62 protein-coding genes, 6 tRNA genes, 3 rRNA genes and 1 pseudogene (1 of these 72 running past the window's edge) are annotated in these 57,671 nt (G+C 46.7%); 9 read left to right on the top strand and 63 right to left on the bottom strand.

The features are described 5' to 3' along the window. The 8 genes and pseudogenes from mlaE to DXE27_RS03835 all read right to left on the bottom strand — a co-directional run. Positions 1-206, bottom strand: the beginning of a protein-coding gene (mlaE, locus tag DXE27_RS03860; protein WP_172457106.1) for a lipid asymmetry maintenance ABC transporter permease subunit MlaE. 592 nt of this gene lie to the left of the window's left edge; 206 of the gene's 798 nt are visible here — the first part of the coding sequence; it begins with the start codon at positions 204-206; its stop codon lies off the left edge, out of view. Then, entirely contained in the window at positions 203-1,057 is an 855-nt protein-coding gene (locus DXE27_RS03855; RefSeq protein WP_128112967.1) for an ABC transporter ATP-binding protein, read from the bottom strand. Before DXE27_RS03855 ends, mlaE begins: the two co-directional genes overlap by 4 nt. Before the next feature lie 10 nt (positions 1,058-1,067). Continuing rightward, positions 1,068-2,531: a glutamate synthase subunit beta gene (locus DXE27_RS03850; RefSeq protein ID WP_128112966.1), complete on the bottom strand. Its 1,464-nt coding sequence runs from the start codon at positions 2,529-2,531 to the stop codon at positions 1,068-1,070. 50 nt (positions 2,532-2,581) lie between these two features. Continuing rightward, on the bottom strand, positions 2,582-3,235 hold the full coding sequence (locus DXE27_RS10490) for a GltB/FmdC/FwdC-like GXGXG domain-containing protein (RefSeq protein ID WP_462803970.1): 654 nt from the start codon (positions 3,233-3,235) through the stop codon (positions 2,582-2,584). Between the two features lie 53 nt (positions 3,236-3,288). After that, a pseudogene (locus DXE27_RS03845) lies at positions 3,289-6,311 on the bottom strand (glutamate synthase central domain-containing protein); the annotation flags it as partial. 196 nt (positions 6,312-6,507) lie between these two features. Continuing rightward, entirely contained in the window at positions 6,508-6,894 is a 387-nt protein-coding gene (locus tag DXE27_RS09065) for a hypothetical protein (protein ID WP_197712295.1), read from the bottom strand. Continuing rightward, positions 6,887-7,213, bottom strand: a complete 327-nt coding sequence (locus tag DXE27_RS09060) for a transposase (RefSeq protein WP_197712294.1) — start codon at positions 7,211-7,213, stop codon at positions 6,887-6,889. The genes DXE27_RS09065 and DXE27_RS09060 overlap by 8 nt, the downstream gene beginning before the upstream one ends. A gap of 12 nt (positions 7,214-7,225) precedes the next feature. Beyond that, a complete protein-coding gene (locus tag DXE27_RS03835) occupies positions 7,226-9,562 on the bottom strand; it encodes a penicillin-binding protein 1A (protein WP_128112965.1) in 2,337 nt (778 codons plus the stop codon). Between the two features lie 182 nt (positions 9,563-9,744). On the opposite strand from DXE27_RS03835, the gene DXE27_RS03830 reads away from it, so the two are divergent. The 5 genes from DXE27_RS03830 to aroB all read left to right on the top strand — a co-directional run bounded on the left by DXE27_RS03830 (position 9,745) and on the right by aroB (position 13,127). Continuing rightward, positions 9,745-10,101, top strand: coding sequence for a hypothetical protein (locus DXE27_RS03830; RefSeq protein WP_128112964.1), 357 nt, complete (start codon positions 9,745-9,747; stop codon positions 10,099-10,101). Between the two features lie 11 nt (positions 10,102-10,112). Further along, positions 10,113-10,397 carry a hypothetical protein gene (locus DXE27_RS03825; RefSeq protein WP_128112963.1) on the top strand — a complete coding sequence of 95 codons (285 nt, stop codon included), beginning with the start codon at positions 10,113-10,115 and terminating at the stop codon, positions 10,395-10,397. 323 nt (positions 10,398-10,720) lie between these two features. Next, entirely contained in the window at positions 10,721-11,491 is a 771-nt protein-coding gene (locus tag DXE27_RS03820) for a type II and III secretion system protein (protein ID WP_197712293.1), read from the top strand. 51 nt (positions 11,492-11,542) lie between these two features. Then, entirely contained in the window at positions 11,543-12,028 is a 486-nt protein-coding gene (locus tag DXE27_RS03815) for a shikimate kinase (protein ID WP_128113697.1), read from the top strand. 16 nt (positions 12,029-12,044) lie between these two features. After that, the gene (gene aroB, locus DXE27_RS03810) at positions 12,045-13,127 is read left to right on the top strand and encodes a 3-dehydroquinate synthase (RefSeq protein WP_172457150.1); all 1,083 of its coding nucleotides are present in this window, start codon (positions 12,045-12,047) and stop codon (positions 13,125-13,127) included. A gap of 7 nt (positions 13,128-13,134) precedes the next feature. On the opposite strand, the gene cyaY is transcribed toward aroB, so the two are convergent. Further along, on the bottom strand, positions 13,135-13,563 hold the full coding sequence (gene cyaY / locus DXE27_RS03805) for an iron donor protein CyaY (protein WP_231969642.1): 429 nt from the start codon (positions 13,561-13,563) through the stop codon (positions 13,135-13,137). 2 nt (positions 13,564-13,565) lie between these two features. Between cyaY and lptM the strand changes: the two genes are divergently transcribed. Together lptM and lysA are read left to right on the top strand one after the other, a co-directional pair. Next, positions 13,566-13,760: an LPS translocon maturation chaperone LptM gene (lptM, locus tag DXE27_RS09590; protein WP_231969641.1), complete on the top strand. Its 195-nt coding sequence runs from the start codon at positions 13,566-13,568 to the stop codon at positions 13,758-13,760. Continuing rightward, a complete protein-coding gene (lysA, locus tag DXE27_RS03800) occupies positions 13,757-15,055 on the top strand; it encodes a diaminopimelate decarboxylase (RefSeq protein ID WP_128112960.1) in 1,299 nt (432 codons plus the stop codon). Before lptM ends, lysA begins: the two co-directional genes overlap by 4 nt. A 66-nt stretch (positions 15,056-15,121) precedes the next feature. On the opposite strand, the gene DXE27_RS03795 is transcribed toward lysA, so the two are convergent. Further along, on the bottom strand, positions 15,122-15,847 hold the full coding sequence (locus DXE27_RS03795) for a c-type cytochrome (protein ID WP_128112959.1): 726 nt from the start codon (positions 15,845-15,847) through the stop codon (positions 15,122-15,124). Positions 15,848-15,961: 114 nt separating this feature from the next. Here DXE27_RS03795 and yihA point away from each other — a divergent pair, with 114 nt between their 5' ends. Then, complete coding sequence (yihA, locus tag DXE27_RS03790; RefSeq protein ID WP_128112958.1) at positions 15,962-16,627, top strand: ribosome biogenesis GTP-binding protein YihA/YsxC; 666 nt, start codon at positions 15,962-15,964, stop codon at positions 16,625-16,627. Next, positions 16,611-17,630: a porphobilinogen synthase gene (hemB, locus tag DXE27_RS03785; RefSeq protein WP_128112957.1), complete on the top strand. Its 1,020-nt coding sequence runs from the start codon at positions 16,611-16,613 to the stop codon at positions 17,628-17,630. Before yihA ends, hemB begins: the two co-directional genes overlap by 17 nt. A gap of 12 nt (positions 17,631-17,642) precedes the next feature. Here hemB and dsbD read toward each other — a convergent pair whose 3' ends face one another. From dsbD to DXE27_RS03520, 53 genes are all read right to left on the bottom strand, one after another. Beyond that, positions 17,643-19,280 carry a protein-disulfide reductase DsbD gene (gene dsbD / locus DXE27_RS03780; RefSeq protein WP_231969640.1) on the bottom strand — a complete coding sequence of 546 codons (1,638 nt, stop codon included), beginning with the start codon at positions 19,278-19,280 and terminating at the stop codon, positions 17,643-17,645. A 38-nt stretch (positions 19,281-19,318) separates the two neighbouring features. After that, positions 19,319-19,666 (bottom strand): divalent-cation tolerance protein CutA, encoded by a 348-nt coding sequence (cutA, locus tag DXE27_RS03775; RefSeq protein ID WP_128112955.1) that lies wholly within the window; start codon positions 19,664-19,666, stop codon positions 19,319-19,321. A 69-nt stretch (positions 19,667-19,735) separates the two neighbouring features. Continuing rightward, positions 19,736-20,131: a 50S ribosomal protein L17 gene (gene rplQ / locus DXE27_RS03770; RefSeq protein WP_128112954.1), complete on the bottom strand. Its 396-nt coding sequence runs from the start codon at positions 20,129-20,131 to the stop codon at positions 19,736-19,738. 16 nt (positions 20,132-20,147) lie between these two features. After that, positions 20,148-21,128: a DNA-directed RNA polymerase subunit alpha gene (locus DXE27_RS03765; RefSeq protein ID WP_128112953.1), complete on the bottom strand. Its 981-nt coding sequence runs from the start codon at positions 21,126-21,128 to the stop codon at positions 20,148-20,150. A gap of 23 nt (positions 21,129-21,151) precedes the next feature. Beyond that, complete coding sequence (gene rpsD, locus DXE27_RS03760; protein WP_128112952.1) at positions 21,152-21,775, bottom strand: 30S ribosomal protein S4; 624 nt, start codon at positions 21,773-21,775, stop codon at positions 21,152-21,154. 116 nt (positions 21,776-21,891) lie between these two features. Further along, positions 21,892-22,299, bottom strand: coding sequence for a 30S ribosomal protein S11 (gene rpsK, locus DXE27_RS03755; protein ID WP_015420254.1), 408 nt, complete (start codon positions 22,297-22,299; stop codon positions 21,892-21,894). Between the two features lie 18 nt (positions 22,300-22,317). After that, complete coding sequence (gene rpsM / locus DXE27_RS03750) at positions 22,318-22,683, bottom strand: 30S ribosomal protein S13 (RefSeq protein WP_128112951.1); 366 nt, start codon at positions 22,681-22,683, stop codon at positions 22,318-22,320. Between the two features lie 24 nt (positions 22,684-22,707). Continuing rightward, positions 22,708-22,824 carry a 50S ribosomal protein L36 gene (rpmJ, locus tag DXE27_RS03745; protein ID WP_012357167.1) on the bottom strand — a complete coding sequence of 39 codons (117 nt, stop codon included), beginning with the start codon at positions 22,822-22,824 and terminating at the stop codon, positions 22,708-22,710. Between the two features lie 34 nt (positions 22,825-22,858). Continuing rightward, positions 22,859-23,077, bottom strand: a complete 219-nt coding sequence (gene infA / locus DXE27_RS03740) for a translation initiation factor IF-1 (RefSeq protein ID WP_128112950.1) — start codon at positions 23,075-23,077, stop codon at positions 22,859-22,861. Between the two features lie 4 nt (positions 23,078-23,081). Further along, a complete protein-coding gene (gene secY / locus DXE27_RS03735; RefSeq protein WP_128112949.1) occupies positions 23,082-24,419 on the bottom strand; it encodes a preprotein translocase subunit SecY in 1,338 nt (445 codons plus the stop codon). A 17-nt stretch (positions 24,420-24,436) separates the two neighbouring features. Further along, positions 24,437-24,877, bottom strand: a complete 441-nt coding sequence (gene rplO, locus DXE27_RS03730) for a 50S ribosomal protein L15 (protein WP_068320126.1) — start codon at positions 24,875-24,877, stop codon at positions 24,437-24,439. Positions 24,878-24,904: 27 nt separating this feature from the next. Next, entirely contained in the window at positions 24,905-25,093 is a 189-nt protein-coding gene (gene rpmD / locus DXE27_RS03725; protein WP_015420249.1) for a 50S ribosomal protein L30, read from the bottom strand. Positions 25,094-25,117: 24 nt separating this feature from the next. Beyond that, a complete protein-coding gene (gene rpsE, locus DXE27_RS03720) occupies positions 25,118-25,636 on the bottom strand; it encodes a 30S ribosomal protein S5 (protein ID WP_128112948.1) in 519 nt (172 codons plus the stop codon). An 18-nt stretch (positions 25,637-25,654) separates the two neighbouring features. Next, on the bottom strand, positions 25,655-26,008 hold the full coding sequence (rplR, locus tag DXE27_RS03715) for a 50S ribosomal protein L18 (RefSeq protein WP_128112947.1): 354 nt from the start codon (positions 26,006-26,008) through the stop codon (positions 25,655-25,657). Positions 26,009-26,021: 13 nt separating this feature from the next. Beyond that, a complete protein-coding gene (rplF, locus tag DXE27_RS03710; protein ID WP_128112946.1) occupies positions 26,022-26,555 on the bottom strand; it encodes a 50S ribosomal protein L6 in 534 nt (177 codons plus the stop codon). 10 nt (positions 26,556-26,565) lie between these two features. Then, positions 26,566-26,961 (bottom strand): 30S ribosomal protein S8, encoded by a 396-nt coding sequence (gene rpsH / locus DXE27_RS03705; protein WP_128112945.1) that lies wholly within the window; start codon positions 26,959-26,961, stop codon positions 26,566-26,568. Positions 26,962-26,985: 24 nt separating this feature from the next. Beyond that, complete coding sequence (rpsN, locus tag DXE27_RS03700; RefSeq protein ID WP_071464445.1) at positions 26,986-27,291, bottom strand: 30S ribosomal protein S14; 306 nt, start codon at positions 27,289-27,291, stop codon at positions 26,986-26,988. A 14-nt stretch (positions 27,292-27,305) separates the two neighbouring features. Beyond that, positions 27,306-27,848: a 50S ribosomal protein L5 gene (gene rplE, locus DXE27_RS03695; protein WP_128112944.1), complete on the bottom strand. Its 543-nt coding sequence runs from the start codon at positions 27,846-27,848 to the stop codon at positions 27,306-27,308. Between the two features lie 16 nt (positions 27,849-27,864). Further along, positions 27,865-28,173 (bottom strand): 50S ribosomal protein L24, encoded by a 309-nt coding sequence (gene rplX, locus DXE27_RS03690; RefSeq protein WP_128112943.1) that lies wholly within the window; start codon positions 28,171-28,173, stop codon positions 27,865-27,867. A 9-nt stretch (positions 28,174-28,182) separates the two neighbouring features. Then, positions 28,183-28,551, bottom strand: coding sequence for a 50S ribosomal protein L14 (gene rplN / locus DXE27_RS03685; RefSeq protein WP_128112942.1), 369 nt, complete (start codon positions 28,549-28,551; stop codon positions 28,183-28,185). 186 nt (positions 28,552-28,737) lie between these two features. Then, a complete protein-coding gene (gene rpsQ, locus DXE27_RS03680) occupies positions 28,738-29,007 on the bottom strand; it encodes a 30S ribosomal protein S17 (RefSeq protein WP_128112941.1) in 270 nt (89 codons plus the stop codon). Between the two features lie 12 nt (positions 29,008-29,019). After that, complete coding sequence (rpmC, locus tag DXE27_RS03675; RefSeq protein ID WP_068320118.1) at positions 29,020-29,214, bottom strand: 50S ribosomal protein L29; 195 nt, start codon at positions 29,212-29,214, stop codon at positions 29,020-29,022. A gap of 14 nt (positions 29,215-29,228) precedes the next feature. Next, a complete protein-coding gene (rplP, locus tag DXE27_RS03670; RefSeq protein WP_128112940.1) occupies positions 29,229-29,642 on the bottom strand; it encodes a 50S ribosomal protein L16 in 414 nt (137 codons plus the stop codon). Beyond that, the gene (gene rpsC / locus DXE27_RS03665; protein WP_231969639.1) at positions 29,611-30,474 is read right to left on the bottom strand and encodes a 30S ribosomal protein S3; all 864 of its coding nucleotides are present in this window, start codon (positions 30,472-30,474) and stop codon (positions 29,611-29,613) included. Before rpsC ends, rplP begins: the two co-directional genes overlap by 32 nt. 8 nt (positions 30,475-30,482) lie before the next feature. After that, the gene (gene rplV / locus DXE27_RS03660; RefSeq protein ID WP_197712292.1) at positions 30,483-30,815 is read right to left on the bottom strand and encodes a 50S ribosomal protein L22; all 333 of its coding nucleotides are present in this window, start codon (positions 30,813-30,815) and stop codon (positions 30,483-30,485) included. A 4-nt stretch (positions 30,816-30,819) separates the two neighbouring features. Beyond that, positions 30,820-31,098 (bottom strand): 30S ribosomal protein S19, encoded by a 279-nt coding sequence (gene rpsS / locus DXE27_RS03655; protein WP_128112939.1) that lies wholly within the window; start codon positions 31,096-31,098, stop codon positions 30,820-30,822. 19 nt (positions 31,099-31,117) lie between these two features. Further along, on the bottom strand, positions 31,118-31,951 hold the full coding sequence (gene rplB / locus DXE27_RS03650) for a 50S ribosomal protein L2 (RefSeq protein WP_128112938.1): 834 nt from the start codon (positions 31,949-31,951) through the stop codon (positions 31,118-31,120). 2 nt (positions 31,952-31,953) lie between these two features. Then, positions 31,954-32,268, bottom strand: coding sequence for a 50S ribosomal protein L23 (gene rplW, locus DXE27_RS03645; protein ID WP_068947693.1), 315 nt, complete (start codon positions 32,266-32,268; stop codon positions 31,954-31,956). Beyond that, positions 32,265-32,885 (bottom strand): 50S ribosomal protein L4, encoded by a 621-nt coding sequence (gene rplD / locus DXE27_RS03640; RefSeq protein ID WP_128112937.1) that lies wholly within the window; start codon positions 32,883-32,885, stop codon positions 32,265-32,267. The genes rplW and rplD overlap by 4 nt, the downstream gene beginning before the upstream one ends. 11 nt (positions 32,886-32,896) lie before the next feature. After that, positions 32,897-33,553 (bottom strand): 50S ribosomal protein L3, encoded by a 657-nt coding sequence (gene rplC, locus DXE27_RS03635; RefSeq protein WP_128112936.1) that lies wholly within the window; start codon positions 33,551-33,553, stop codon positions 32,897-32,899. Between the two features lie 202 nt (positions 33,554-33,755). After that, positions 33,756-34,067 (bottom strand): 30S ribosomal protein S10, encoded by a 312-nt coding sequence (gene rpsJ, locus DXE27_RS03630; RefSeq protein ID WP_011901899.1) that lies wholly within the window; start codon positions 34,065-34,067, stop codon positions 33,756-33,758. Between the two features lie 116 nt (positions 34,068-34,183). Beyond that, complete coding sequence (gene tuf / locus DXE27_RS03625) at positions 34,184-35,374, bottom strand: elongation factor Tu (RefSeq protein WP_128112926.1); 1,191 nt, start codon at positions 35,372-35,374, stop codon at positions 34,184-34,186. Positions 35,375-35,424: 50 nt separating this feature from the next. Then, a complete protein-coding gene (gene fusA, locus DXE27_RS03620) occupies positions 35,425-37,527 on the bottom strand; it encodes an elongation factor G (protein WP_128112935.1) in 2,103 nt (700 codons plus the stop codon). A 27-nt stretch (positions 37,528-37,554) separates the two neighbouring features. Further along, positions 37,555-38,025 (bottom strand): 30S ribosomal protein S7, encoded by a 471-nt coding sequence (gene rpsG / locus DXE27_RS03615; RefSeq protein WP_015420229.1) that lies wholly within the window; start codon positions 38,023-38,025, stop codon positions 37,555-37,557. Positions 38,026-38,186: 161 nt separating this feature from the next. Continuing rightward, the gene (gene rpsL, locus DXE27_RS03610; protein WP_128112934.1) at positions 38,187-38,567 is read right to left on the bottom strand and encodes a 30S ribosomal protein S12; all 381 of its coding nucleotides are present in this window, start codon (positions 38,565-38,567) and stop codon (positions 38,187-38,189) included. Between the two features lie 180 nt (positions 38,568-38,747). Next, positions 38,748-43,010 (bottom strand): DNA-directed RNA polymerase subunit beta', encoded by a 4,263-nt coding sequence (rpoC, locus tag DXE27_RS03605; RefSeq protein WP_128112933.1) that lies wholly within the window; start codon positions 43,008-43,010, stop codon positions 38,748-38,750. A gap of 1 nt (position 43,011) precedes the next feature. After that, positions 43,012-47,106: a DNA-directed RNA polymerase subunit beta gene (rpoB, locus tag DXE27_RS03600; RefSeq protein ID WP_128112932.1), complete on the bottom strand. Its 4,095-nt coding sequence runs from the start codon at positions 47,104-47,106 to the stop codon at positions 43,012-43,014. A gap of 179 nt (positions 47,107-47,285) precedes the next feature. After that, a complete protein-coding gene (gene rplL, locus DXE27_RS03595; protein WP_128112931.1) occupies positions 47,286-47,663 on the bottom strand; it encodes a 50S ribosomal protein L7/L12 in 378 nt (125 codons plus the stop codon). A gap of 36 nt (positions 47,664-47,699) precedes the next feature. Beyond that, positions 47,700-48,260: a 50S ribosomal protein L10 gene (gene rplJ / locus DXE27_RS03590; RefSeq protein ID WP_128112930.1), complete on the bottom strand. Its 561-nt coding sequence runs from the start codon at positions 48,258-48,260 to the stop codon at positions 47,700-47,702. Between the two features lie 236 nt (positions 48,261-48,496). Further along, complete coding sequence (gene rplA, locus DXE27_RS03585) at positions 48,497-49,198, bottom strand: 50S ribosomal protein L1 (RefSeq protein ID WP_128112929.1); 702 nt, start codon at positions 49,196-49,198, stop codon at positions 48,497-48,499. A 2-nt stretch (positions 49,199-49,200) separates the two neighbouring features. Then, positions 49,201-49,632 (bottom strand): 50S ribosomal protein L11, encoded by a 432-nt coding sequence (gene rplK / locus DXE27_RS03580; protein ID WP_011901890.1) that lies wholly within the window; start codon positions 49,630-49,632, stop codon positions 49,201-49,203. A 158-nt stretch (positions 49,633-49,790) separates the two neighbouring features. Continuing rightward, entirely contained in the window at positions 49,791-50,363 is a 573-nt protein-coding gene (nusG, locus tag DXE27_RS03575; protein WP_128112928.1) for a transcription termination/antitermination protein NusG, read from the bottom strand. A 9-nt stretch (positions 50,364-50,372) separates the two neighbouring features. Continuing rightward, a complete protein-coding gene (gene secE / locus DXE27_RS03570) occupies positions 50,373-50,750 on the bottom strand; it encodes a preprotein translocase subunit SecE (RefSeq protein WP_128112927.1) in 378 nt (125 codons plus the stop codon). A 20-nt stretch (positions 50,751-50,770) separates the two neighbouring features. Next, a tRNA-Trp gene (locus DXE27_RS03565) sits at positions 50,771-50,846 on the bottom strand. 13 nt (positions 50,847-50,859) lie between these two features. Further along, entirely contained in the window at positions 50,860-52,050 is a 1,191-nt protein-coding gene (gene tuf, locus DXE27_RS03560; protein ID WP_128112926.1) for an elongation factor Tu, read from the bottom strand. Positions 52,051-52,113: 63 nt separating this feature from the next. Continuing rightward, positions 52,114-52,188: transfer RNA gene (locus DXE27_RS03555), tRNA-Thr, on the bottom strand. A gap of 21 nt (positions 52,189-52,209) precedes the next feature. Then, positions 52,210-52,283, bottom strand: a tRNA-Gly gene (locus tag DXE27_RS03550). A 5-nt stretch (positions 52,284-52,288) separates the two neighbouring features. After that, positions 52,289-52,373, bottom strand: a tRNA-Tyr gene (locus DXE27_RS03545). A 107-nt stretch (positions 52,374-52,480) separates the two neighbouring features. Further along, a 5S ribosomal RNA gene (gene rrf / locus DXE27_RS03540) occupies positions 52,481-52,594 on the bottom strand. Positions 52,595-52,700: 106 nt separating this feature from the next. Continuing rightward, a 23S ribosomal RNA gene (locus DXE27_RS03535) occupies positions 52,701-55,575 on the bottom strand. Positions 55,576-55,843: 268 nt separating this feature from the next. Further along, a tRNA-Ala gene (locus tag DXE27_RS03530) sits at positions 55,844-55,919 on the bottom strand. Positions 55,920-55,949: 30 nt separating this feature from the next. Then, positions 55,950-56,026 (bottom strand) — tRNA-Ile (locus DXE27_RS03525). Positions 56,027-56,085: 59 nt separating this feature from the next. Next, a 16S ribosomal RNA gene (locus DXE27_RS03520) occupies positions 56,086-57,618 on the bottom strand. Together the 16S, 23S and 5S rRNA genes with 5 tRNA genes alongside form the textbook arrangement of a ribosomal RNA operon. Positions 57,619-57,671 lie beyond the last annotated feature (53 nt).

Genomic DNA, 57,671 nt, shown 5'->3' with positions numbered 1-57,671 from the left:
AAGCCAGATACTGCAATGATCACAAACGAGTGATTGCCCACAAACAGAATCTGATCAACCACTAGTCGCGGTCTCTTGAGCAAAAATCCAGAGCGCAAAATTACCGCCGTGAACATTCTGGCAGCGAGACCAAGACTCGTTAAATTGCGACGAATGAAAAATCCGAGATCGCCAAAGAGATTAAGAAGTTTTTGAAGGATGATCATTCGGATCTCACTCCAAAATCTTCTGCCAAACTTTTTCCTGGATAGTGGAAAGGCACTGGACCATCAGGTGACGCATCCAAAAACTGTCTTACAAAAGGATCTGTTGATCGACTGAGCTCTTCTGGAGTGCCTTGTGCGCCAATCTGTCCGTTTGCAATAAAGTAAACATAATCTGCGATTTCAAAGGTCTCTTCAACATCGTGTGTAACCAATAAACTCGTGGCTCCCAGGGCGTTATTAAGATCACGGATCAAGCGCGCCGTAATGCCAAGAGAAATAGGATCTAAACCTGCAAACGGCTCGTCATACATGATGAGTGGTGGATCTAAAGCAATCGCTCTAGCAAGCGCAACACGTCTTGCCATGCCGCCAGAAATTTGTGAAGGCATTAAATCGCGCGCACCGCGCAAACCTACTGCATTTAATTTCATGAGCACCAAGGAGCGCAATAATTCTTCACTTAAATCAGTGTGTTCACGCAATGGAAACGCGACATTTTCAAAAACACTTAAGTCTGTAAATAAAGCGCCGAACTGAAAAAGCATTCCCATACGACGACGCGCGGCCATTAACTGGTCGCCGCTCATCTTGCCAATGTCTTTGCCTTCAAATAAAACTTGTCCAGATTGCGCGGTAAATTGACCGCCAATGAGACGCAAAATAGTTGTCTTACCGCAACCAGAGCCGCCCATTACGGCAACTACTTGGCCGCGACGAAACTCCATATTCAGACCAGATAGAATTTGACGCTCGCCTGGAGCGTAAGAGAAGTTGACGTCCTTGATCAAAACGACAACTTCACCCGTAGCTTGCTTGCTTACATCCAAAGGGTTTAACTGGTCACTGTTCATATCCTCGATATTATCGGGGCAAAACAGATGATCCCATTAAATACTCATCCACTGCTTGAGCGCATTGACGTCCTTCGCGAATCGCCCAAACCACCAAAGACTGCCCACGACGCATATCACCTGCTGCAAATACCTTAGGAACATTAGTTTGATAGGCATTTTGACCATCTACAGTGGCTTTAGCATTACCGCGTGCGTCCTTTTCAACACCAAATGCATTCAACACTTGCTGCACTGGGGACACAAAGCCCATCGCTAAAAGTACCAAATCTGCCTTGATCTCAAATTCGGAGTTTGGCACTTCTGCCATCTTGCCGTCTTTCCATTCCAAGCGAACACCAATCAGCTTTTCAACTTTGCCGTTTTTACCTTCAAAACGCTTAGTGCCAACTGACCAGTCACGATCACAACCTTCTTCGTGAAAAGAGGATGTGCGCAACTTAGTTGGCCAATATGGCCATACCAAAGGCTTGTTCTCAACTTCTGGTGGCTGTGGCAGCAACTCAAACTGAGTGATCTTCGTGGCACCATGACGATTTGAAGTTCCTACGCAATCAGAGCCCGTATCTCCACCACCAATAACGACTACGTGCTTATCAGTTGCACGAATTTCATTCTTAAAGTCGCCTGCATTTTCTTTGTTCTGTGGAATCAAAAATTCCAATGCGTAATGCACTCCAGCCAATTCACGGCCAGGCACAGGCAAATCACGTGGCTGCTCTGCACCACCAGTAATGAGCACTGCATCAAAGTCTTTCATCAACTGCTCAGGCGAAACTGTTTTAGTGGAATAATTTTTTACTTCCGCACCAATTGCTTCTTTGCCAACAAATACGCCTGTCTCAAACTTCACGCCTTCAGCTTGCATCTGCTCAACGCGACGGTCAATTAACCACTTTTCCATTTTGAAATCAGGAATGCCATAACGCAGCAATCCACCAACACGATCATTTTTCTCAAATACGGTAACGTCATGACCAACGCGCGCCAATTGCTGTGCAGCTGGCATGCCTGCTGGGCCACCACCAACAACAGCCACTTTTTTGCCAGTCTTAGTCTTAGATGGTTGTGGTTTAACCCAACCGTTCTCCCAGCCCTTATCAATAATGGCGTGCTCAATTGACTTAATGCCAACGGGGGCGCGATTAATGCCTAAGGTGCAAGCTGCTTCGCATGGCGCAGGGCAAATACGTCCAGTAAATTCAGGGAAGTTATTGGTAGATTGCAATACATCTAATGCATTCTTCCAGTCGTTATGAAATACCAAGTCGTTAAATTCAGGAATGATGTTGTTGACTGGGCAGCCGTTATTACAAAACGGAATGCCGCAGTCCATACAACGTGCACCCTGAACTTTTGCCTCTTCATCAGTTAGTGCCGCTACAAACTCTTTGTAATGGTGGAGACGTTTAACCGGCGCTTCGTATGTTTCATCAACGCGCTCAAACTCCATGAATCCAGTGACCTTACCCATATCTAATCCTTAGTATCTTTTCTTAATATCTGTCTAGGTTGTTAAGCGACTTAAGCTGCAACTGTTTTGTTCTGAGCTTTTTCCCACAGCTCACCAAGAGCGCGCTTGTACTCAGTAGGAAGCACCTTCACAAAACGGCCACAGGCGTTTTCCCAATCAACCAAGAGTGCTTTTGCACGCTCTGAGCCTATATGACGGAAATGACGCTCAATCAAAGTCTTCAGAATTTGCTCATCGGTTAAGCGCTCACCACCGTCCTTCACATCAACAGGGGCATGCCACTGTGATTGAGGAACCTTAGCGATTTGCTCTGCAGATGGCAATACTTTTTCTAAGGTTGCCATGCTGGTATTGCAACGCTTAGCGAATAAACCATCTTCGTCATAAACATAAGCAATACCACCGCTCATACCTGCCGCGAAGTTTCTGCCTGTAGCACCCAATACAACAACCGTACCGCCGGTCATGTATTCACAACCGTGATCGCCAGTACCTTCAACAACAGTAGTAGCACCAGAGTTACGCACTGCAAAACGCTCGCCAGCCACACCGTTAAAGAATGCTTCACCAGCGATTGCGCCGTAGAGAACGGTATTACCAACAATAATGTTCTTAGTAGTATCGCCACGGAACTCATGCGGAGCACGCACAATGACGCGTCCACCAGAGAGGCCTTTGCCAACATAGTCGTTACCATCGCCCACTAAATCCAAAGTGATGCCTCGCGCAAGGAATGCCGCAAAACTCTGACCCGCAGTGCCATCTTGATCTGAATCTGATCGGCTGAGCGCAAATATTCCGTTGTCACACCAAAGCGGCCAGAAGCCACTTGCTTGATCTTGGAACGCAATGAATCGCCATCGAGCAACGGGATGTTGGCTTCAACAACATCACTACCCAAGATGCTGGCTAAAGTCTTGCCCTTCTTAATTGGAATGCCCTTGAGTTCGTTTACGTAACGATTTGGATCCTCGCCACCTTCACCGGTATTGGACTTACCGCCAATACGGTTCATTGCCACCGCTAAAGTAGCGTGCGCTTCAGTAGAGATAGAGCCTAAAGACATCGCGCCCGTTGCAAAACGCTTAACGATTTCTTTTGCAGACTCAACCTCATCCAATGGAATGGCTTTTGCTGGATCAATCTTGAATTCAAACAAACCACGCAAAGTCATTTGACGCTTGGTTTGATCATTGATGATGTTCGCGTACTCTTTATAAGTCTGATAGCCCTTTTCAGCACCAATGCGGGTGGAATGCTGCAGCTTCGCAATTGTGTCAGGAGTCCACATATGGTTCTCGCCACGAATACGGAAAGCGTACTCACCCGCCAGCGTCCAGCATATTAGTTAAGACCGGATCATCGCCAAACGCAGCAGTGTGCATACGCAAGGCTTCTTCAGCAACTTCAAATACACCGATACCACCAACGTTTGATGGGGTGCCTTTGAAATACTGATCGATGATGTCGCGGTTTAAACCAATGGCTTCAAAAATTTGTGAGCCAGTGTAAGACATGTAAGTAGAGATGCCCATTTTGGACATTACTTTTTGCAAGCCCTTACCAACTGCTTTTACAAAATTCTTCACTGCTTTTTCAGCAGACAAATCTCCAGACAAGCCTTTGGCCATTTCAGCCAAAGTTTCCATTGCGAGGTACGGGTGAACAGCTTCTGCACCATAACCAGCCAAGAGGGCAAAGTGATGAGTCTCGCGAGCGCTACCTGTCTCAACCACTAGACCAACGCTAGTACGCAAGCCTTTTTGCACCAAATGCTGATGAATTGCAGAAGTAGCTAACAACGCAGGAATTGCTACATGCTTCTCATCAACCTGGCGATCGCTCACGATCAAGATGTTGTAGCCAGAGCGAACTGCATCAGCCGCTTCAGCACACAAAGATGCCAAACGCGCTTCGATACCAGCCTTACCCCATGAAGCCGGGTAGCAGATATCCAATTCATATGAGCGGAACTTACCATTGGTGTAGTGGCCAATGTGACGAATCTTGGTGATGTCATCAAAGTCCAAAATTGGCTGACTAACTTTCAAGCGCATTGGTGGATTAATGTTGTTTGTATCTAACAAGTTCGGCTTTGGTCCGATAAACGACACCAATGACATCACCATGTTCTCGCGAATCGGATCAATCGGAGGATTAGTAACTTGCGCAAACAATTGCTTGAAGTAGTTATAAAGCGGCTTGTTCTTATTAGAGAGAACTGCCAATGGGCTATCGTTACCCATTGAACCAATTGCCTCTTCGCCATTCATGGCCATTGGAGCCATGAGGTACTTGATATCTTCTTGGGTGTAGCCGAATGCCTGTTGGCGATCTAGCAATTTTGCGGCTGGACGAATAGTAGTTTTCTCATCAACCAAGTCAGCCTTGCTTGCGTCAACCTCATCCAACTTCACACGAACGGCATCAATCCAACTCTTATATGGCTTCGCTTTAGAAACGGCGTTCTTGAGCTCAACGTCATCAATGATGCGGCCTTGTTCCATGTCAATCATGAACATCTTGCCTGGTTGCAGGCGCCGCTTTTGAACAATCTTGCTTTCTGGAATTGGCAATACGCCTGCCTCAGAACCCATGATGACTAAATCATCATCGGTTACGTAGTAGCGTGCTGGACGCAAGCCATTACGATCCAAAGTTGCGCCGATTTGACGACCATCGGTAAATGCCATTGCAGCAGGGCCATCCCATGGCTCCATCATCGCTGCGTGATATTCATAGAAGAGGCGCGACGATTGTCGTCCATCAACGCATGCTGTTCCCATGCCTCAGGAATCATCATCATGGCTTGAGCCAATGGATAACCAGACATTACCAACAACTCTAAACAGTTATCAAAACATGCAGTGTCAGACTGTCCTGGATAAATCAGTGGCCACAATTTTTGGAGGTCATCACCAAGTACTGGAGAGCTAATTGCGCCTTCACGTGCATTCACCCAATTTACGTTGCCTTTAACGGTATTGATCTCACCGTTGTGCGCAATCATGCGATATGGATGCGCCAATTCCCATGCAGGGAAAGTATTTGTAGAGAAGCGTTGATGAACCAAAGCAAGCGCGGATACAGTGCGCTTATCTTGCAAATCCTGGTAGTAAGCACCGACCTGGTTAGCCAACAGCAAACCCTTATAAACAATGGTTCTGGCGGACATTGAAGCAACAAAATATTCTTTACCGTGCTTCAGATGTAAATCTTGAATAGCGTGACTTGCTGTTTTACGAATCACATACAACTTACGCTCAAGCGCATCGGTTGTCATGATGTCGCGCCCCCGCGGCCAATAAAAATTTGACGAATGAATGGCTCTGTCATTTGCACTGTTGGAGACATTGGCAATTTCACATCAACCGGAACATCTCTCCAACCCAAAACAACCTGACCCTCTAAGCGAACAGTGCACTCTAATTCTTGTTCGCAAGCCAAACGAGAAGCGTGCTCTTTAGGCAAGAAAATCATGCCAACGCCATACTCGCCCAAAGGTGGCAATTTCACACCTTGCTTGGCCATTTCTTCGCGATACAAGATATCGGGAATCTGAATCAAAATGCCGGCGCCATCACCCATCAAAGGATCGGCACCAACCGCTCCCCGGTGATCTAAGTTCTCAAGAATCTGCAAACCCTGAGAAACGATCTCATGAGATTTCTTGCCTTTAATGTGCGCTACGAATCCTACGCCGCAGGCATCATGCTCATTTTGTGGGTCATATAGACCTTGAGCGATTGGACGAAGATCTGAATTCAATTGTGTAGTCATAGTGTTTCCGAGGGGCGACAAAGGCCTGATTACTTTTGGAGGATCAAATATAGGTGAATACCCATGCTGATGCAATAGAAATAAAATGAGTCTGTCCCATTTAATTTGATGTCGCACCAACATGAATTACATATATGGGGACAGAGTCAATAAATTCAATCCCTTTAAAAACAAGGGAAAGATAGCAAGAAATTTCTTAAGTTATTGAATTTAAAGAGGTAATTCTCTTTGGACGCCCACGATGACGGATCTGAGCAAGTTCTGGGTTGTCTTTAAATAGCTTGTTAGCGTAAATATCACTCACCCAAGGCTTAGAACGAATCAAGGATTCTGTAATCTGCTTATCTTCCCAGTGGGGGGCGCCCTCTTTTACAAAGCTAGCCCATGCCATTTGCCTCTCAAATGGCGTATTACCCAATTTCCAAAAATACTGGTGATCTACAAGCCATGGCTCAAGGTTTCCGCCAATATGACTCGAAAAGCTTGTCCATCCAGAATCCTGGGGGCTTGATTCAAAACCAGACCTCACTGGATTTAGCTCGATGTACCGCTGGCAACGTAAGAAATATTCTGGGTCAATCAAGGACGAGCAATAGCGCCCCTCCCAAATAGTCCCAGAGCGATGGTGCAGCTGGTTTGAAGCATTGCGCATAACGACGCCCCAAAGACTGCATAGTCTTGGCAAGCGAATCTTCATTTTGCGGCGTCATCAGTAAATGCACATGATTTGGCATCGGAGCAAATGCATGTACTGCACATGCAAATTGTTTTGCCGCATCGCGCAACCACTCTAAATAAATGCGACGATCCTCATCACCAAAGAAAAGTATCTCTCGATTATTTCCACGCACCATGACATGCATTGCTTGGCCAGGTATTACAGTGCGCGCTTGCCGAGCCATTTTAGAGATGCACTACTGCAGTTCGCGTGGACCGCTATTGCGCGAGAACTCTGGAATAAACCAATCACCATCAAATTGGGTTACGCCCTCAGGTACTTCGCGTGCCTCTTGTGGTGAATCTTTGAGGGCAACTGACATATAAGAAATCCACATTGGTAGTGCTAAGCCGCCACCTGTTTCTCGATCACCTAAGCTAGCGGGCTTATCAAAACCAATCCAGGCAATCGCAACCACCTTGGGGTTGTAGCCTGCAAACCATGCGTCATGAGACTCGTTGGTTGTTCCGGTTTTTCCGGCAATATCATTGCGCCCTAATTTGCCTCGTGCACTTGCAGCCGTACCGGACTTTGTAACCTCCTGCAGCATGCTATCCATTACAAATGCAGTTCTAGCATCCAATACCCTTGGTGCATCTTGTCGCGCATGCGTCGGTTTAGCCTCAAACAAAACCGTGCCTTTGGAGTCAATCATCTTATCGATTAAGAAAGGATCAACACGATAACCGCCATTTGCAAACATGCTATAAGCTGATGCCATTTGCAAAGGCGTTACTGAGCCAGCGCCCAAAGCCATTGTCAAATAGGGTGGGTGTTTCTCTGGCTCGAATCCAAAGCGCTGAATATATTCTTGAGCATAGGATGGGCCAATCGCCCGGACAATTCTTACGGAAACTAAGTTCTTAGACTTTGCTAAGGCAGTGCGTAATCGCATCATGCCGTCGTATTTACCATCGTAGTTCTTTGGCTCCCATGCCTGGCTACCTGTCTCCATGCTGTCAATAGATAAAGGCGCATCATTCACCATCGTGCTGGGTGCAAAACCTTTTTCAATTGCGGCGGCGTATATGAAGGGCTTAAAGGATGAGCCTGGCTGACGCAGCGCCTGAGTCACGTGATTAAATTGATTACGACGGAAATCAAAGCCACCAACCAAAGACAGAATCGCGCCCGTTTCCGCATTCATGGAAACGAAGGCGGCCTCTACTTGTGGCAACTGCGCAAGCTTCCAAACACCTGCATCAGAAAGCAACCTAACAACAGCACCTGGACGCAAACGCTTCTTCGGTTGAGCGCTATCCGTTAAGGAGGCTGCCGCTAACTTCATGCCTTCGCCTTTGAGGGTGATGGTATCTCCGGTAGCAATCATGACTTGCATTTCTTTAGGCTTTACATCAAGCACTACACCAGACTGCAAATCATCTAACTGGGGGTAGGCCAACAAAGCCTCGTCAATTGCGCGCTGACGTTTTACGGGGTCCTCCGGAAGATCAATAAACCCTTCTGGGCCACGATAAGCATGACGTAAATCGTATTCAAAAATACCGCGACGTACTGCTTTATATGCAGCATCTTGATCTGCCTTCAGAATAGTAGTGTAGACATCAATTCCCTGCGAGTAAATTGCCTCGCCGTATTGCGTAAAGAGAAGTTGGCGAACCATTTCAGCAGGGAAATCTGCACGTACCGCAAACTCATTGCCAAGGCCACAGATACGCAGCTCTTCAATCATGGCATTTTGATATTCGTCTGAGGAGATGTATCCCAGATCACGCATACGCTGCAGAATATATTCTTGACGAATCTTGGCGCGACGAAAATTTGTTACGGGGTTATATGCTGAAGGCGCCTTAGGCAATCCAGCCAACATTGCCGACTCAGCGATCGTAATGTCTTTTAAATCTTTGCCGAAGTAAATTTGTGCTGCACTGGAAAAACCATACGCCCTCTGCCCCAAGAAAATCTGGTTCATGTAGATTTCCAGAATTTTGTCCTTAGTGAGTTGCGATTCGATTTCCCACGCGAGCAACACCTCATAAATTTTTCGACTAAAGGTCTTCTCATTACTCAAGAAAAAATTGCGGGCCACCTGCATAGTGATTGTTGAGGCGCCCTGTGAGAGGTGACCTCGTAAATTCGTAACAGCAGCACGCAGAATGCCAACATAATCAACGCCACCATGGGAGTAAAAGCGATCATCCTCAATAGCTAAAACTGCATTGCGCATATTTTGAGGAATTTCATTGAGCGGAATCACTTTGCGACGCTCTTCACCAAATTCGCCAATCAACACTTTGTCGGCCGTATAAATACGCAAAGGTATTTTCGGGTTGTAATCCGTTAATGCAGAGATTTTTGGCAAGTTTGGTTTTGCAACCAAAAACGCGTACCCCATCAGGAGGGTAACCACCAAAGCAAAAACCACACCAATAATGAGCAATGCCTTAACAAGTGGATTACTGGAGGACTTGCGAGGTATGCCGCCATCAACTCGTGGTTGCCGAGGACGTCTGTCGATTGGACGGGTTGGTCTCTGATTGAGCGTCGGCTTGTCTTTTGGGGGTAGCGCCATATGTCCAAATTATAGGGTGCTTGGACAATTTACCTAAAAGCTCCAAAACCCTTGTTTTTGTCTTTTTTCAAGTCATATTCTGACGAGCCATTCAAGTTAGGCCTATAGATATTGAACGCCCTCACTTTGAAAATGTAGGCATGCCATCACGCCATATTCCCAACCATGCATTTGATGAGATTTTGAGTGATCTTGGTGACGATCCTGCAATCCCAGACCCCCATGGAATCCGCAAGCCCAAGACCGCCAAAAATAATTATTCAGAGACCTTGGGCATACATACAAACCAGCCAAAATTGGACGCTCTCCAAGGTCTTCACTTAACACCTCAACTCAAAAAGATAGGCGGATTAGTCGCTGGGTTTGCATGTCTAGCCTCCCTCGGATTGATGTTGTTTGGCGCTTATGAATCATTGAAATCAAACTCTCAAACACAGATTGAAAGCGCCCAAAACCAACTAACTGAGCTTCAAAAAGAAATAGCTGTTTTGCGCAACGAGCTACAGGATGGCCGGGATGACATATATATAAAGAAATAGACTTATTGGAAGTGAGTATTCACTCTTTTAAAGAAAAGAAGGCAGAAAACAAGGCTATCTACAAGCCTCTACCCATCTCCCATGAGGCTGAAATACGCCGTTGGCGATATTTGGGGAGCCTACAAATGGGTAACTCCCAGCGCGCTTATTTCCATACCGGCAAGGGCAGGTCCACATTCGAAATGGGGGCATCCGTTTTAGGAGATTGGCGACTTAGTCGTATTCAAAAAGATGCTGTCACCCTGACGCACCCCCAGGGGAAATCTCTCACGCTCACATCATCTAAGAGTGAATGAACTTGAATCCAAAAAAACATGCGAGAAAGATTAAAAAAATATTTGGGGAATGTGCTGCTTGTTCTCATTTTTTTAACATGCCCCGCCCAAGGGAATACTCCCTCGCAAAACTTCTTGCACACACCAATCAGCTTGCAATTTGTCGATATCGATTTGGTTGAGCTTTTACAAATTTTCTGCTGAGTGATTCCATCAAAGGCAAGATTACGATAGACCTTGTCCATACGCCATGGCAAACCGCAGTGCATTCGATACTGGGAAGCAAAGGTTTGCGAATTGTGCGAAACGGTGACATTTACTGAATTGGGCCACATACAGAAATTTTGGCATTTCAAAAATATCGTCGCGAAGATGCCGCCCTTCCCTTTGGCGGCGATCATATTCATAGTCCACGGCAGATCCTGATTGAGGCCCGTATTGTTGAGGCAGATGAACGCTTTGCCCGTGAGCTAGGGGTAAAGCTTGGGTATCAAGCTAATTCAATCGAAGGTAATCCGGATCAAAAAATCTCCGGGGGTTTTGAATTGGGCGGTACGGGTCTCAATGGATTTAATCCAGCAACGGTGGCAGCAACACTGGTTTCAAAAAACGCCAGCCGCCTCTTGCAAGTGGAGTTATCTGCCCTCGAATCGGATGGTCAAGGAAAGATTCTTTCCAATCCCAGAATCATGACCGGAGATCAGGTCAAGGCCACTATCGAACAAGGTACGGAGCTTCCCTATCAAACCACCTCCCAAAATGGCAGTAAGTTGCAATTTAGAAAGGCAAATCTTCGTTTAGAGGTAATTCCCAAGATCCATCCCGACGGAAAAATTTCATTGCTTGTTGGCATCAATAAAGACACTATCGGTATGAAAACCGAGCAGGGTTATGCCATAGACACCAAAAGTCTGAGCTCAGAAATAACGGTTGAAAACGGCGGAACAGCGATCATCGGAGGCATTTTTCAGACAACCGAACGAGAGGATGAGGTCAAAGTCCCCCTACTGGGTGATATTCCTCTAATTGGGCACTTATTTCGTCATGAATCTAAGTTACGAGACAAAACTGAGCTGCTTGTCTTCTTAACCCCTACCGTTCTCGACAAACCCTAATAAAATCGAGGGGTGAACTCTTCGACAAACAACATCTTTCTAATTGGCCTTATGGGTGCCGGGAAGTCGACCATCGGAAAAGTATTGGCAAAGAAACTAGGTCGTCGCTTTTTAGATGCCGATCATGTCATTGAAGAACGCTGTGGCGTCAAAATTCCAGTCATCTTTGAAATGGAAGGTGAGGATGGTTTTCGCAAACGCGAGGCACAAGCCATTCGAGAAGTTACTAGCGAACAAGATATTGTTTTAGCAACCGGTGGTGGCGCGGTTTTGCTACCCGAAAATCGCGCGGCATTAAAAGAGCGCGGCACTGTTATTTATTTACATGCAAACCCCATCGAACTTTGGCATCGCACCAAAGGTGGTGAGGGACGCCCTCTTTTAAAGAATGGTGATGCAAAAAAAATACTTGAAAATTTGTACGCTATCCGCGATCCACTCTATCGAGAAATTGCAGATCATGTGATTGAAACCGGCAAACCGAGTGTCAACCAGCTGGTCAACACTTTAATCATGCAATTTGAACTATCCGCTTAAATACATTGGCACTATGATGAAAACACTAGAAGTTGATCTCGGCAATCGTAGCTATCCTATATACATAGGCACCGATCTCATTGATCAACCCAGTCTATTCTCCGCTTGTGAAAAAGCCACCTCGATCTATATTGTTACAAACACAACCGTAGCCCCGCCTTACGCGCAGCGCTTAAGCAAAACTTTGGAGAGCTTTGGCAAGTCGATTAGAACCATCATTCTTCCTGACGGGGAAGCATATAAGGACTGGAAAAATCTCCAGTTGATTTTTGATGACCTCCTAAAATTTGGCGCCGATCGCCAAACGATGTTAGTGGCATTGGGTGGTGGCGTCATTGGAGATATGACAGGATTTGCTGCAGCGAGCTTTATGCGCGGCGTTCGCTTCATTCAGGTTCCCACCACATTGCTGGCGCAGGTTGACTCTTCTGTTGGCGGTAAAACAGGCATCAATCACCCCCTTGGAAAAAATATGATTGGCGCCTTTCATCAGCCCGCCGCTGTTATTGCCGACCTCAATACTTTGAAAACGCTGCCTCCAAGAGAGTTGTCTGCCGGTCTAGCTGAAGTAATCAAACATGGCGCCATTGCTGATGCGCAATTTTTAGATTGGATTGAGTCAAACGCAAAAGCTTTATTAGCATGTGACACCGAGGCTATGGGTCATGCAGTATTACGCTCTTGTGAAATTAAGTCTGCTGTAGTTTCCGCCGATGAAAGAGAGGGCGGCATTCGTGCAACCCTAAACTTTGGTCATACCTTTGGTCATGCGATTGAAGCTGGCATGGGATACGGCGAATGGTTGCATGGCGAAGCTGTTGGCTGTGGAATGGTGATGGGTGCCAATCTATCCCATCGCTTAAATCTGATTAGTGCCAATGATGTAGCAAGACTTACTAACATTATTCAGTCAATGAACTTGCCGATTGTTCCGCCAAAATTTGGTACCGCTAGATATATGGAGCTAATGCAGGTCGACAAAAAAACTGAGGGTGGTCAGATTCGTTACGTAGTGCTCGAAAAGATTGGCAAAGCTCAAATTAAAAGTGCGCCCGATGCCCAGGTCATTGAAACCTTAAGCGCCACAGGTGCTGCTTAATTTATTACTAACCTTTTATAAGCCCAATCTTGACTGCCTGACCTGCTTGCGCACTCGCAAACTCAGTTAGGTCGCTTAAAAGTTCTTTCCCAGTCTTGGTATCAAGCCACAAGGGCTGCGCGTTCGTTCCAGCCCAGCGATAGTGATAGCCACCTGATTTGGCAGCCACCCAGATTTCATGCAAAGGGGGCTGAGTGTTCACCACGATGACACTTTTATCTCTAAAGCGAATATTGATAACATTGCCGCCTTGGCGCTCTACGTCCAGATCAAGATCCAGCGCATCATCAGCAGCCTCTAATGCCACCTCAATAGAGTGCAATAAATTGCTTCCCAGCTGATAAAACTGCTTGTCATCAATGGCTTCTACGCCTGAATTATTTGGATTCATAGTCGAGTCCTGCATGCTATATTCAATCATTCGTTTTAGAGACATTCATGATAGCGATTCTTAATAGAGCCCTCGGTATTAGCCTTCTAATAGCCCTTGCTGGATGTGGGGTTAGGGGTCAGCTATATTTGCCAAATGTGCCACCAGTTCCACCCGCTCCTACAGAGCCTGAACCTAAGGGCAAGCTTTACCCACCTCAAACCCCTGCCACCCCAAGCAACTCGACATCGACTAAGCAATGACAATTAAAGCAATTCCACTCCCCAAGTTATCTGGATTTACAGAGCGTGATGGCAGCTGGTATGCCGAAGAAATTCCATTGGCAGATTTGGCAAAAGAATTTGGTACACCGCTATATATCTATAGCAAGAAGGCTCTGACTGAAGCTTATCAAGCCTACGATAAGGCCTGTGTGGATGCCAAAGGAAAACGTCGCGCCCGAGTGCATTACGCCATGAAAGCCAATAGCAATTTAGCGGTAATTGATTGCTTTAAAAAACTTGGCGCAGGATTTGATCTAGTCAGCGGTGGTGAACTAGCCCGCGCATTAACAATTGGCGCCGACCCAAAAAGCCTGGTGTTTGCTGGCGTTGGAAAATCTGCCTCAGAAATTGCGGCCGCACTAAAAGCCGGCGTCAAATGCATTAACGTGGAGTCAATTGCCGAGCTTCACCAGATTAATCGCGTGGCAACTGCAATGAACTGCCGCGCACCGATTTCCTTACGCGTGAATCCAGATGTCGATGCACAAACACATCCTTATATTTCTACCGGATTAAAGGGTAATAAGTTTGGTATTGTCTATCACGAAGTTTTAAGGACCTATCGCGAGGCTTCGCAACTTTCTCAAATTGATGTTGTTGGTATCGATTGTCATATTGGCTCTCAAATCACAACCACCGCACCCTATTTAGATGCCTTAGATAAAGTGTTGGATCTAGTGGAACATCTCAAACGCGAAGGCATCGTGATCCATCACTTAGATCTGGGTGGTGGCCTTGGAATCTCTTACAGCGATGAAACTCCGCCGGATATTACTGAGTTCACAAACACGCTATTGAACCATGTGACCGAGCGCGGCTTTGGTCATCTCGATGTTGTTCTTGAACCCGGCAGATCACTAGTAGGTAATGCTGGTGTATTACTAACTACCGTGGAATACCTAAAACCAGGCGTTGAGAAAAACTTTTGCATCGTTGACGCAGCAATGACTGAGTTAATGCGCCCCGCGCTTTATGAGGCCCATCACGGCATTGTTCCCGTTCAAGCTAAACCAGCAAAGAGTGCAAATTATGATGTTGTTGGTCCTGTTTGCGAATCTGGTGACTGGCTGGGAAGAGATCGCCAGCTTGCTGTGGAAGAAGGCGATCTACTCGCAATCTTATCCGCTGGTGCTTATAGTTTTGTAATGGCCTCAAACTACAACACGCGCCCTAAACCTGCAGAAATTATGGTTGATGGAAAGCATGCCTACGTCATTCGTGCCCGCGAAAAAACAGCCGACTTATTTGCAAGTGAAACGGTGCTGCCGAATTAACAGCAAATCATGAGCAACAAAACCCCGCTAACTCAGCGGGGTTTTGTTTTTCAAGTCTTGCGCTAATTAATGTAAACCAGCGATGTAATCAGAAACTGCTTTCATTTCTTGATCGGAAAGCTTGGTAGCGATAGTAGTCATTTGGCTGCTATTTTTACGAACGCCTTCACGGAACGCAAGCAATTGTGTGTTTGTGTACTCAGCCCATTGACCACCTAAGAGTGGGTACTGAGCAGGAATGCCAGCGCCAGTTGGACTATGGCATGCAGCACAAGCTGGAACGCCTTTAGCAGCAATACCGCCACGGTAGATGCTTTGACCCAATTCAATCGACGCTTTATTTTGAGCAACGCCTTGTGAGATTGGTTGCTTAGCCAAGAATGCTGAAATGTTCTGCATGTCTTGCTCTGTCAAAGTTGCTGCCATACCCATCATCACAGGATTTGCACGAGTGCCATCTTTGAAATTTTTCAATTGCTTGGTCGTGTAAGCCGCATGCTGAGCAGATAACTTAGGCCAAGTACCCGTTGCACTTTGACCCTTTGGGCCATGGCAAGTAAGGCAGGCAGTAACGCCACGTGATGCATCGCCATTAGAGTAGAGCGCCTCACCAGCAGCCGGATCAACCTTTGGCTTGCCTGGCACTGCAGTCTTGGCTTCTGCAGCAGGAGCCATCGGAGCAGCATCGGCAGCAAAAACTGCACCTGAAACACCGATCAGAGCGAAAATAGAGAAAGCCGCAAAACCAGCACGCAAGCTAGTTAATTTGGAGATTTGAGAGGTTTGACGCATTATGTTTACCTTGGCAAAAATTCCTAAAAGTGTTTGGGCCCTGCATTTACAACCTTTTACCCAACACCATGAGATATTTCATGATTTTGCGTGATTTTACAATAGCTTCTGGACATGTCTAAACTCTTTCAAGCCCGATTCGCCACCACAGTCAATGACACCCATTGCCTGCCTGCCACACCCTTACGTGAGGTGGCCTTTGCTGGGCGCTCAAATGCAGGCAAATCCAGCGCTATAAACGTGCTTTGCAACCAAAAAAGACTTGCTTTTGCCAGTAAAACCCCTGGACGCACCCAACATATCAACTATTTTGGCCTTTTTGCCAAAGATGACCTTTTGGCTTATTTGGTGGACTTGCCCGGTTATGGCTATGCAGCCGTCAATCATGAGACTAAATACCACTGGAATGCCCTTCTAAGCGACTATCTCCAGGAGCGAGAGCAGTTGGTAGGCATGATCCTGATTGTGGATTCTAGGCGCGGTATCACCGACCTGGACGAGCAAATGATTGAGTGGTTTGTGCCCACCGGCAAACCAATCCACGTTTTGCTCAGCAAATGCGACAAACTCAACAAAAGCGAATGCAAGCATGCGCTAGAGGCGGTACGCAAGCAATTGCAGCAATATGACCCAGCCCTGCCCGATGGCAATGGCGAGTCCAAACAACTTACGGCACAATTATTTTCGAGCACTAAACGTATTGGTCTTGAAGAGGCCGACAATATTGTTATTAAATGGTTATTTGAAGCAGAGACTAAAGAAGATGAGATCGCCAGCTAAATCATTGCTTAACTTTCCAGAGCATCGTCCACGTCGGATGCGTCGTGATGATTGGTCGCGCCGTCTCATGCAAGAAAATATTGTCCGCGCAAGTGACCTGATTTATCCGGTATTTTTACTAGAAGGCCAAGGCAAGTCTGAGGCTGTTGCTTCAATGCCTGGTGTCAATCGCGTTTCTTTAGATTTACTCTTTCCTGTTGCGCAAGAGTGTGTTGACTTGGGTATTCCAGTGCTTGCACTCTTTCCAGTTATTGATGCAACACTAAAGACGCCGGATGGTAAGGAAGCCTTTAATCCCAAGGGTCTCGTTCCCACTGCCGTCCGCGAACTAAAAGTACGTTTTCCCAATTTAGGCATCATGACTGATGTCGCGCTTGATCCTTACACAAGCCATGGCCAAGATGGCGTGCTCGATGAGCAAGGCAGAATCCTAAATGATGAGACTACCGCAATCTTGGTAAAGCAAGCAGTCACTCAAGCTGAAGCTGGTGTCGATATCGTTGCACCATCCGACATGATGGATGGTCGTATTGGAAAAATTCGTGAAGCGCTTGAACAAAAGCAATTGATTCATACGCGCATCATGGCTTATTCAGCAAAGTACGCCTCCGCTTTTTATGGACCATTTAGAGATGCCGTAGGCTCTGCAAAGAATCTTGGCAAGGCTGATAAAAAAACCTACCAAATGGATTGCGCCAATGGTGACGAGGCTTTGCGGGAGGTTGCACTCGATATTAGCGAAGGTGCTGATATGGTGATGGTCAAGCCTGGCATGCCTTACCTGGACATCGTACGTCGCGTAAGAGAAGAATTTAATTACCCCACATATGCCTACCAAGTGAGCGGTGAATACGCCATGCTTAAGGCGGCCGCACAAAATGGTTGGCTAGATCACGATGCCGTCATGATGGAATCATTACTTGCATTTAAACGTGCGGGCGCTGACGGCGTTCTTACTTACTTTGCGCTAGAAGCTGCACGCTTAATTAAAGCGACTAAATAATTTTTAGCCGCTTTAATTTTTCAATCTATTTCTTAAGCGCTCAATAAAGCGCTGTGGCGGCATATAACCAATCACGCGTACCTCTTTTTGCTCTTCCGAATTTTGATTAAAGATCAAAATACCCGGTGGGCCGAATAAACCAAAGCGCTTAAGTAATGCTTGGTTCTCAGGGCTATTTGCAGTTACATCTGCCTGCAATAAAAGAAACTGCTTTAGCTCCTTGCTAACCTCTGGATTTGCAAAAGTATTCACTTCCATCTCTTTGCAACTGATACACCAGTCCGCATAAAAATCGAGGAGTACTAATTTCTTTTCTTCTTTTGCTTTGCTCAATTGAGCATCAAGCTGTGCCGGCGACTGAATCACCACAAAAGCCAATTCCCCAACCTGATGAATGCTTTGACCGTTGACTGTTTTTGCGCCTCCCGCAACATCATTCGTTTGCAGCAATGGTGACGCAATCCAAGCTGCTGTTGCAACCAGCAATACACCCAAAGTGCGCTGTAACCACACCATCCAGATTCCAGTAGATGGAATCAAGATGCGCGCCTCAACAGAAATAAATAGCAGCGGCAGTCCCATCCCTAACGCCATCACAAAGAGTAAGCCCGCACCCAAACTCATAGAACCGGTTTGGGCAATAAAGGCTAAAACTCCTGCCAAAGGAGCCGTAATACAGGGGCTAGCTACCAGGGTGGAAATACCTCCCAAAGCAAAGGCACCAAATACGCTGCCGCCCTTTTGGCGCCCTGCCAACCTATCAACATGCTGATGCCACGATTGGGGTAGACGCAAGTCATACAAGCCAAATAGACTGCCAGATAGGGCCAATAGCAATAGGGCAAAAGTAGCGAGCGCAAAAGAGCTTTGCAGGGCGCGTTGTACGCTGCCCCCTAGGGCTGCCATGAGTACGCCAGCCAAGGCATATACCAATGCCATACCTAAGACGTACGCGAGCGCTAAGGCGCTTGCACGACTCTTAGAGATAGCTTTGCCACCCTGGGTACCAAAGATAACGCTCGACAAAATTGGCAGCATAGGAAGTACACAGGGTGTAAATGCCAATGCTAGACCCAACACAAAGAAGGCTAGAAATAAATAGGCAGTTGAAGTGCTTTCTAAAAAGCGGCTGATAGCATTAACGTCATCACGCTCACGCCATAAATCTGCCAAGCTAAATTGGTCATTCGCCTTCACGCTAGACGAGGGAGCGCCATCTAATACATCCGGAATTGGTGCTGCTTTCACACCAGGTCCAGCAAGTAAAAATTTAAGGGTCATGGGTGGATAGCAAATACCTGCTTCAGCGCATCCCTGAAGAGTGACCTCCAAATGAACGGGCTGTCCAGCCACCGACTTGATCTCTAAAAAAACTAAGAACGGATCTTTGTATACCTGCAGTTTTTTCTGAAAAGTATCATCAAACTTTTCTATGCCCGGCGGAAGTGAAGGTCTTATATTACCTAGCTTCCCCGCCTGTGAACCGGCTTGAAACTTCAAAGACTCTTGATAAATGTAATAGCCTTTGGCAGGTAAAAATTCCAGTTCAATTTGATTGGAATTCTCTAGCCACGTAGCCTCTACTCGAAAGGCTTTTTCTGGAGGTAAGAAATCTTGCGCAGCAAATGCTTGTGCTGAGATGAACAACAAGAGCGCAAAAATTTTCGTCAAGAAAGAATGTAATTTCATTACTTTGAATTTACCTCAGACTCCACCCATTTGCCGTACTGCTCTTCATATTGCTCAGGAGAAAAGGCCAATATCTCGGGAAGATCATATGGATGTGCATTTTTAATAAAGGTGGAGATCTCAAGCCACTTTGCTTTAGTTGTCTTCGCGCAAAGCAATACTTCGCATTCTTCGCAAACCTTGCCCTCCCAACGATAAATTGAGTGAACTCCTTCAGTAATTTGCACACAAGCGGCTAAATTCTCCTTTACCAAGGACCTTGCCAAGCCCTTACCGGCCTCCATATTAGGAAGACTGGTTAGCACCACCAAAAGCTTGCTGGGATTGACTGGGAGGTTTTCAGACATTCTGTATTTATAAACCGATAAATGAAAAAAGCCAGACCGAAGCCTGGCTTTCTACCGTAACTGCGAGACTTAAGCCCCTTCAGCTACTGCTGCTGTTTCTTCAACCTCTGGACGATCAACCAACTCAACCAATGCCATAGGTGCATTGTCGCCATGACGGAAGCCAAACTTCAAAATGCGAAGGTAGCCGCCTGGACGTGTTGCATAACGTGGGCCGAGTTCTGTAAAGAGCTTGGTCACGATATCGCGATCGCGTGTGCGATTGAATGCTAAGCGACGGTTTGCTAAGTTATCTTTTTTACCTAAGGTAATCAAAGGCTCAACAACCATGCGCAATTCTTTAGCTTTTGGCAAAGTTGTTTTAATAACTTCGTGCTCCAAAAGAGAATTGGGCATGTTGCGCAGCATCGCTAAGCGATGTGATGATGTTCTGTTAAGTTTGCGTAAGCCGTTTCCGTGACGCATGATGCTTCCTTTCTAATTATTTCTCGAGGTTAGCTGGAGGCCAGCTTTCGAGTTTCATGCCAAGACTTAAGCCACGAGCCGCCAAAACATCTTTGATTTCATTCAAAGATTTGCGACCTAGATTAGGCGTCTTCAACAATTCATTCTCTGTACGTTGAATCAAGTCACCGATGTGGTAAATGTTCTCAGCCTTCAAGCAGTTTGCAGAGCGAACTGTGAGCTCGAGATCATCAACCGGACGCATCAACATTGGATCAACCATTGATGAGCGGCTTGGTGCTAAATCACCAGAAACTTCGCTGCTTTCGAGGGCCGCGAATACAACCAATTGATCAACCAAGATGCTAGCTGCTTGACAAATCGCCTCTTCAGGAGACAACACACCGTTAGTTTCGATAGTCATTACCAAACGATCGAGGTCGGTACGCTGCTCAACACGAGCAGACTCAACAGCATAGCTAACACGGCTTACCGGGCTGAATGAAGCATCCAACACGATACGGCCAATAATCTTAGTAGCTTCGTCGCTGTACTGACGTACGTTACCTGGTACATAACCACGGCCTTTTTCAACCTTGATCTGCATATCCAACTTGCCACCAGCTGACAAGTGAGCGATCACGTGATCAGGGTTCATGATTTCTACATCATGTGGCAAATCGATATCTTTTGCAGTAACAACGCCTGGGCCTTCTTTACGCAAATTGATAGTAACTTCGTCACGTGATTGCAACTTAAATACGATACCTTTGAGGTTCAACAAGAGGTTTACTACGTCCTCTTGAACTCCATCCAATGTGGAGTACTCATGAACAACACCAGCAATAGCTACTTCAGTTGGCGCATAACCAACCATCGAGGACAAGAGTACGCGACGTAATGCATTTCCGAGTGTGTGGCCATAGCCACGCTCGAACGGCTCCATAACAACCTTAGCTTGGTTGGCGGTAAGCGCTTCAACAGAAATAATCTTTGGCTTGAGCAAATTTGTTTGCATATTTTTTCCTTGAGAGTGCCTAATTAGCGTGAATACAATTCGACGATCAAACTTTCATTAATTTCACCGCTAATATCTTCACGGTCAGGCACTTGCTTAAATGTTCCCTCGAGCTTAGCTGCGTCAACTGAAACCCAAGTAACAGCTGCCATTTGTCCAACTAAGTTGAGTGATTCTGTAATACGCGCTTGTTTCTTCGCCTTTTCACGAATAGCAACTACATCACCAGGCTTAACCTGAATTGATGGAATATTCACAGGGTTGCCATTGAGCAAAATTGCACAGTGGGAAACCAACTGACGTGCTTCTGCGCGTGTTGAACCAAAGCCCATGCGATAAACCACGTTGTCTAAACGTGACTCAAGCAACTGGAGCAATGTTTCACCAGTGTTGCCCTTACGACGCTCAGCTTCTGCGAAGTAACGACGGAATTGACGCTCTAATACGCCATAGATACGCTTAACCTTTTGCTTTTCACGCAATTGATTACCGTAATCAGATGTTCTTGAGCCAGATGTACGGCCATGTTGACCAGGCTTAGTATCTAACTTGCACTTGTCTGACAGGGCGCGACGTGCGCTCTTTAAAAATAAGTCGGCACCTTCCCGACGTGCTAATTTGGCCTTAGGCCCTAAGTAACGTGCCACGATGCTTTCCTTTCTTTGCCGCAGCCTTACGACCGGCGGTGAGTTCGCCCTTTAAATCAAGCGAACAGTGGGCTTTAATAAAAAACTACTAAAACTTGTACTGCCAACTTCCTAGCTTAGATACGACGACGCTTAGGAGGACGGCAACCATTATGTGGAACTGGAGTTACGTCCTGAATCTCAGTGATCTTGATGCCCAATGAGTTCAAAGCACGAACTGCTGATTCACGACCTGGGCCTGGGCCTTTGATCTGAACTTCCAAATTCTTGATGCCGCATTCAATGGCTGTCTTACCAGCAACTTCTGCAGCTACCTGAGCAGCAAAAGGTGTTGATTTACGTGAGCCTTTGAAGCCCTGGCCGCCAGAAGTTGCCCATGAAAGCGCATTTCCTTGACGATCAGTGATCGTAATGATGGTGTTGTTAAAAGAAGCGTGAACGTGTGCAATACCGTCAGCAACGTTCTTTTTAACCTTCTTACGAGCGCGCTGTGAAGCGGCGGAAGCGGATTGTTGTTTTGCCATGTCAATAAACTTTCTTGATTATTTCTTCAGTTGCACGCCAGACTTACGTGGGCCCTTACGGGTGCGCGCGTTAGTCTTTGTACGTTGACCACGCACAGGCAGGCCCTTACGATGACGAACACCGCGGTAGCAACCTAAGTCCATCAAACGCTTGATGTTCATAGTTACTTCACGACGAAGGTCGCCTTCAGTGATGAATTTACCTACTTCATCACGCAACCTTTCCAAGTCACCGTCAGTAAGGTCTTTAACTTTTTTATCGATTGCAACACCTGTGGTTTCACAAATTTTGCGAGCACGCGTTGTGCCAATGCCAAAAATTGCTGTTAAACCGATAACAGTATGTTGATGATTTGGGATATTTACCCCAGCGATACGTGCCATGAGATTTCCTCTTAATTAACCAGATCAGCCTTGACGCTGCTTATGACGTGCGTCTGAAGAACAGATCACGCGCACAACGCGTTTGCGCTTAATGATCTTGCAATTTCTGCAAATACACTTAACGGATGCTAAAACTTTCATAACTCACCTCTTAAAAATAGGTACTACTTAATCTTTACTTCGCACGGAAAATGATTCTGGCGCGCGTCAGGTCGTAAGGAGTCATCTCCACCATCACCTTATCTCCCGGCAAAATACGGATGTAATGCATCCGCATCTTTCCAGAAATGTGTCCTAGAACCACATGTCCGTTTTCCAGCTTCACGCGAAACATCGCGTTCGGCAAATTCTCTACAACTTCCCCCGCCATCTGAATTACATCGTCTTTAGACATTCAGTTAAGCGCCCATCTTAAAGTTGGCTTTTTTCATCAAAGAGCCATACTGCTGTTGCATTACGAATGACTGAACTTGAGCCATGAAATCCATTGCAACAACAACAATAATCAACAATGAAGTACCGCCGAAATAGAACGGCACGTTGTACTTCAACACTAAGAATTCTGGCAACAAGCAAACCAGAACCATATAAATTGCACCAACCAAAGTCAAACGCACCAAGATCTTGTCGATGTAACGCGCTGTTTGAGCGCCAGGACGAATACCTGGTACAAAGGCACTACTTTTCTTTAAGTTCTCAGCAGTCTCACGACTGTTAAATACCAAAGCGGTATAGAAGAAACAGAAGAAAATAATTGCTGCCGCATACAAAATTGTGTAAACAGGCTGACCTGGTGCCAAAGTAGCCGCCAAATCCTTAATGATTCTGCTAAACATGTTTGTGGATTCGCCTGAAGTAAACCAGCCAGCAATCGTTGCAGGAAACAAAATGATTGAAGACGCAAAAATTGGGGGGATAACACCTGCCATATTTAACTTCAATGGGAAGTAAGAGGACTGACCACCATAAATCTTGTTGCCAATTTGACGCTTAGCGTAGTTAACCAAGATACGGCGCTGACCGCGCTCAACAAACACCACGAAATACGTTACTGCTACGCAAATCACAACGATCAGCAACGCAGAAATAATATTCATTGAGCCAGTACGCACCAACTCTAATAAGCTTGCCAATGCATTTGGTAAACCAGAAACAATGCCACCGAAAATGATGATGGAAATGCCGTTACCTAAGCCGCGCTCAGTAATTTGCTCGCCGAGCCACATTAAGAACATTGTGCCAGTTACCAAAGTAACTACAGTGTTCAATTCAAACATCAAGCCTGGGTTTACAACCAAGCCTGGTTGAGCCTGCAAAGCAACAGAGATACCCAATGCTTGGAAGGTTGCCAAAAATACAGTGCCATAACGGGTGTACTGAGTAATCTTACGTTGACCAGCTTGACCTTCTTTTTTCAAAGACTCTAAAGATGGAACAACAATGGTCATCAATTGCATGATGATCGATGCAGAGATATAAGGCATGATTCCCAGGGCAAACACTGTAAAGCGCGATAAAGCGCCGCCTGAGAACAGATTGAACATTCCCAAGATGCCGTCTTTTTGCCCAGCAAATAACTGTGCCAATTGGTCTGGATCAATCCCAGGAACCGGAATATGCGCACCCAAACGGAACACGAGCAAAGCCAACACCAGGAAAATCAAGCGATGACGTAATTCGCCAAACTTGCCTCCTGCTGTTGAAGTGCTTGCGTTATTGGTAGGTGCTAATGCCATTTTTCTAAAAAGACCTTTTAAGCCAATTCAACCAATTTGCCGCCAGCCGCTTCGATAGCTGCTTTGGCGCCGGCAGTTGCTGTGATGCCCTTGAGGGTTACAGCAATTTTAAGTTCGCCAGTTTTGATTACCTTTACTGCATTGATTTGCTCACCAGCAAAGCCGTGTGCCTTCAATACTAATAAGTCTACTTCTGGCAAGTTGATTTTTGCTAAGTCATTCAAAGTGATTTGACCAACATGGCGACGCGTCAAAGACACGAAACCACGCTTTGGCAAACGACGGTACATAGGCATTTGACCGCCTTCAAAGCCGACCTTGTGGAAACCACCTGAACGGGATTTTTGACCTTTGTGACCACGACCTGCAGTTTTACCAAGGCCAGAACCAATGCCGCGACCTACGCGACGACGGTTTTTCTTGGAGCCTTCTGCTGGTTTGATTGTATTGAGTTGCATATTCTTCGCCTATTTACTTGCTAGTCATTAGCCAATGACTTTAACTAGATAAGAAACTTTATTAATCATGCCGCGTACAGCTGGAGTGTCTTCCAATTCAGAAACTGAATTGATACGACCAAGGCCTAAGCCACGTACAGTTGCACGATGGCTTTCGCGTGTGCCGATCAAGCTGCGTACTAATTGCAGTTTGACTTTGGAGTTAGATGTTGTCATTTATAGATTCCTAATCTTTTGGTCTTAGCCGAGAATCTCTTCAACTGACTTACCGCGCTTAGCAGCAATCTCAGCAGGAGTACTCATCTTGCTCAAACCATCAATCGTTGCACGAACCAAGTTGTATGGGTTTGTAGAGCCAAGTGACTTAGCAACCACGTTTGTTACGCCCATTACGTCGAAAATCGCGCGCATTGGGCCGCCGGCAATAATTCCAGTACCGTCTTTAGCTGGAGAAATCAAAACGCGTGACGCGCCATGCTGACCGGTAACAGTGTGCTGCAAAGTACCTTTACGCAAAGTAACTTTGATCATCTTGCGACGAGCTTCGTCCATTGCTTTTTGAACGGCAACTGGAACTTCTTTTGACTTGCCTTTACCCATGCCGATGCGGCCATCGCCATCGCCAACTACAGTGAGTGCAGCGAAGCCGAGAATACGACCACCCTTAACCACTTTAGTTACACGATTAACAGCGATCATCTTCTCGCGAAGACCATCATCACGCTCTTCGTTTTGCATCTTAGTTTGCACTTTTACCATGTTTTTTCCTAAACCCTATTAGAACTTCAGGCCGGCTTCACGCGCAGCTTCAGCTAAGGCCTTAATACGGCCGTGGTAACGATGACCGGAACGATCAAACGCAACATCAACAATGCCTGCCTTAACAGCACGCTCAGCAACTAACTTGCCGATTTGTTTAGCCGCTTCAGCGTTGCCGCCGTTTTTGATCGCTTGGCGCAAATCTTTTTCCATTGTTGAAACAGCTGCCACAACTTTGGTTCCGCATGGGCTATAAACCTGGGCAGAAATATGAGTATTGCTACGGATAACTGTTAAGCGATTTGCCAATGCCTCGGCAATGCGAATACGAGTCTGCCTAGCGCGTCTTTGTCTGGATTCGTCTTTATTCATTTTCTAATCTCGCTTACTTCTTCTTAGTTTCTTTCAGATGCACAATCTCATCCACGTAGCGAACACCCTTGCCTTTGTATGGCTCTGGTGAACGGTATGCGCGAACTTCAGCTGCGACCTGGCCAACTTGTTGCTTGTTGGAACCTTTGATAATGATTTCAGTTTGAGTTGGAGTCTCAGCCTTCACACCCTTTGGCAGGTTGTAAATAATGTCGTGTGAGAAACCCAACTGCAATTTCAATGTTTCGCCTTGAGCAGCAGCACGGTAACCAACGCCTACCAAGCTGAGCTTGCGCTCAAAGCCAGTAGTTACGCCAACAACCATGTTGTTAACCAAAGCACGAGCTGTACCTGACTGAGCACCAGCTTCTGGTGAGTCGTTATTTAAAACAACTGTCAATACGCCATCTTCTTGTTTCAAACCAACAGAAGGATGCAAGTTGTGTGTCAAAGTGCCCAATGGACCCTTAACAGTAATGTTTGCAGCGTTGATGCCGATTTCAGCGCCCTTAGGAACTGTAATTGGTGATTTACCTACGCGGGACATATTTCGCTCCTTAAGCTACGTAGCAAATAACTTCGCCGCCCACGCCTGTTGCACGTGCTTTACGGTCTGTCATTACGCCTTGAGGGGTTGAAATAATTGTAATGCCCAAGCCATTCATTACTTCTGGAATGTCATGGCGGCCTTTATAGATACGTAGACTTGGTGTAGAAACACGGTCGATACGCTCGATAACAGGACGGCCTGCATAGTATTTGAGATCAATGTGGAGCGCTGGCTTAGCTGCTTCACCTTTGATTTCGAAACTTTCGATGTAGCCTTCATCTTGCAAAACTTTTGCGATGGCTACTTTAACTTTTGACGACGGCATCAAGACTACGGGTTTCTGCACTGCTTGCGCATTGCGGATCCTTGTCAACATGTCGGCGATTGGATCGCTGATACTCATGAGTTCTCCTAATTCTTTCGCCGCTTACCAGCTGGCCTTGGTTAAACCGGGGATTTCGCCACGGAAGGCGATTTCACGAATCTTGCTACGAGCCAAACCGAACTTACGGAATGTGCCACGTGGGCGACCGGTTAATGAACAACGATTTCTTTGACGAATCGGGCTTGCGTTACGTGGAAGTGCCTGTAGTTTCAAGCGAGCTTCATAGCGCTCTTCATCGCTGCGTGATTGATCAGCAATGATCGCTTTGAGTTCAGCACGCTTGGCAGCGTACTTCTCTACAGTTTTTGCGCGCTTATTCTCGCGCTCAATCAGGGATAGTTTTGCCACGTTAGCCTCTTCTCTTAATTGCGGAAAGGGAATTTGAATGCTGCCAACAAAGCTTTTGCTTCTTCGTCGGTTTTAGCAGTCGTCGTAATACTGATATTGAGACCACGGAGGGCATCAATCTTGTCGTATTCGATTTCAGGGAAAATAATCTGTTCTTTAACACCGATGTTGTAGTTACCACGGCCGTCAAATGCCTTACCAGAGATACCGCGGAAGTCGCGTACGCGTGGCAATGCAACAGTAACGAAACGATCCAAGAATTCGTACATGTGTGCGCCACGCAATGTCACCATGGCACCGATTGGGTAGCCTTGACGAATCTTGAAACCTGCAATCGCTTTTTTAGCTTTAGTTACAACAGGCTTTTGGCCAGCAACTTTAGTTAAATCACCAACTGCATTTTCAATAATTTTCTTGTCGTTCACTGCATCGCCTAAGCCCATGTTCAGGGTTACCTTAGTGATACGTGGAACTTCCATCACAGACTTGTAACCAAACTTGGCGATCAAATCTGCAACTACTTTAGCTTGATAGTGTTCTTGAAAACGTGTGCTCATAATTTCTCCGTGCCCCTTATGCGCTTAAAGTTGCGCCAGTGGTTTTGAGGAAACGTTGCTTTTTACCGTCCACGAGTTTGATACCAACACGTGATGGTTTGCCGTTACCGTCAACCACAGCCACATTAGAAATGTGAACAGGCATCGTCTTGTCAATCATGCCGCCAGTAACGCCGGCTGCTGGATTTGGCTTAACGCTCTTTTTATAAATATTTACGCCTTCGATCACTAATTTGTTCTCGAGTACGGCTGTAACAGCTCCTTGCTTGCCCTTATCGCGGCCAGTCAACAGAACTACGGAATCACCTTTACGAATCTTTTTCATATCAGCCTCTTAAATAACTTCGGGGGCGAGAGAAACGATCTTCATGAACTTTTCAGTACGTAATTCACGCGTCACTGGTCCAAAGATACGTGTGCCAATTGGCTCTAACTTAGCGTTGAGCAATACCGCAGCGTTGCCATCGAACTTAATCAATGAACCATCTGGACGGCGAACACCCTTAGCAGTTCTCACTACTACGGCGTTATATATGTCACCTTTTTTTACACGGCCACGTGGAGCAGCGGACTTTACAGTCACTTTAATGACATCACCGATACTGGCGTAACGACGCTTAGAGCTGCCCAATACCTTGATGCACAACACTTCACTGGCGCCTGTGTTATCGGCAACCTGTAATCTACTTTCGGTTTGTATCATTTCTAATCCCCAACTTATTGGCCAAAGGCAAACAGTCTTGGTTCCGTCTATGGGTTTTAACGAAAGCTAAAACCCGGAATTAATGAAAAACACTGCTTCTCCAATAAAACCAGAGAAGCTTTCTATTATACTACGCAAAACAGCAGGGATTTGGGAAGAAACTTCGCCAAAATCCCTAATATTTCTTTAAATACCCTTTGAAGCTTCAACTAAACGGGTCACAACCCAAGATTTAGTACGTGAAATTGGCTTAGATTCAGCAATTTCAACGGTATCACCCATCTTGTATGTGCCAGCCTCGTCATGAGCGTGGTACTTTTTGGACTGGCCAACGTACTTACCAATCACTGGATGCTTAACTTGACGCTCAACCAACACCGTCACAGTTTTTTGCATTTTGTCGCCAACAACGCGGCCCACAAGGGTGCGGCGCAAGGGTTTAGATAATTCTGTCATATCCCTTTTTCCTTATTTCTGTGCAGTCTTTTGCGCAATAAAAGTCTTCACACGAGCGATGTCGCGCTTATTTTTACCCAATTGGCTGGTATTTGTGAGTTGCTGAGTGCCTTTTTGCATACGGAGCTTGAAACCGGTCTTAAGCAACTCGGTTAACTCTGCATTCAATGCATTCAGATCTTTTGAAGCTAATTCTGTATTTTTCATAATCTCTATCCCGATCAACCTAAGTGGCGAATCACGAAAGTGGTCTGTAAAGGCAACTTAGCAGCAGCAAGCTTGAAAGCTTCGCGCGCCAATTGCTCATCAACACCGTCCATCTCGTAGAGCACTTTGCCTGGTTGAATTTCAGCTACGTAGTACTCTGGGTTACCTTTACCGTTACCCATACGTACTTCAGCAGGTTTTTGTGAAATTGGCTTATCTGGGAAAATGCGAATCCAAATACGGCCACCACGTTTAATGTGACGAGTCATTGCACGACGTGCTGACTCAACTTGACGAGCAGTCAAACGACCACGGCCAACGGCCTTCAATCCAAAGTCACCAAAGGCTACAGAACTACCGCGTGTTGCCACGCCAGTGTTACGGCCTTTTTGTTCCTTACGATACTTGCGACGCTTTGGTTGTAGCATGCTTACTCTCCTGACTTCTGCGTATCTGCGGCTGGTGTTTCACAACCTTACGCACACGCTTTACTGCTGGTTTAGCAGCAACTAATGGCTTGTCTGTGCCAGCAGCTGGTTTACGAGCAGCTGTCTTGCTTGGAGCACGATGAGTTTTCTTTTCTTCGGCAGCTGGTTCAGCGGATGGAGCAGCTACTTGAGCTTCTGCACCACGACCCAATGTGTCGCCTTTGTATACCCAAACTTTTACACCAATGGTGCCGTATGTTGTTTCCGCTTCTGATGTTGCGTAATCAATATCAGCCTTCAATGTATGAAGTGGAACGCGACCTTCACGGTACCATTCGCGACGTGCAATTTCAGCACCATTCAAACGACCAGATGACATGATCTTGATGCCTTGTGCACCAAGACGCATTGCATTTTGCATTGCGCGCTTCATCGCACGACGGAACATAATGCGCTTCTCTAACTGTTGAGTAATAGAGTCAGCGATCAATTGCGCGTCAACTTCAGGCTTACGAATTTCTTCGATGTTCACGTGAACTGGAACGCCTATACGCTTTTGTAATTCGCGACGGAGAACTTCAATGTCTTCGCCTTTTTTGCCGATTACAACACCTGGACGTGAGCTATAGATAGTGATGCGGGCATTCTTTGCAGGACGCTCAATCACAACTTTACTAACGGATGCATTCTTCAACTTCTTCTTCAGATAGATGCGAACGTCAACGTCCTCTTTCAACATCTTTGCGAAGTCAGTATTGTTTGCATACCAACGTGATGTCCAATTCTTCGTTACCGCGAGTCGGAATCCGGTTGGGTTTATCTTTTGGCCCATATATTTCCTTAGTTACTCAAGGTCACGCTAATGTGACAAGTTTGTTTTTCAATTTGATTGCCACGACCCTTAGCGCGTGCGGTAAAGCGCTTCAATGAAGTGCCTTTATCAACAATAATTGCTGAAACCTTAAGCTCATCAATATCAGCACCTTTATTGTGTTCAGCGTTGGCCACTGCGGACTCAACAACTTTTTTCACAACGAAGGCAGCTTTTTTGGGGCTGAAGTTCAAAATGTTTAATGCGCGGGCAATCGGCAAACCACGAATTTGGTCTGCGACCAAACGTGTCTTTTGCGCAGAAATGCGGGCACCCTTGTGAATAGCTTTAACTTCCATCATCCCCTTACTTCTTCGTTACTTTCTTGTCAGCAGCGTGACCTTTGAAAGTACGGGTCAAGGCAAATTCGCCTAACTTATGACCCACCATGTTTTCTGATACATATACCGGAACGTGTTGACGACCGTTATGTACAGCAATCGTCAGACCAATAAAGTCTGGTAGGATTGTTGAACGGCGTGACCAAGTTTTAATCGGTTTTTTGTCTTCATTGGCTTGTGCGACTTCAACTTTATTTACTAAGCTGGCTTCGCAAAATGGGCCTTTTTTAGCTGAACGTGTCATATCTATTCATCCTTATCGCTTAACGTTTTTGACGACGTTGAACGATCATCGAAGTTGTACGCTTATTGCGACGTGTGCGATAACCTTTGGTTGGAGTGCCCCATGGAGATACAGGTACGCGGCCTTCGCCAGTTCTACCTTCACCACCACCGTGTGAGTGATCTACTGGGTTCATTGCCACACCGCGAACGGTTGGGCGAATACCACGCCAGCGATTTGCACCTGCTTTACCAATTTGACGCAAGCTGTGCTCTTCGTTACCAACTTCACCAATGGTGGCGCGGCACTCAATCAGAACACGGCGAACTTCACCGGAGCGCAAACGCACTTGAGCGTATACGCCTTCACGAGCTAACAATACTGCTGAACCACCAGCTGAACGCGCAACTTGTGCGCCTTTGCCCGGCATGATTTCTACACAGTGAATAGTGCTACCAACTGGAATATTACGAATTGGCAAGTTATTGCCAGACTTGATTGGAGCTTCTGCACCACTCATGATTGCCTGGCCAACTGTCATACCTTTAGCAGCAGGAATATAGCGACGCTCACCATCAGCAAACAAAATCAATGCAATGTTTGCGCTGCGGTTTGGATCGTATTCCAAGCGTTCAACTTTTGCTGGAATACCATCTTTGTCGTTGCATTTGAAATCAACAACGCGATAGTGATGCTTGTGACCACCACCTTTATGACGGGTAGTGATGTGACCGTTATTATTACGGCCTGCTTTTTGGAATTGTGGCTCTACCAACGCTGCAAAAGGTTTTCCTTTATGCAGGTCAGGATTTACCACCTTGACCATTGAACGACGACCTGGTGAGGTCGGTTTTGTCTTCATCATCAAAGGCATGATTAATTCGCCTCCGCTTCAAAGTTAATTTCTTGACCTGGCTTCAAATTCACATAGGCCTTCTTAGTGTGGTCACGACGACCTTCAAAACGGCCATAGCGCTTAGGCTTACCTTTTTGATTTACGATTTGAACTGAGTCAACTTGCACTTTAAAGAGCAATTCAACTGCTTGTTTTACATCGCTCTTGTTTGCGTCGCGAGCTACTTGGAAAACTACTTGTTCGTTTTTCTCTGCAACCATTGTGGCTTTTTCAGAGATAACCGGTCCAAGCAGAACCTTCATCAGGTTGTGATCGTTTTTACGGACTTGGCTCATTTCAGCAACTCCTCAATTTTTGCGATCGCAGCTTTGCTTACCAATACTTTTTTGTATTGAACTAAAGCTAATGGATCAGCATGCTGTGGCTCACATACAGCAACCTTATGCAAGTTGCGTGATGCCAAGTACAAATTCTCGCTAACTTGATCAACAATAATCAACACTGAATCCAAGCCCATTGCTTTAACTTTGTCAGCTAAAACTTTAGTCTTTGGAGCATCAAGAGAAAATTGATCAACAACATTCAAACGACCTTCGCGAGCTAACTGAGACAAAATTGATCTCATACCAGCGTGGTACATTTTCTTGTTTACTTTTTGGCTGAAATTCTCTTCTGGAGAATTTGGGAATATACGACCGCCTCCGCGCCACAGCGGGGAAGAGCTCATGCCAGCACGTGCACGACCAGTACCTTTTTGACGCCAAGGTTTCTTGGTTGTGTGCTTAACTTGCTCACGGTCTTTTTGTGCACGGTTACCGCTACGTGCATTTGCTTGGTAAGCCACTACAACTTGGTGTACCAATGCTTCGTTATATTCACGTTCGAATACTTCTGGTGAAGCTTGTACGCCTGCACCTAAAGTACCGTTGTCCTGGAGAAGCTTAAGTTCCATATTCGCTCTCCTTATTTCTTCTTCAGCGGTGTCTTCACCGCTGAAGTAACAATAACTTTACCGCCTGGGGCACCTGGAATAGCGCCTTTAACCATGATGAGATTACGTTCTGCATCAATGCGTGCGATGACTAAATTTTGAACTGTACGTGTAACGTCACCCAAGTGACCGGTCATACGCTTACCAGGGAAAACACGACCTGGATCTTGCGCCATACCGATTGAGCCTGGTACGTTATGTGAACGTGAGTTACCGTGGGATGCACGACCAGAAGCGAAGTGATAACGCTTGATGGTACCTGCGTAGCCCTTACCGATAGACACGCCTTGTACGTCCACTTTTTGACCAGCAGTAAATGCAGTGTCAGCAGGAATTACTTGTCCTGGTGTCATTTCTGCGATTTTTGCTGCGTCTAATTGGAATTCGTTGAGGCCATTACCAGCCATCACACCAGCTTTGGCGAAGTGACCAGCCATTGCTTTAGTAACGCGAGTAGCTCTACGTATGCCATGTGCCAACTGGATAGCATCATAGCCATCAGTTGCCTGGGTCTTGATTTGAGCGATTCTGTTGTCGCTCACGTCAATTACGGTTACAGGGATTGAATCCCCTTCGTCCGTAAATAGACGGGTCATGCCGACCTTGCGGCCGATTAAGCCTAAGCTCATATTCATGCTCCACGCCGACTTCGATTGGTCGGCAAAACAAAATTAATTTAAGTGATTTACAAGTAAAAGTACTTATAAATCAATAACTTACAACGTTTTTAGTGCTGATAAAATTAAGATTTTCGCCCAAATAATTGAGCGAGGCCTTAGATTCTATCCCGAAAACCCGATCTTGACAAGCAAAAAGACCGGAAACAACAAATTACTGCAACTTAATTTCGACGTCCACACCAGCCGGGAGGTCTAATTTCATCAAAGCATCTACAGTTTTCTCTGTAGGATCAACGATGTCCATCAAACGGAGATGGGTACGGATCTCTAACTGATCACGTGATGTCTTGTTCACGTGTGGTGAACGCAAGATATCAAAACGCTCGATACGAGTTGGCAAAGGTACTGGACCCTTAACAACTGCACCAGTGCGTTTAGCTGTATCAACGATTTCAGCTGCAGACTGGTCAATCAAACGATAGTCAAATGCTTTAAGGCGAATACGAATTTTTTGGTTTTGCATATTAATTCCAAAGAGCGTTGTGGTGCTGCCACGTTATACATCTAAAGAGCTCGGTGACATCAGCAGCACCGATGTCACCGGTTAGCAAACCGCTAAATATTTTTAATACTTACTACTTAAGCCAAAATCTTTGCAACCACGCCGGCGCCAACAGTGCGGCCACCTTCACGGATCGCAAAACGTAAACCTTCTTCCATCGCGATAGGAGCGATGAGTTTTACGGTAATAGTTACGTTATCACCAGGCATTACCATTTCTTTGTCTTTTGGCAACTCGATTGAACCAGTTACGTCCGTAGTGCGGAAGTAGAACTGTGGACGATAGTTGTTAAAGAATGGAGTATGACGACCACCTTCATCTTTACCCAAGATGTAAACCTCGGCTGTAAAGTGAGTATGTGGGGTGATTGAACCTGGCTTAGCCAATACTTGGCCGCGCTCAACTTCTTCACGTTTTGTACCGCGTAACAAGATACCAACGTTATCGCCTGCTTGACCTTGGTCGAGCAATTTGCGGAACATTTCAACACCAGTACAGGTTGTCTTGAGTGTTGGTTTGATACCGATGATTTCGATCTCTTCACCAACTTTAACGATACCGCGCTCGATACGGCCTGTTACAACAGTACCGCGACCGGAGATAGAGAACACGTCTTCTACTGGCATCAAGAACGCGCCGTCAACAGCACGCTCTGGAGTTGGGATGTATGTGTCGAGTGCTTCAGCCAATTTCATGATGGCTTCTTTACCCAATTTGCCTTCGTCGCCTTCAAGGGCTAACTTAGCAGAACCTTGGATGATTGGTGTGTCATCGCCAGGGAAGTTGTACTTAGATAGAAGCTCACGAACTTCCATTTCAACTAACTCGAGCAATTCAGCGTCATCAACCATGTCGCACTTGTTCAAGAAAACTACGATGTAAGGAACACCAACTTGGCGTGCCAAGAGGATGTGCTCACGAGTTTGTGGCATTGGGCCGTCAGCAGCAGAGCAAACTAAAATTGCGCCGTCCATCTGAGCAGCACCAGTAATCATGTTCTTAACGTAGTCAGCATGTCCTGGGCAATCAACGTGAGCATAGTGACGGTTCGCTGTCTCGTACTCAACGTGTGCTGTATTAATCGTAATACCACGTGCTTTTTCTTCAGGAGCAGCATCGATCTGATCGTATGCTTTAGCTTCGCCACCGAATGCTTTAGAAAGCACAGTTGCGATTGCTGCTGTCAATGTGGTTTTACCGTGGTCAACGTGACCGATGGTGCCTACGTTTACGTGCGGTTTTGTCCGCTCGAATTTTTCTTTTGCCATTTTTGCCTGCCTTCTTTAGCTAGTCAATATTCAAAATTAATGTGGATAAATTACTTCGCTTTAGCAGCCATAACTGCTTCAGCAACGTTCTTAGGTGCTTCGGAATAATGCTTAAATTCCATGGTGTAAGTAGCGCGACCTTGGGTCAACGAGCGCAAGCTAGTTGAGTAACCAAACATCTCTGCCAATGGCACTTCAGCACGAACGATCTTGCCGCCGCCTGGAATGTCATCCATACCTTGCAAAATACCGCGACGTGATGAGAGGTCGCCCATTACGTTGCCCATGAAATCTTCTGGAGTTTCTACTTCAACAGCCATCATCGGCTCAAGCAACACTGGGGATGCTTTACGCATACCGTCTTTGAACGCCATAGAACCCGCCATCTTAAATGCGTTTTCATTGGAGTCAACGTCATGGTATGAACCGAAGAACAATGTTGCCTTGATATCTACAACTGGATAACCAGCCAAAATACCGGAGTTCAATGTTTCGATGATGCCCTTTTCAACTGCAGGGATGTATTCACGTGGAACTACACCGCCCTTAATTGCGTCAACGAATTCAAAACCTTTGCCTGGGGCTTGTGGCTCTAACTTCAGTACCACGTGACCGTATTGACCACGACCACCAGACTGCTTAACGAATTTACCTTCGATCTCTTCGCAAACCTTACGAATCGTTTCACGGTATGCAACTTGTGGCTTACCAACAGTTGCTTCAACACCGAATTCACGCTTCATACGGTCAACCAAAATTTCCAAGTGGAGCTCGCCCATACCAGAAATAATTGTTTGGCCTGATTCTTCGTCTGTCTTCACGCGGAAAGAAGGATCTTCTTGCGCCAAGCGATTCAAAGCAAGACCCATTTTTTCTTGGTCAGCTTTAGTCTTTGGCTCAACAGCTTGAGAGATCACTGGCTCTGGGAATACCATGCGCTCCAAAATAACGATGCTATCTGGATCACACAATGTTTCGCCTGTAGTAGCGTCTTTCAGACCAACTGCAGCTGCGATATCGCCAGCAAATACTTCTTTGATTTCTTCACGTTCATTTGCGTGCATCTGCAACAAACGACCAACACGCTCTTTCTTGCCCTTGATCGGGTTGTAGATTGTGTCGCTAGATTTCATTACGCCAGAGTAAACACGGAAGAAAATGAGCTGGCCAACGAATGGGTCAGTCATGATCTTAAATACCAATGCTGAGAACTTAGCACTGTCAGATGCTTCACGTGTTGTAGGTGTTCCATCTTCCAATTCACATGGAACTGGTGGAACGTCCAATGGGGATGGCAACAATTCAACAACAGCATCCAACATCGCCTGAACGCCTTTGTTCTTAAACGCTGTTCCGCACAACATTGGAACAATTTCGTTAGCAATAGTGCGTTGACGCAATGCTGCTTTGATTTCTTCTTCGGTCAAGCCTTCGCCGCCGAGATATTTTTCCATCAACTCTTCTGAGCTTTCAGCAGCAGCTTCGAGCAGCTTCTCGCGCCACTCTTCAGCAGAAGCTTGCAATTCAGCAGGGATCTCTTCATAGGTAAATTTAGTACCTTGTGAAGCCTCATCCCAATAGATCGCCTTCATCTTCACCAAATCTACAACGCCTTTGAAGTTTTCTTCAGCGCCGATTGGAATTTGGATCAAAATTGGATTCGCTTTAAGGCGAGTTCTCATTTGGTCGTAGACCTTGAAGAAGTTCGCACCAGTACGGTCCATCTTGTTTACGAATGCTAAACGTGGAACTTGATACTTGTTCGCTTGACGCCAAACAGTTTCAGATTGTGGCTGTACACCGCCTACCGCACAGTAAACCATGCAAGCGCCGTCCAAAACACGCATAGAACGCTCAACCTCAATAGTGAAGTCTACGTGTCCTGGGGTATCAATAATATTGATACGGTGCTCTGCGAAATTACCAGCCATGCCCTTCCAGAACGTTGTAGTAGCAGCAGAAGTAATCGTGATACCACGCTCTTGCTCTTGCTCCATCCAGTCCATGGTTGCAGCGCCATCATGCACTTCACCGATCTTGTGATTAACACCGGTGTAGAACAAAACGCGTTCTGTAGTTGTTGTTTTACCTGCGTCAATGTGCGCAGAAATACCGATATTGCGGTATTTGTCGATAGGGGTTTTACGTGCCACTGTTGGTGCCTTTTCTTTGCTATTTGATTAGAAGCGGAAATGTGAGAAAGCTTTGTTAGCTTCTGCCATACGGTGAACTTCTTCACGCTTCTTCATTGCTCCGCCGCGACCTTCTGCAGCTTCTAATAATTCGTTGGCCAAACGTTGTGCCATGGATTTCTCACCGCGCTTTTTAGCGGCTTCGCGCACCCAGCGCATTGCCAAAGCAGAACGGCGTGATGGGCGAACTTCAACAGGAACCTGATAGTTAGCACCACCAACACGACGGCTCTTCACCTCAACCATTGGCTTAACGTTGCCCATAGCTGTTGAGAAAACTTCGAGTGGCTCTTTGTTTGCTTTTTTCTCGATGTGATCAAAGGCACCGTAAACGATACGCTCTGCAACCGATTTCTTGCCGTCCAACATGAGGACGTTCATGAATTTAGCTACTTCTACATTTCCGAATTTTGGATCCGGCAAAATTTCCCGTTTGGGAACTTCACGACGACGTGGCATAACTACTCCTTCAGTTCAGTTAGGGATGATTCACATGAATCATCCGCTCCGGTTGCCCTACTATCTAAGAAGATTCCTAGACGGAACAACCACTTACTTGTCTTTTAAGTCCGACAAACGAAGACTTACTACAAATACTTCAGCAATAACCTATTGAAAGATTAAGCAGATTTCTTAGCGCGCTTAGCACCGTACTTGGAACGTGACTGCTTACGGTCTTTAACACCTTGCAAGTCAAGTGAGCCACGAACGATGTGGTAACGAACACCTGGCAAATCCTTTACACGGCCACCACGGATTAACACTACTGAGTGTTCCTGGAGGTTATGGCCTTCACCACCAATGTATGAAATCACCTCAAAACCATTGGTTAAGCGAACTTTGGCTACTTTACGAAGCGCAGAGTTAGGCTTTTTAGGAGTAGTGGTGTACACACGTGTACAAACACCACGGCGCTGCGGACTGTTTTCCACTGCAGGGCTCTTGCTTTTAACGATAAGCCTGGATCTTGGATTGCGTATTAATTGATTAATTGTTGGCATAAAATAGCTCGGTTAGTACTTCTTTGTTGCTTTCTTCAAGAAAATCAATGACTTAGAGAATTTCTAGGTCAAAAAAACCCTCTTTCTTCTGAATCAGTAGAACTTAGCATTCTAGCCTGGCCAGCCCTTCCCGTCAACCTCGAGGGGAAAAACTGGCCTTTTCAGGCCAGAATTACCAAATTAGCTTGGATCAGCCTCCCCAGTAGGAGCAACGACTTCAGCCTCTATTTCTACAGGCATATTGGCCATTGCCTCCTCTTCGGCGGCAATCATTTGAGCGCGATCACGCTCGAATTGCGATATGACCTTGCGTGCACGGCGATATGACAAGCCGGTACCAGCTGGGATCAGACGACCAATAATGACGTTTTCCTTGAGGCCACGGAGTGTATCGGTTTTGCCCATAATTGCGGCTTCGGTCAATACGCGGGTGGTTTCTTGGAAAGAAGCCGCTGAAATGAAGCTATCGGTCGACAAGGATGCCTTAGTAATACCAAGCAACACGTTATCGAACTGAGCTGGGTGCTTACCTTGGGCAATCACAGCATCGTTTGCGTCATACAACTTAGAACGCTCAACCTGTTCACCAGTGATGAATGATGTATCGCCTGGATCAGTTACCTGAACACGACGCAACATCTGACGCACGATAACCTCAATGTGCTTGTCATTAATCTTCACACCCTGGAGACGATAAACGTCCTGAACTTCGTCAACGATGTAGATAGCCAACTCTTCGATACCTTTGAGAGTCAAGATGTCATGTGGATCAGCAGGGCCTTCCACAATCATCTCGCCCTTGTTCACAACTTGACCGTCATGAACGAGAACTTGCTTCTCTTTAGGAATCAAGAATTCATTGGCTTCACCATCCATATCGGTAATCACCAAACGTTGTTTACCTTTGGTTTCTTTGCCGAAGGAAACTGTTCCAGTGACTTTCGCCAATACAGCGGCGTCTTTTGGTGAGCGTGCTTCGAACAATTCTGCAACACGTGGCAAACCACCGGTAATGTCGCGAGTCTTCTGTGATTCGATTGGAATACGTGCCAACACTTCACCAACTTCGACCTTTTGACCATCCTTAACAGTAATCAAAGCGCCTACTTGGAGGCCAACGTTTACTGGGTGATCAGTGCCAGCGATCATGACTTCGTTACCCTTGTCATCAACCAAGTTGATCATTGGGCGAACGCCTTTGCTTGCTGCAGAGCGACGCTTACCGTCAATAACCACCAAAGTGGAAAGACCGGTAACTTCGTCAACCTGCTTCGCAACAGTTACACCCTCTTCGACGTTATCGAAACGAGCGATACCAGCGTACTCAGAAATAATCGGACGTGTTAATGGATCCCATGTCGCCAAGCTTGCGCCGGCCTTCACTGCTGCATCTTCTTTCAACAAGAGAGTTGCACCGTAAGGCACTTTATGACGCTCACGCTCGCGACCATTCTCGTCAACGATCAAGGCTTCGCCAGAACGTGAAATCACGATCTGCTCACCTTTTGCGTTTTTAACAACGCGCATCGTTCCGGAGAACTTCAAAGAACCATTTGATTTGGCTTCAATATTGCTCGCAACCAATGCACGTGAAGCTGCACCACCGATGTGGAAGGTACGCATAGTCAACTGTGTGCCCGGCTCACCGATAGACTGAGCAGCGATAACGCCTACTGCTTCGCCAACGTTCACCAAACCACCGCGTCCTAGATCACGTCCGTAGCACTTAGCGCACAAGCCAAAGCGAGTTAAGCAAGACAATACTGTACGAACTTTAACTTCGTCGATGCCCAATGCAACGATTTGATCAACATGATCCTCGTCGAGCAATGTGTCGTTAGGAACAATAACTTCTTGTGTGTCAGGATGAACGATGTCACCGATACATACACGACCCAAAATACGGTCACGCAATGCTTCGATAATTTCGCCGCCTTCAACAAGCGCCTTCATCGTTACGCCAGAAGTTGCGCCGCAATCCTCTTCGATCACCACGAGATCTTGAGTTACGTCACATAAACGACGTGTCAAGTAACCAGAGTTCGCTGTCTTCAACGCTGTATCGGCTAGACCTTTACGAGCGCCATGGGTTGAGATGAAGTACTGCAACACGTTCAAACCTTCACGGAAGTTCGCAGTAATTGGGGTCTCAATAATGGAGCCATCAGGCTTAGCCATCAAACCACGCATACCAGCCAACTGACGAATCTGCGCTGCAGATCCGCGGGCACCAGAATCCGCCATCATGTAGATAGAGTTAAAGGATTCTTGACGCACAGTTTTGCCATTGCGGTCGAGTACGTCAACGTGTGACAACTCATCCATCATTGCCTTACCAACTTGGTCACCTGCGGCACCCCAAATATCAACCACGTTGTTATAACGCTCTTGATTGGTTACGAGACCTGACATGAACTGCTTATCATATTCCTTAACCTTGGCAGAAGCATCAGTAATGATGCGTTCTTTGGATGTTGCGATCAACATATCGTCGATCGCAACAGAGATACCAGCATTGGTTGCCAAACGGAAACCAGACTGCAAGAGACGATCAGCAAAAATCACTGTTTCACGCAAACCGCACTTGCGGAATGATGTGTTGATCAAACGTGAGATTTCTTTTTTCTTCAAAGGCTTGTTAATTTCCTCGAAAGACATGCCTTTGGGCAAAATCTCAGACAAGATTGCACGGCCAACTGATGTTTGATAGATCTTGGTCTTCTCAGCAAAACGCGCATCGCCTTCTGCCTTCTTGTCCACAATCTCATACTCAGTAATACGCACAGCAACACGAGAAGCCAATTCAACTTGACCTGCTTCGTATGCACGCACTACTTCAGTAATGTTGGCGAAAACCATGCCTTCGCCCTTACCGTTGATCTTGTCACGTGTAGCGTAGTACAGACCCAACACCACGTCCTGTGAAGGATCGATTGATGGCTCGCCGTTAGCTGGGAACAATACGTTGTTCGAAGCCAACATCAATGTACGTGCTTCCATTTGCGCTTCGAGCGACAAAGGAACGTGAACCGCCATTTGGTCACCGTCAAAGTCAGCGTTAAATGCCGCGCAGACTAATGGGTGCAATTGGATTGCTTTACCTTCAATCAGCATTGGCTCGAAAGCCTGAATACCGAGACGGTGCAATGTAGGAGCACGGTTCAACATGATTGGATGTTCACGAATCACTTCTTCGAGAATGTCCCAAACGATTGGAGTCTGGCTTTCAACTTCTTTCTTCGCAGCCTTAATAGTGGTTGCAATTCCTAAAGTTTCCAGCTTGTTGAAAATGAATGGCTTGAATAATTCCAAGGCCATCAATTTTGGTAAGCCGCACTGATGCAATTTCAATGTAGGACCAACCACGATGACTGAACGACCAGAGTAGTCAACGCGTTTACCCAACAAGTTTTGACGGAAACGACCGCTCTTACCTTTAATCATCTCAGCCAAGGACTTGAGAGGACGCTTGTTAGCGCCAGTCATAGCCTTACCGCGACGACCGTTGTCAAGCAATGAGTCAACCGCTTCTTGCAACATGCGCTTTTCGTTACGAACGATGATCTCTGGTGCGCGCAACTCTAACAAACGCTTCAAGCGGTTGTTACGGTTGATCACACGACGGTAGAGGTCGTTCAAATCGGAAGTAGCAAAGCGACCGCCATCCAATGGCACCAATGGGCGCAACTCTGGTGGCAATACTGGCAACACTTCCATGATCATCCAGTCAGGCTTAATGCCTGAAGTCTGGAACGCCTCGAGCACTTTTAAGCGCTTAGCGTATTTCTTGATCTTGGCATCGCTACCAGTGGCCTTTAAATCAGCACGAATAGTCTCTACTTCACGATCGATATCAATCGAACGCAAGAGGTCACGAATACCTTCCGCGCCCATGATGGCAGTAAATGCACCGTCACCATACTCTTCAGTCTTAGCAATGTATTCATCTTCAGACATGATCTGACCACGCCTCATTGCGCCTTCAGGAGTCATGCCAGGATCAACAACTACATATGCTTCAAAGTAGAGTACGCGCTCGATATCACGCAATGTCATATCGAGAACCATGCCCAAACGGGATGGCAAGGACTTCAAGAACCAGATGTGCGCTACAGGGGCTGCCAACTCAATGTGGCCCATGCGCTCACGACGTACCTTAGCGAGAGTTACTTCAACACCGCACTTCTCGCAGATAACGCCACGGAACTTTAAGCGCTTGTACTTGCCGCATAAGCACTCGTAGTCTTTGGTTGGTCCAAAAATCTTGGCGCAGAACAAACCATCACGCTCGGGCTTAAAAGTCCGGTAGTTGATAGTTTCTGGTTTGCGTACTTCACCAAAAGACCATGAGCGAATTTTCTCAGGAGATGCGAGTCCAATCTTGATGACATCAAACTGCTCATCACCCTGCGTTTGCTTAAATAAATCGAGCAATGCTTTCATATCAGTTGCGCTCCATGTCAATGTCAATACCCAACGAACGGATTTCTTTTACCAGCACGTTGAAGGATTCGGGCATGCCAGCATCAATCGTGTGCTCGCCCTTGACGATGTTTTTGTAAACCTTGGTACGGCCTGCGACGTCATCGGACTTCACTGTCAGCATTTCCTGCAAGACATATGAAGCACCGTATGCTTCGAGGGCCCAGACTTCCATCTCACCAAAGCGCTGACCACCGAACTGAGCTTTACCGCCCAATGGCTGTTGCGTTACTAAAGAGTAAGGTCCAGTTGAACGAGCATGCATCTTGTCATCAACCAAGTGGTGGAGTTTCAAGACGTGCATTACGCCAACGGTTACAGGACGCTCGAACTTATCGCCAGTACGACCATCAAACAGAACTATTTGCTGGCGTGAAGGTGTCATCTGCAAGGATGCAGCAACATCTTCTGGGTATGCCAACTCGAGCATGCGACCGATTTCAGCCTCAGTAGCACCGTCAAACACTGGCGTTGCAAATGGCAAGCCTTGGCGGAGATTCTCAGCCAACACATTGATTTGCTCATCAGTGAAATTGTCGACGTCTTCTTGACGACCAATTTCGTTGTAAAGCTGCTTGAAGAACTTACGCAGTTCAGCTTGCTTGACTTGTTGACGAACCATTTCATCGATACGCTTACCGATACCTTGAGCGGCCCAACCTAAGTGGGTTTCCAAGATCTGACCAACGTTCATACGGGAAGGTACACCTAATGGGTTCAAGACGATATCTACGGGACGTCCGTCGGCCATGAATGGCATATCTTCCGCAGGAGCGATTTTAGAAACCACACCTTTGTTACCGTGACGACCAGCCATCTTGTCACCAGGCTGTAAACGACGCTTAACAGCCAAGTACACCTTAACCATCTTCGTTACGCCAGGCTGCAAATCATCGCCTTGGGTAAGCTTGGTGCGCTTTTCTTCAAAAGCTTCGTCAAACTGTTTACGCTTCGCTTCGATAGAAGATTTGATTGCTTCAACTTGTGAGGCAACTTCGTCATCTGCCGGACGAATATCGAACCAATGGTATTTATCCAAATCAGCAAGGTATTCCTTGTCGATCTTGGTGCCTTTAGCTAATTTCCTAGGACCGCTGTTGGCAACTTTGCCAATCAACATCTTTTCTAAACGCATGAAGGCATCGCCCTCAACAATACGCAACTGGTCGTTCAAGTCCAAACAATAGCGTTGCAATTCTTCTTGAATAATTGACTGCGCACGTGCATCGCGCTCAATGCCTTCACGGGTGAAGACCTGAACATCAATAACAGTACCGATCATTCCCGATGGAACGCGCAAAGAAGTATCTTTAACATCAGATGCTTTTTCACCGAAGATCGCACGGAGGAGCTTCTCTTCCGGGGTGAGAGTAGTCTCGCCCTTTGGAGTTACCTTACCAACCAATACGTCGCCAGCTTCTACTTCAGCACCGATATAAACAATACCGCTTTCATCCAAGCGGGAGAGTTGTGACTCAGCCAAGTTGGAGATATCGCGTGTAATTTCTTCTGAACCTAGCTTGGTGTCACGAGCAACCACTGACAACTCTTCAATATGAATAGAGGTGTAGCGATCATCAGCAACAACTTTCTCAGAGATCAAGATTGAATCTTCGAAGTTGTAACCGTTCCATGGCATAAATGCCACAGTCATATTTTGACCCAATGCCAATTCACCCAAATCGGTAGATGCGCCGTCAGCAACTACGTCGCCACGGGCTACACGATCGCCAACCTTAACGATTGGACGTTGGTTAATGTTGGTGTTTTGGTTTGAACGAGTGTATTTGATGAGGTTATAAATATCCACACCAACTTCACCAGCTGCAGTTTCATCATCGTTCACACGAATCACAATACGATTCGCATCAACGTAATCAACGTTACCGCCACGCGTTGCTAATACAACAGTGCCGGAGTCAACCGCAACAATGCGCTCTAAACCTGTGCCAACTAATGGCTTATCTGGACGCAAGCAAGGAACCGCTTGACGCTGCATGTTCGCACCCATCAACGCACGGTTCGCATCATCGTGCTCTAAGAATGGAACGAGTGAAGCAGCAGCAGAAACGATCTGGCTAGGAGCAACGTCGATGAAATCGATGCGCTCTGGGCCAACCATCATGGTCTCACCAGCTTGACGCGCCGAAACCAATTCATCAGCCAACTTACCGCTCTTGTCGATCGTTGCGTTTGCCTGAGCAATCACATACTTGGCCTCTTCAATCGCAGAGAGGTAAACCACTTCATCGCTTACCTTGCTATTGGAAACCTTACGGTATGGAGTCTCAAGGAAGCCATGCTCATTCAGGCGCGCAAATAACGCGAGTGAGTTGATCAAACCAATGTTTGGTCCCTCCGGAGTTTCGATTGGGCAAACACGTCCGTAGTGGGTTGGATGCACGTCGCGCACTTCGAAGCCTGCGCGCTCGCGTGTCAAACCACCAGGTCCCAACGCAGAAATACGACGCTTGTGCGTGATCTCTGAAAGTGGGTTGGTTTGGTCCATAAACTGGGACAACTGTGAAGAACCGAAGAACTCACGAATAGCAGAAGAGATTGGCTTGCTGTTAATCAAATCATGCGGCATGAGGTTTTCTGTTTCGGCTTGGCCGAGACGTTCTTTAACCGCACGCTCAACACGTGACAAACCAGCGCGGAATTGGTTTTCAGCCAATTCGCCAACGCAACGTACACGACGATTACCTAAGTGATCGATATCGTCCACTTCGCCTTTGCCGTTACGCAAATCTACGAGGGATTTAATGGTGTCGAGAATATCTTCGTTTGACAGTACCATTGGACCTTCCATTTCTGGACGGTTCAAACGGCTGTTGACCTTCATACGGCCAACACGTGACAAATCGTAAGTATCTTCACTGTAGAACAAGCGCTGGAACAAGGCCTCAACAGCATCCTCTGTTGGAGGCTCACCAGGACGCATCATGCGGTAGATGGTGATACGAGCAGCCATTTGATCCGCAGTTTCGTCAGTACGCAATACCTGAGAAATGTACGCACCAGAATCCAAATCGTTGGTGTAGATGGTTTCTAATTGCTTGATACCTGCATCGCGCGATGTTGCCAACAACTCTTCAGTGATTTCATCATTAGCGTACGCCAAGATTTCACCAGAGTCTGGGTCAACAATATTGCGTGCAACTACGCGACCAATTAAATAGTCGTCTGGTACAGCGATTGTTTTTGCAGCTTCGAGTTCGCGAATATGCTTTGCATTGATACGCTTGTCTTTTTGAATGACTACAACGCCATTCTTGTCGAGCACATCAAAGCTAGCCAACTGACCACGCAAACGCTCTGGCACAAATTCCATTGAGCCGCCATTAGCAGTCAATGAGAAATGGTCAAAGTTGAAGAAGTTCGCAAGAATTTGTTCGTTGTTTAAACCAATTGCTTTGAGCAAAATGGTGACAGGCATCTTACGACGACGGTCAACGCGGAAATAGAGAATATCTTTTGGATCAAACTCAAAATCGAGCCATGAACCACGGTAAGGAATGATGCGTGCTGAGAACAGCAACTTACCTGAGCTATGTGTCTTGCCCTTATCGTGCTCGAAGAACACGCCTGGGGAACGGTGCAACTGAGAAACGATCACGCGCTCAGTACCGTTGATCACAAAAGAACCATTTTCTGTCATGAGTGGAATTTCACCCATGTAGACTTCGCTCTCTTTTACCTCTTTAACCTTAGTAGGCGCTTCGCGATCATAAATAACCAAGCGAACTTTTGCGCGTAAGGCAGAGTGGTATGTGTAACCACGTTGCTGACATTCCTTAACGTCAAATGGTGGCTGTGATAACTGGTAAGACACGTATTCCATACGTGCATAGCCGTTGTTAGACACAATTGGGAACGCTGATGTAAAGGCAGCTTGAAGTCCCTCAGTAAGACGAGACATTGCTGGCTTATCAGCCTGTAAAAATTTAGCGTAGGATTCCAGCTGTGTTGCGATCAGGTACGGAACCTGGTGGTTGTTTACTCGCTTAGCAAAGCTTTTACGGACTCGCTTGCGTTCGGTGAAGCTATAGTTCATTTCATCTCCGAATTCAGCGACTGTACAAAGATTTGGCGATTGGCCACTACCAATCACTGGCGGACAACACTAAACCGATCGATCTAGTGTCCGACCAAACTTGCATTCTGCAGTCGTATCAGAAGGCAAACCCAACATGGCTAACGCCCCTTTGTGAGAGGCGCCAGCATTGTGCTGTATTACTTGAGTTCTGCTTTAGCGCCAGCTTCTTCAAGCTTCTTCTTAGCTTCTTCAGCAGTTTTCTTGTCAACGCCTTCTTTGATTGGCTTCGGTGCACCGTCAACCAAGTCCTTAGCTTCTTTCAAGCCAAGACCAGTAATTTCGCGAACTGCCTTAATTACTGAAACCTTGTTTGCGCCAGCTTCGAGCAAGTTAACAGTAAATTCTGTTTGCTCTTCGCCACCACCAGCTGCAGCGCCACCGCCTGCAGGACCAACAACAGCCATAGCTGCAGCTGAAACACCAAACTTCTCTTCGAACGCTTTAACCAAGTCGTTCAAATCCATAACGGACATGCTACCTACTGCTTCAATGATTTCTTCTTTAGTAATCGCCATTTTTAGCTCCTAATACTTAAATAGTTAATCTGTCGCTTATTCAGCGGCAGGGGTTTCGTTTGCTTCTGTTCCAGCTTCTGGGGCTGCGGCTGCTGCGGGAGCGGGTGCTCCAGCTGCCTTTTGTGCTGCTACTGCGCCCAATACGCGAGCCATCGCAGAGACAGGTGCCAACATCACACCTAACAACTGAGATAACAACTCGTCGCGGCTTGGAATTGTTGCGAGGGCTTTTACGCCTGCAACGTCTAACAACTTGCCGTTATATAAGCCGGCTTTAATGACTAGCAAATCTTGAGTCTTAGCAAAGCCCTGCAATACTTTTGCCGAAGCAATCGGATCAGCAGAGATGCCGTAAATCAAGGGGCCAACCATCGAATCAGCAAGAGGCTCAAACTGAGTGCCTTGTGCAGCACGGCGTGCCAATGTGTTCTTCAAAACGCGAAGATATACACCTTGATCGCGTGCGCTAGCACGTAGCTTTGTCAACTGCTCTACTGGAATACCACGGTATTCAGCGAGCACGACAGTTTGGGCTCCAGCCAATTGAGCGCCGACATCAGCAACAATCGCTTTTTTGTCTTGTACATTCAAAGGCACGGTTTAACTCCATAAAAACCAACTGTTTCCAGTTGGGGTTACACACCAGCGTCTGATCATTTGTTCACAAAGTTCTTGTGAAAATCTTTTCAGGGTCGCCATCTGCGCTGGCTATTACTTTCGTAACGATTAAGAATTAACTCTGTATTAGCAACTAATTCACCAACGGTCTTTGATGTTCGACTCTCACTACAAGAGTGGGAGTCGACCCAAAGTTCTTTTTTATTACAAGCTAATTAAGCTGCAGCCTGTAACGATGCCTGATCTACGCGTACGCCTGCACCCATGGTGCTGCTTACGGCAACCTTCTTTAAATAAATACCCTTTGATGCAGGTGGCTGCGCTTTATTCAAAGCCTCGAGCAATGCGAGCAAGTTAGATTTCAATGCAGTTGCTTCGAATGAACGACGGCCAATGCTTGCGTGCACGATACCAGCTTTGTCCACGCGGAACTGAACTTGACCAGCTTTTGCATTCTTAACAGCAGTAGCAACGTCAGGAGTCACTGTTCCAACTTTTGGATTCGGCATCAAACCACGTGGGCCCAATACTTGACCTAAAGTACCAACAATTTTCATTGTGTCTGGAGATGCGATCAAAATGTCGAAATCAATTTTGCCGCCTTTAATTTGTTCAGCAAGATCTTCCATGCCAACGATTTCTGCACCAGCAGCTTTAGCTTGTTCAGCCTTCTCGCCTTGTGCAAAAACTGCTACACGAACATGCTTACCTGTACCAGCTGGGAGCACTACGGCGCCACGCACAACTTGGTCAGATTTCTTAGCATCAATACCCAACTGAACAGCAACGTCGATAGACTCATCAAACTTAGCAGTTGCACACTCTTTAACGAGGTTCAATGCGTCGTCTAATGAATAGAACTTGTTGCGATCAACTTTAGATTGAATTGCTTTTACGCGTTTAGATAATTTAGTCATGATTAGAGACCTTCCACAGTGATGCCCATGGAACGGGCGCTACCAGCGATTGTGCGAACAGCTGCATCCATATCGGCCGCTGTCAAATCTGGCATTTTTGCTTTAGCGATTTCTTCCGCTTGAGCACGTGTAATTTTTCCTACCTTATCGGTATGAGGACGTGGCGAACCTTTTTCGATCTTTGCAGCCTTCTTGATCATGATGGTTGCTGGAGGAGTCTTCATGATGAATGTGAAGCTCTTATCAGCGAACGCTGTAATCACGACTGGAATTGGCAGGCCAGGTTCCATGCTCTGAGTTTGAGCATTAAACGCCTTACAGAATTCCATAATGTTAAGACCGCGTTGACCCAATGCTGGACCTACGGGTGGTGATGGATTTGCTTTACCTGCAGGGATCTGCAGCTTAATAAACCCAATAATCTTCTTTGCCATGTATTGCTCCTTAAAGCGCGCCTAACCTCATAAGGAAAGACCGCCGTTGAGTAAACGCTTCGCTAGTTTTTGGCTTTCTAGCTCCGCTCCTCGGTTTTATTGCTAACCACTTAAAACTACAAACTTTTGCACTGCAAAACAGGACTAAGTCCTTGTTTTTACATCTTTTCTACTTGGCCGAACTCCAGCTCAACTGGGGTACCGCGGCCAAAAATTGTAACAGAAACGCGTAATCTTGACTTCTCATAATTGACTTCTTCGATATTTCCGTTGAAATCAACAAATGGGCCTTCTTTAACTCGCACGATCTCACCAACTTCAAATAGGGTCTTGGGCTTAGGCTTATCCACCCCAGCCTGCATTTGATCCATGATTTTGGCTACTTCAGCTGTAGAAATAGGGCTTGGGCGGTTACGAACGCCGCCTACGAAACCGGTCACTTTTGGCGTGTTTTTCACCAAATGCCAGCTCTCGTCGGTCATCTCCATCTCGACCAGGACATATCCCGGGAAGAAACGACGCTCAGAAACTGATTTGGTACCGGATTTGATCTCCACAACCTCTTCGGAAGGAACCAAAATACGGCCAAATTTTTCAGGCATGCCAGAACGTGCAATACGCTCTTCAAGGCCTTTTTTCACGCTTTTTTCCATTCCGGAATAAGCATGGATTACGTACCAGCGCATATTGCCAGTAGCTTGTGGATTTACGGCCAATTCAGAATCAGTCATTTTTCTTACTCACTTCCAGCCTAAAAAGACTGAAAAAACTAGCCATTCAATTAATTTGTCTGCGAACCATAAAAACAGGGACATGATCAGAACAAAGCCAAATACGACTAGAGTCATTTGAGTCGTCTCTTTGCGAGTCGGCCAAACAACCTTTTTTACTTCATACCAAGAATCTTTTGCATAGGCGATAAAACGACGCCCATCCGGCGAAATCGCCACAATTAAAACCGCAGCCGCAATGCCACCAAACAAAACCCCTAAGCGCACTAGCAAAGATTGATCGATCAGCGTGTAGTACAGGACTAGCGCTGCAACGACAATTAAAGCAGCGAGTCCGGAGACCCAGCTGCTCTTTTCTTTAGAGTGACTTACTGTTTGTTGAGACATTTTGCTTTCAGTTCAATTTGTGGCAGGGGCGGAGGGCATCGAACCCCCAACCTTTGGTTTTGGAGACCAACGCTCTGCCAATTGAGCTACACCCCTTTATAAAAACGAATTAAGCCAAAATCTTTGCAACCACGCCGGCGCCAACAGTGCGGCCACCTTCACGGATCGCAAAACGTAAACCTTCTTCCATCGCGATAGGAGCGATGAGTTTTACGGTAATAGTTACGTTATCACCAGGCATTACCATTTCTTTGTCTTTTGGCAACTCGATTGAACCAGTTACGTCCGTAGTGCGGAAGTAGAACTGTGGACGATAGTTGTTAAAGAATGGAGTATGACGACCACCTTCATCTTTACCCAAGATGTAAACCTCGGCTGTAAAGTGAGTATGTGGGGTGATTGAACCTGGCTTAGCCAATACTTGGCCGCGCTCAACTTCTTCACGTTTTGTACCGCGTAACAAGATACCAACGTTATCGCCTGCTTGACCTTGGTCGAGCAATTTGCGGAACATTTCAACACCAGTACAGGTTGTCTTGAGTGTTGGTTTGATACCGATGATTTCGATCTCTTCACCAACTTTAACGATACCGCGCTCGATACGGCCTGTTACAACAGTACCGCGACCGGAGATAGAGAACACGTCTTCTACTGGCATCAAGAACGCGCCGTCAACAGCACGCTCTGGAGTTGGGATGTATGTGTCGAGTGCTTCAGCCAATTTCATGATGGCTTCTTTACCCAATTTGCCTTCGTCGCCTTCAAGGGCTAACTTAGCAGAACCTTGGATGATTGGTGTGTCATCGCCAGGGAAGTTGTACTTAGATAGAAGCTCACGAACTTCCATTTCAACTAACTCGAGCAATTCAGCGTCATCAACCATGTCGCACTTGTTCAAGAAAACTACGATGTAAGGAACACCAACTTGGCGTGCCAAGAGGATGTGCTCACGAGTTTGTGGCATTGGGCCGTCAGCAGCAGAGCAAACTAAAATTGCGCCGTCCATCTGAGCAGCACCAGTAATCATGTTCTTAACGTAGTCAGCATGTCCTGGGCAATCAACGTGAGCATAGTGACGGTTCGCTGTCTCGTACTCAACGTGTGCTGTATTAATCGTAATACCACGTGCTTTTTCTTCAGGAGCAGCATCGATCTGATCGTATGCTTTAGCTTCGCCACCGAATGCTTTAGAAAGCACAGTTGCGATTGCTGCTGTCAATGTGGTTTTACCGTGGTCAACGTGACCGATGGTGCCTACGTTTACGTGCGGTTTTGTCCGCTCGAATTTTTCTTTTGCCATTTTTGCCTGCCTTTAGTTAACTCTTAAACCAAACACGAAATACACAATTAATAAAACCAAACATGGTGCCCATGGGCAGGATCGAACTGCCGACCTCTCCCTTACCAAGGGAGTGCTCTACCACTGAGCCACATGGGCGTAATCTAATGCAACAAATTCTGGAGCGGGATAAGAGAATCGAACTCTTGACCGAAGATTGGAAATCTGCTGTTTTACCATTAAACTAATCCCGCACATCTGGTGGAGGGGGTAGGATTCGAACCTACGTAGGCATAGCCAACAGATTTACAGTCTGCCTCCTTTAGCCGCTCGGACACCCCTCCGCGAACCCAAAATATTCTGACTCCAAATGGAGTTTCTGTCAATCTCTCTAAACGCTTTGCACAAGTAAAAACGCCCAGACCCTTTTAGGTCTGGGCGTCGTATTGGTGCCCGGCAGTTACCTACTTTCACACGGGTAATCCGCACTATCATCGGCGTAAAGTCGTTTCACTGTCCTGTTCGGGATGGGAAGGAGTGGTTCCAACTTGCTATGGTCACCGGGCGTAGAGGGTTGAGTTGTTGATTTAATCAGCAACTCCATTTGAGTAAGCATGTAATAAGGATGTAGATTAAATCTGGCAAACATCTAACACAATAGTGCTGGTTATAGGATCAAGCCTAACGGGCAATTAGTATCGGTTAGCTTAATGCATTACTGCACTTCCACACCCGACCTATCAACGTTGTGGTCTATAACGACCCTTTATGTAGGTTAAACCTACGGGAGATCTCATCTTCAGGCAAGTTTCCCACTTAGATGCTTTCAGCGGTTATCTTTTCCATTCATAGCTACCCTGCGATGCTTCTGGCGAAACAACAGGTACACCAGCGGAATGTCCACTCCGGTCCTCTCGTACTAGGAGCAGCCCCCGTCAAATCTCCAACGCCCATGGCAGATAGGGACCAAACTGTCTCACGACGTTTTAAACCCAGCTCACGTACCTCTTTAAATGGCGAACAGCCATACCCTTGGGACCGGCTACAGCCCCAGGATGAGATGAGCCGACATCGAGGTGCCAAACACCGCCGTCGATATGAACTCTTGGGCGGTATCAGCCTGTTATCCCCAGAGTACCTTTTATCCGTTGAGCGATGGCCCTTCCATACAGAACCACCGGATCACTATGACCTGCTTTCGCACCTGCTCGACTTGTCGGTCTCGCAGTTAAGCACGCTTTTGCCATTGCACTTTAGGTACGATGTCCGACCGTACCAAGCGTACCTTCGTACTCCTCCGTTACATTTTGGGAGGAGACCGCCCCAGTCAAACTGCCTACCATGCACTGTTCCCGACCCGGATAACGGGCCAAGGTTAGAACCTCAAATAAATCAGGGTGGTATTTCAAGGTTGGCTCCAACAGAACTAGCATCCTGTTATCAACGCCTTCCACCTATCCTACACAGACCGATTTAAAGTCCAATGCAAAGCTACAGTAAAGGTTCATGGGGTCTTTCCGTCTAGCCACGGGTAGATTGCATCATCACAAACATTTCAACTTCGCTGAGTCTCAGGAGGAGACAGTGTGGCCATCGTTACGCCATTCGTGCAGGTCGGAACTTACCCGACAAGGAATTTCGCTACCTTAGGACCGTTATAGTTACGGCCGCCGTTTACTGGGACTTCAATCAAGAGCTTGCACCCCATCATTTAATCTTCCAGCACCGGGCAGGCGTCACACCCTATACGTCCACTTTCGTGTTTGCAGAGTGCTGTGTTTTTATTAAACAGTCGCAGCCACCTTTTTATTGCAACCCTTTCGTCCTTCCGTTGTTCACGGTCAAACTACAAGGGCGCACCTTATCCCGAAGTTACGGTGCAAATTTGCCGAGTTCCTTCTCCTGAGTTCTCTCAAGCGCCTTAGAATACTCATCTCGCCCACCTGTGTCGGTTTGCGGTACGGTCTTGTTAGACTGAAGCTTAGAGGCTTTTCTTGGAACCACTTCCAATTGCTTCGCGAATAAATTCGCTCGTCTCACGCCCTTGAATTACGCTACCGGATTTACCTAATAGCTATCTCCAACGCAAGAACCGGAACTTCCAACACCCGGACAACTTTCCGCGATCCGTCCCCCCATCGCATCTAACAATGGTCAAGGAATATTAACCTTGTTCCCATCAGCTACGCATCTCTGCCTCGCCTTAGGGGCCGACTCACCCTGTTCCGATGAACGTTGAACAGGAAACCTTGGGCTTACGGCGAGGGGGCTTTTCACCCCCTTTATCGCTACTCATGTCAGCATTCGCACTTCTGATACCTCCAGCATCCTTTACAAGACACCTTCACAGGCTTACAGAACGCTCTCCTACCATCACATTACTGTGATCCGCAGCTTCGGTTATATGCTTAGCCCCGTTACATCTTCCGCGCAGGACGACTCGATCAGTGAGCTATTACGCTTTCTTTAAAGGATGGCTGCTTCTAAGCCAACATCCTGACTGTTTTAGCCTTCTCACTTCGTTTCCCACTTAGCATATATTAGGGACCTTAGCTGGCGGTCTGGGTTGTTTCCCTCTTGACACCGGACGTTAGCACCCGATGTCTGTCTCCCGTGCTTGCACTTGTAGGTATTCGGAGTTTGCTATGGCGCAGTAATCCGCAATGGACCCCACTACCATAACAGTGCTCTACCCCCTACAGTGATACACGAGGCACTACCTAAATAGTTTTCGGAGAGAACCAGCTATTTCCAGTTTTGTTTAGCCTTTCACCCCTATCCACAGCTCATCCCCTAACTTTTCAACGATAGTGGGTTCGGTCCTCCAGTACGTGTTACCGCACCTTCAACCTGGCCATGGATAGATCAACTGGTTTCGGGTCTACACCCAGCAACTAGCGCCCTATTCGGACTCGCTTTCGCTACGCCTTCCCTATTCGGTTAAGCTTGCTACTGAATGTAAGTCGCTGACCCATTATACAAAAGGTACGCAGTCACCCCCTTACGAGGCTCCTACTGTTTGTATGCACACAATTTCAGGATCTATTTCACTCCCCTCCCGGGGTTCTTTTCGCCTTTCCCTCACGGTACTTGTTCACTATCGGTCGATTACGAGTATTTAGCCTTGGAGGATGGGCCCCCCATATTCAGACAGGATTTCACGTGTCCCGCCCTACTTGTCTCTAGCCTAGTACCACCCAATAATTTTCACATACGGGACTATCACCCTTTATTGTTGGACTTTTCATTCTATTCTGTTAATTACTGAGCTATCACTAGAAGGCTCTTCCCATTTCGCTCGCCACTACTTTGGGAATCTCGGTTGATGTCTTTTCCTCTTGCTACTTAGATGTTTCAGTTCACAAGGTTCGCTTCTCATACCCTATGTATTCAGGTATGGATACCACAAAAGTGGTGGGTTTCCCCATTCAGAAATCCCCGGATCAAAGCTTATTTACCAGCTCCCCGGGGCTTATCGCAGGTTATAACGTCTTTCGTCGCCTGTAATCGCCAAGGCATCCATCATGTGCACTTATTCACTTGATCCTATAACGAGCACCATTGCTAGTACTTGTTACAGGTTTTATTTTTACTTCTGACATGTTTGCCGTAATCCAAACTCTAAGTACTTTGTTAAGAACTTGGTAAAACTCGTTTGTATTACTGATTGATGATTTAATCTTTACCCTTATTACATTGTCAAATGTCCTCTCAAAGAAACATTTGACACTTTGCTTACTCAAATTTTTAAAGAACAGCCATAAATGGCAAAACTAAACAATCGTTAAATCGCTTAGTTTTGACATTTAGATGATGGTGGAGGATGACGGGATCGAACCGACGACCCCCTGCTTGCAAAGCAGGTGCTCTCCCAGCTGAGCTAATCCCCCAACGTCCCACTAAGTCTTGTTTCTGGCTGGTGGTGGGTCTGGTAGGACTCGAACCTACGACCCCTGCGTTATCAACACAGTGCTCTAACCAGCTGAGCTACAGACCCGTGGCTTTTATTGTCAACCGATAAGTGTGGGCACTATAGATCTAGCATCTTTTCTCTAGAAAGGAGGTGATCCAGCCGCACCTTCCGATACGGCTACCTTGTTACGACTTTACCCCAGTCATGAACCCTGCCGTGGCAGTCGCCCTCCTTGCGGTTAGGCTAACGGCTTCTGGCAAAACCCACTCCCATGGTATGACGGGCGGTGTGTACAAGACCCGGGAACGTATTCACCGCGACATTCTGATCCGCGATTACTAGCGATTCCAGCTTCACGTAGTCGAGTTGCAGACTACGATCTGGACTACGATGCATTTTCTGAGATTAGCTCCCTCTCGCGGGTTGGCAACCCTCTGTATGCACCATTGTATGACGTGTGAAGCCCTACCCATAAGGGCCATGAGGACTTGACGTCATCCCCACCTTCCTCCGGTTTGTCACCGGCAGTCTCTTTAGAGTGCTCTTGCGTAGCAACTAAAGACAAGGGTTGCGCTCGTTGCGGGACTTAACCCAACATCTCACGACACGAGCTGACGACAGCCATGCAGCACCTGTGTGCACTTTCTCTTACGAGCACCTAATGTATCTCTACTTCGTTAGTGACATGTCAAGGGTAGGTAAGGTTTTTCGCGTTGCATCGAATTAATCCACATCATCCACCGCTTGTGCGGGTCCCCGTCAATTCCTTTGAGTTTTAATCTTGCGACCGTACTCCTCAGGCGGCTGACTTCACGCGTTAGCTACGTTACTCAGGATGTAAATCCCGAACAACTAGTCAGCATCGTTTAGGGCGTGGACTACCAGGGTATCTAATCCTGTTTGCTCCCCACGCTTTCGTGCATGAGCGTCAGTGTTATCCCAGGGGGCTGCCTTCGCTATTGGTATTCCTCCACATATCTACGCATTTCACTGCTACACGTGGAATTCTACCCCCCTCTGACACACTCTAGCTATACAGTCACAGGCGCCATTCCCAGGTTAAGCCCGGGGATTTCACGCCTGTCTTGTATAACCGCCTGCGCACGCTTTACGCCCAGTAATTCCGATTAACGCTCGCACCCTACGTATTACCGCGGCTGCTGGCACGTAGTTAGCCGGTGCTTATTCTTCAGGTACCGTCATTCCCGGACTGTGTTAGAGCCGGTGTTTTTTCCCTGACAAAAGGGCTTTACAACCCGAAGGCCTTCTTCACTCACGCGGCATTGCTGGATCAGGGTTGCCCCCATTGTCCAAAATTCCCCACTGCTGCCTCCCGTAGGAGTCTGGGCCGTGTCTCAGTCCCAGTGTGGCTGATCGTCCTCTCAGACCAGCTACTGATCGTCGCCTTGGTGGGCTTTTACCCCACCAACAAGCTAATCAGGCATCGGCCGCTCTAATCGCGCGAGGTCTTTCGATCCCCCGCTTTCCCCCTCAGGGCGTATGCGGTATTAGCACAGCTTTCGCTGCGTTATCCCCCACGATAAGGTACGTTTCGATGTATTACTCACCCGTTCGCCACTCGCCACCAGGTGCAAGCACCCGTGCTGCCGTTCGACTTGCATGTGTAAGGCATGCCGCCAGCGTTCAATCTGAGCCAGGATCAAACTCTTCAGTTCAATTCCTGTGATCCTTGCGGATCGTCGCACTCACATTCAAGAAATTGACTTGG

The sequence above is a fragment of the Polynucleobacter necessarius genome, assembly GCF_900096755.1.
Lineage (GTDB): Bacteria > Pseudomonadota > Gammaproteobacteria > Burkholderiales > Burkholderiaceae > Polynucleobacter > Polynucleobacter necessarius_K.
This window is presented reverse-complemented; position numbering and strand designations above follow the sequence as displayed.

Coding starts and splice junctions, on each gene's coding strand:
- cyaY (WP_231969642.1), bottom strand. CDS start 13,563: ATGTCTCTAAAACGAATGATTGAATATAGCATGCAGGACTCGACTATG.
- lptM (WP_231969641.1), top strand. CDS start 13,566: ATGATAGCGATTCTTAATAGAGCCCTCGGTATTAGCCTTCTAATAGCC.
- rplB (WP_128112938.1), bottom strand. CDS start 31,951: ATGCCTTTGATGATGAAGACAAAACCGACCTCACCAGGTCGTCGTTCA.
- rplN (WP_128112942.1), bottom strand. CDS start 28,551: ATGATACAAACCGAAAGTAGATTACAGGTTGCCGATAACACAGGCGCC.
- rplL (WP_128112931.1), bottom strand. CDS start 47,663: ATGGCGATTACTAAAGAAGAAATCATTGAAGCAGTAGGTAGCATGTCC.
- rpsL (WP_128112934.1), bottom strand. CDS start 38,567: ATGCCAACAATTAATCAATTAATACGCAATCCAAGATCCAGGCTTATC.
- rplW (WP_068947693.1), bottom strand. CDS start 32,268: ATGAGCCAAGTCCGTAAAAACGATCACAACCTGATGAAGGTTCTGCTT.
- DXE27_RS03765 (WP_128112953.1), bottom strand. CDS start 21,128: ATGCAAACAAATTTGCTCAAGCCAAAGATTATTTCTGTTGAAGCGCTT.
- rplR (WP_128112947.1), bottom strand. CDS start 26,008: ATGAATAAAGACGAATCCAGACAAAGACGCGCTAGGCAGACTCGTATT.
- DXE27_RS03855 (WP_128112967.1), bottom strand. CDS start 1,057: ATGAACAGTGACCAGTTAAACCCTTTGGATGTAAGCAAGCAAGCTACG.
- nusG (WP_128112928.1), bottom strand. CDS start 50,363: ATGACTGATTCTGAATTGGCCGTAAATCCACAAGCTACTGGCAATATG.
- rpmJ (WP_012357167.1), bottom strand. CDS start 22,824: ATGAAAGTTTTAGCATCCGTTAAGTGTATTTGCAGAAATTGCAAGATC.
- rpsM (WP_128112951.1), bottom strand. CDS start 22,683: ATGGCACGTATCGCTGGGGTAAATATCCCAAATCATCAACATACTGTT.
- yihA (WP_128112958.1), top strand. CDS start 15,962: ATGTCTAAACTCTTTCAAGCCCGATTCGCCACCACAGTCAATGACACC.
- rplX (WP_128112943.1), bottom strand. CDS start 28,173: ATGAAAAAGATTCGTAAAGGTGATTCCGTAGTTCTGTTGACTGGCCGC.
- rpsC (WP_231969639.1), bottom strand. CDS start 30,474: ATGGGCCAAAAGATAAACCCAACCGGATTCCGACTCGCGGTAACGAAG.
- rplF (WP_128112946.1), bottom strand. CDS start 26,555: ATGTCCCGCGTAGGTAAATCACCAATTACAGTTCCTAAGGGCGCTGAA.
- rpoC (WP_128112933.1), bottom strand. CDS start 43,010: ATGAAAGCATTGCTCGATTTATTTAAGCAAACGCAGGGTGATGAGCAG.
- DXE27_RS03795 (WP_128112959.1), bottom strand. CDS start 15,847: ATGCGTCAAACCTCTCAAATCTCCAAATTAACTAGCTTGCGTGCTGGT.
- DXE27_RS03815 (WP_128113697.1), top strand. CDS start 11,543: ATGGGTGCCGGGAAGTCGACCATCGGAAAAGTATTGGCAAAGAAACTA.
- rplO (WP_068320126.1), bottom strand. CDS start 24,877: ATGCAACTCAATACAATCAAACCAGCAGAAGGCTCCAAGAAAAACCGT.
- rpsH (WP_128112945.1), bottom strand. CDS start 26,961: ATGAGTATCAGCGATCCAATCGCCGACATGTTGACAAGGATCCGCAAT.
- hemB (WP_128112957.1), top strand. CDS start 16,611: ATGAGATCGCCAGCTAAATCATTGCTTAACTTTCCAGAGCATCGTCCA.
- rpsK (WP_015420254.1), bottom strand. CDS start 22,299: ATGGCAAAACAACAATCCGCTTCCGCCGCTTCACAGCGCGCTCGTAAG.
- DXE27_RS03850 (WP_128112966.1), bottom strand. CDS start 2,531: ATGGGTAAGGTCACTGGATTCATGGAGTTTGAGCGCGTTGATGAAACA.
- DXE27_RS09060 (WP_197712294.1), bottom strand. CDS start 7,213: ATGGCTCGGCAAGCGCGCACTGTAATACCTGGCCAAGCAATGCATGTC.
- rplE (WP_128112944.1), bottom strand. CDS start 27,848: ATGAGCACACGTTTTCAAGAACACTATCAAGCTAAAGTAGTTGCAGAT.
- secY (WP_128112949.1), bottom strand. CDS start 24,419: ATGGCATTAGCACCTACCAATAACGCAAGCACTTCAACAGCAGGAGGC.
- rplP (WP_128112940.1), bottom strand. CDS start 29,642: ATGCTACAACCAAAGCGTCGCAAGTATCGTAAGGAACAAAAAGGCCGT.
- rplV (WP_197712292.1), bottom strand. CDS start 30,815: ATGATGGAAGTTAAAGCTATTCACAAGGGTGCCCGCATTTCTGCGCAA.
- rplQ (WP_128112954.1), bottom strand. CDS start 20,131: ATGCGTCACGGAAACGGCTTACGCAAACTTAACAGAACATCATCACAT.
- rpmD (WP_015420249.1), bottom strand. CDS start 25,093: ATGACAACATCTAACTCCAAAGTCAAACTGCAATTAGTACGCAGCTTG.
- rplA (WP_128112929.1), bottom strand. CDS start 49,198: ATGACTAAATTATCTAAACGCGTAAAAGCAATTCAATCTAAAGTTGAT.
- cutA (WP_128112955.1), bottom strand. CDS start 19,666: ATGTCTGAAAACCTCCCAGTCAATCCCAGCAAGCTTTTGGTGGTGCTA.
- rpsJ (WP_011901899.1), bottom strand. CDS start 34,067: ATGCAAAACCAAAAAATTCGTATTCGCCTTAAAGCATTTGACTATCGT.
- infA (WP_128112950.1), bottom strand. CDS start 23,077: ATGTCTAAAGACGATGTAATTCAGATGGCGGGGGAAGTTGTAGAGAAT.
- rplC (WP_128112936.1), bottom strand. CDS start 33,553: ATGAGCTTAGGCTTAATCGGCCGCAAGGTCGGCATGACCCGTCTATTT.
- aroB (WP_172457150.1), top strand. CDS start 12,045: ATGAAAACACTAGAAGTTGATCTCGGCAATCGTAGCTATCCTATATAC.
- lysA (WP_128112960.1), top strand. CDS start 13,757: ATGACAATTAAAGCAATTCCACTCCCCAAGTTATCTGGATTTACAGAG.
- tuf (WP_128112926.1), bottom strand. CDS start 35,374: ATGGCAAAAGAAAAATTCGAGCGGACAAAACCGCACGTAAACGTAGGC.
- rpsG (WP_015420229.1), bottom strand. CDS start 38,025: ATGCCACGTCGTCGTGAAGTTCCCAAACGGGAAATTTTGCCGGATCCA.
- tuf (WP_128112926.1), bottom strand. CDS start 52,050: ATGGCAAAAGAAAAATTCGAGCGGACAAAACCGCACGTAAACGTAGGC.
- secE (WP_128112927.1), bottom strand. CDS start 50,750: ATGTCTCAACAAACAGTAAGTCACTCTAAAGAAAAGAGCAGCTGGGTC.
- DXE27_RS03835 (WP_128112965.1), bottom strand. CDS start 9,562: ATGGCGCTACCCCCAAAAGACAAGCCGACGCTCAATCAGAGACCAACC.
- rpsQ (WP_128112941.1), bottom strand. CDS start 29,007: ATGACAGAATTATCTAAACCCTTGCGCCGCACCCTTGTGGGCCGCGTT.
- rpsE (WP_128112948.1), bottom strand. CDS start 25,636: ATGGTAAAAGTGCAAACTAAGATGCAAAACGAAGAGCGTGATGATGGT.
- rplD (WP_128112937.1), bottom strand. CDS start 32,885: ATGGAACTTAAGCTTCTCCAGGACAACGGTACTTTAGGTGCAGGCGTA.
- rpmC (WP_068320118.1), bottom strand. CDS start 29,214: ATGAAAAATACAGAATTAGCTTCAAAAGATCTGAATGCATTGAATGCA.
- rplK (WP_011901890.1), bottom strand. CDS start 49,632: ATGGCAAAGAAGATTATTGGGTTTATTAAGCTGCAGATCCCTGCAGGT.
- rpoB (WP_128112932.1), bottom strand. CDS start 47,106: ATGAACTATAGCTTCACCGAACGCAAGCGAGTCCGTAAAAGCTTTGCT.
- rpsS (WP_128112939.1), bottom strand. CDS start 31,098: ATGACACGTTCAGCTAAAAAAGGCCCATTTTGCGAAGCCAGCTTAGTA.